The 57,671-nt window shown below is 44.8% G+C and carries 46 protein-coding genes and 5 pseudogenes (1 of these 51 only partly in view); 28 read left to right on the top strand and 23 right to left on the bottom strand.

Translation table 11 applies throughout. From position 1 onward, the window contains the following. The 3 genes from AB4585_RS01345 to AB4585_RS01335 all read right to left on the bottom strand — a co-directional run. Window positions 1–291, bottom strand: the 5' end (the start) of a protein-coding gene (locus AB4585_RS01345; RefSeq protein ID WP_372169259.1) for a porin. It extends 786 nt beyond the left edge of the window; only the first 291 of its 1,077 coding nucleotides appear in the window; its start codon is at window positions 289–291; its stop codon lies beyond the left edge, outside the window. Window positions 292–539: 248 nt separating this feature from the next. Further along, complete coding sequence (locus tag AB4585_RS01340; RefSeq protein WP_048616719.1) at window positions 540–1,556, bottom strand: nuclear transport factor 2 family protein; 1,017 nt, start codon at window positions 1,554–1,556, stop codon at window positions 540–542. A 125-nt stretch (window positions 1,557–1,681) separates the two neighbouring features. Further along, window positions 1,682–2,977, bottom strand: a complete 1,296-nt coding sequence (locus AB4585_RS01335; protein ID WP_017092550.1) for an MFS transporter — start codon at window positions 2,975–2,977, stop codon at window positions 1,682–1,684. A gap of 348 nt (window positions 2,978–3,325) precedes the next feature. Between AB4585_RS01335 and AB4585_RS01330 the strand changes: the two genes are divergently transcribed. Then, window positions 3,326–4,867 (top strand): sodium:solute symporter family transporter, encoded by a 1,542-nt coding sequence (locus tag AB4585_RS01330; RefSeq protein ID WP_372169258.1) that lies wholly within the window; start codon window positions 3,326–3,328, stop codon window positions 4,865–4,867. Between the two features lie 26 nt (window positions 4,868–4,893). Further along, the gene (locus AB4585_RS01325; protein WP_102447003.1) at window positions 4,894–6,264 is read left to right on the top strand and encodes an L-serine ammonia-lyase; all 1,371 of its coding nucleotides are present in this window, start codon (window positions 4,894–4,896) and stop codon (window positions 6,262–6,264) included. Window positions 6,265–6,381: 117 nt separating this feature from the next. On the opposite strand, the gene AB4585_RS01320 is transcribed toward AB4585_RS01325, so the two are convergent. Beyond that, window positions 6,382–6,867 (bottom strand): Lrp/AsnC family transcriptional regulator, encoded by a 486-nt coding sequence (locus tag AB4585_RS01320; protein ID WP_004736367.1) that lies wholly within the window; start codon window positions 6,865–6,867, stop codon window positions 6,382–6,384. A gap of 122 nt (window positions 6,868–6,989) precedes the next feature. On the opposite strand from AB4585_RS01320, the gene AB4585_RS01315 reads away from it, so the two are divergent. Next, window positions 6,990–7,589, top strand: coding sequence for a LysE family translocator (locus tag AB4585_RS01315; RefSeq protein ID WP_004736366.1), 600 nt, complete (start codon window positions 6,990–6,992; stop codon window positions 7,587–7,589). A gap of 152 nt (window positions 7,590–7,741) precedes the next feature. Here the strand turns inward: AB4585_RS01315 and ahpF are convergent, their stop codons facing one another. Both ahpF and ahpC read right to left on the bottom strand, forming a co-directional pair. Then, window positions 7,742–9,334, bottom strand: a complete 1,593-nt coding sequence (ahpF, locus tag AB4585_RS01310; protein WP_372169257.1) for an alkyl hydroperoxide reductase subunit F — start codon at window positions 9,332–9,334, stop codon at window positions 7,742–7,744. 227 nt (window positions 9,335–9,561) lie between these two features. Then, a complete protein-coding gene (gene ahpC, locus AB4585_RS01305) occupies window positions 9,562–10,119 on the bottom strand; it encodes an alkyl hydroperoxide reductase subunit C (protein WP_004736364.1) in 558 nt (185 codons plus the stop codon). A gap of 504 nt (window positions 10,120–10,623) precedes the next feature. Between ahpC and AB4585_RS01300 the strand changes: the two genes are divergently transcribed. The 4 genes from AB4585_RS01300 (at window position 10,624) to AB4585_RS01285 (ending at window position 15,058) form a co-directional block, all read left to right on the top strand. Beyond that, window positions 10,624–11,115 (top strand): VOC family protein, encoded by a 492-nt coding sequence (locus AB4585_RS01300; RefSeq protein WP_372169256.1) that lies wholly within the window; start codon window positions 10,624–10,626, stop codon window positions 11,113–11,115. 305 nt (window positions 11,116–11,420) lie between these two features. Next, window positions 11,421–12,797, top strand: coding sequence for a uracil-xanthine permease family protein (locus tag AB4585_RS01295; protein ID WP_372169255.1), 1,377 nt, complete (start codon window positions 11,421–11,423; stop codon window positions 12,795–12,797). A gap of 379 nt (window positions 12,798–13,176) precedes the next feature. Next, the gene (locus AB4585_RS01290; RefSeq protein ID WP_017068116.1) at window positions 13,177–13,602 is read left to right on the top strand and encodes a septal ring lytic transglycosylase RlpA family protein; all 426 of its coding nucleotides are present in this window, start codon (window positions 13,177–13,179) and stop codon (window positions 13,600–13,602) included. A gap of 442 nt (window positions 13,603–14,044) precedes the next feature. Then, a complete protein-coding gene (locus AB4585_RS01285; protein WP_372169254.1) occupies window positions 14,045–15,058 on the top strand; it encodes a manganese-dependent inorganic pyrophosphatase in 1,014 nt (337 codons plus the stop codon). 230 nt (window positions 15,059–15,288) lie between these two features. Here AB4585_RS01285 and AB4585_RS01280 read toward each other — a convergent pair whose 3' ends face one another. Further along, on the bottom strand, window positions 15,289–15,543 hold the full coding sequence (locus AB4585_RS01280; protein ID WP_141922192.1) for a hypothetical protein: 255 nt from the start codon (window positions 15,541–15,543) through the stop codon (window positions 15,289–15,291). A 240-nt stretch (window positions 15,544–15,783) separates the two neighbouring features. Then, window positions 15,784–16,494: a hypothetical protein gene (locus AB4585_RS01275; protein WP_372169253.1), complete on the bottom strand. Its 711-nt coding sequence runs from the start codon at window positions 16,492–16,494 to the stop codon at window positions 15,784–15,786. Window positions 16,495–16,620: 126 nt separating this feature from the next. On the opposite strand from AB4585_RS01275, the gene AB4585_RS01270 reads away from it, so the two are divergent. After that, window positions 16,621–17,118, top strand: a complete 498-nt coding sequence (locus AB4585_RS01270; protein ID WP_372169252.1) for a hypothetical protein — start codon at window positions 16,621–16,623, stop codon at window positions 17,116–17,118. Between the two features lie 477 nt (window positions 17,119–17,595). On the opposite strand, the pseudogene AB4585_RS01265 reads toward AB4585_RS01270, so the two are convergent. Both AB4585_RS01265 and AB4585_RS01260 read right to left on the bottom strand, forming a co-directional pair. After that, window positions 17,596–18,846 (bottom strand): annotated as a pseudogene (locus tag AB4585_RS01265) (lipase family alpha/beta hydrolase). Between the two features lie 157 nt (window positions 18,847–19,003). Next, window positions 19,004–20,241: pseudogene (locus AB4585_RS01260) on the bottom strand (amidohydrolase family protein). 267 nt (window positions 20,242–20,508) lie between these two features. On the opposite strand from AB4585_RS01260, the gene AB4585_RS01255 reads away from it, so the two are divergent. Further along, complete coding sequence (locus tag AB4585_RS01255) at window positions 20,509–20,997, top strand: hypothetical protein (RefSeq protein WP_372169251.1); 489 nt, start codon at window positions 20,509–20,511, stop codon at window positions 20,995–20,997. 99 nt (window positions 20,998–21,096) lie between these two features. On the opposite strand, the pseudogene AB4585_RS01250 reads toward AB4585_RS01255, so the two are convergent. Next, window positions 21,097–22,845, bottom strand: a pseudogene (locus tag AB4585_RS01250) (amidohydrolase). 320 nt (window positions 22,846–23,165) lie between these two features. Between AB4585_RS01250 and AB4585_RS01245 the strand changes: the two are divergent. Next, on the top strand, window positions 23,166–23,684 hold the full coding sequence (locus AB4585_RS01245; RefSeq protein ID WP_017060193.1) for a lipocalin family protein: 519 nt from the start codon (window positions 23,166–23,168) through the stop codon (window positions 23,682–23,684). A 94-nt stretch (window positions 23,685–23,778) separates the two neighbouring features. Here AB4585_RS01245 and AB4585_RS01240 read toward each other — a convergent pair whose 3' ends face one another. Beyond that, window positions 23,779–24,393, bottom strand: coding sequence for a TetR/AcrR family transcriptional regulator (locus tag AB4585_RS01240; RefSeq protein ID WP_004736309.1), 615 nt, complete (start codon window positions 24,391–24,393; stop codon window positions 23,779–23,781). 236 nt (window positions 24,394–24,629) lie between these two features. Here AB4585_RS01240 and AB4585_RS01235 point away from each other — a divergent pair, with 236 nt between their 5' ends. From AB4585_RS01235 to cyoE, 7 genes are all read left to right on the top strand, one after another. Continuing rightward, window positions 24,630–25,751 carry an efflux RND transporter periplasmic adaptor subunit gene (locus AB4585_RS01235; RefSeq protein ID WP_372110962.1) on the top strand — a complete coding sequence of 374 codons (1,122 nt, stop codon included), beginning with the start codon at window positions 24,630–24,632 and terminating at the stop codon, window positions 25,749–25,751. Between the two features lie 8 nt (window positions 25,752–25,759). Beyond that, on the top strand, window positions 25,760–28,858 hold the full coding sequence (locus tag AB4585_RS01230; RefSeq protein ID WP_372169250.1) for an efflux RND transporter permease subunit: 3,099 nt from the start codon (window positions 25,760–25,762) through the stop codon (window positions 28,856–28,858). A 749-nt stretch (window positions 28,859–29,607) separates the two neighbouring features. Next, window positions 29,608–30,504 (top strand): ubiquinol oxidase subunit II, encoded by an 897-nt coding sequence (gene cyoA / locus AB4585_RS01225; RefSeq protein ID WP_081325387.1) that lies wholly within the window; start codon window positions 29,608–29,610, stop codon window positions 30,502–30,504. Window positions 30,505–30,509: 5 nt separating this feature from the next. Further along, the gene (gene cyoB / locus AB4585_RS01220) at window positions 30,510–32,585 is read left to right on the top strand and encodes a cytochrome o ubiquinol oxidase subunit I (protein ID WP_372169249.1); all 2,076 of its coding nucleotides are present in this window, start codon (window positions 30,510–30,512) and stop codon (window positions 32,583–32,585) included. Further along, window positions 32,557–33,192: a cytochrome o ubiquinol oxidase subunit III gene (gene cyoC, locus AB4585_RS01215; RefSeq protein ID WP_372169248.1), complete on the top strand. Its 636-nt coding sequence runs from the start codon at window positions 32,557–32,559 to the stop codon at window positions 33,190–33,192. The genes cyoB and cyoC overlap by 29 nt, the downstream gene beginning before the upstream one ends. Continuing rightward, window positions 33,192–33,503 carry a cytochrome o ubiquinol oxidase subunit IV gene (cyoD, locus tag AB4585_RS01210; RefSeq protein ID WP_016786088.1) on the top strand — a complete coding sequence of 104 codons (312 nt, stop codon included), beginning with the start codon at window positions 33,192–33,194 and terminating at the stop codon, window positions 33,501–33,503. The genes cyoC and cyoD overlap by 1 nt, the downstream gene beginning before the upstream one ends. Window positions 33,504–33,511: 8 nt before the next feature. After that, window positions 33,512–34,384: a heme o synthase gene (gene cyoE, locus AB4585_RS01205; protein ID WP_372169247.1), complete on the top strand. Its 873-nt coding sequence runs from the start codon at window positions 33,512–33,514 to the stop codon at window positions 34,382–34,384. Between the two features lie 77 nt (window positions 34,385–34,461). Here the strand turns inward: cyoE and AB4585_RS01200 are convergent, their stop codons facing one another. The 4 genes from AB4585_RS01200 to AB4585_RS01185 all read right to left on the bottom strand — a co-directional run bounded on the left by AB4585_RS01200 (window position 34,462) and on the right by AB4585_RS01185 (window position 39,058). Next, complete coding sequence (locus AB4585_RS01200) at window positions 34,462–34,950, bottom strand: hypothetical protein (protein ID WP_372169246.1); 489 nt, start codon at window positions 34,948–34,950, stop codon at window positions 34,462–34,464. A 220-nt stretch (window positions 34,951–35,170) separates the two neighbouring features. After that, on the bottom strand, window positions 35,171–37,147 hold the full coding sequence (locus tag AB4585_RS01195) for an alkyl sulfatase dimerization domain-containing protein (protein WP_372169245.1): 1,977 nt from the start codon (window positions 37,145–37,147) through the stop codon (window positions 35,171–35,173). Between the two features lie 310 nt (window positions 37,148–37,457). Beyond that, window positions 37,458–38,447: an efflux RND transporter periplasmic adaptor subunit gene (locus AB4585_RS01190; RefSeq protein ID WP_372169244.1), complete on the bottom strand. Its 990-nt coding sequence runs from the start codon at window positions 38,445–38,447 to the stop codon at window positions 37,458–37,460. Next, window positions 38,447–39,058, bottom strand: a complete 612-nt coding sequence (locus AB4585_RS01185) for a magnesium transporter (RefSeq protein WP_372169243.1) — start codon at window positions 39,056–39,058, stop codon at window positions 38,447–38,449. Before AB4585_RS01185 ends, AB4585_RS01190 begins: the two co-directional genes overlap by 1 nt. Window positions 39,059–40,082: 1,024 nt before the next feature. Here AB4585_RS01185 and AB4585_RS01180 point away from each other — a divergent pair. From AB4585_RS01180 to AB4585_RS01165, 4 genes are all read left to right on the top strand, one after another. Beyond that, window positions 40,083–41,018 (top strand): LysR family transcriptional regulator, encoded by a 936-nt coding sequence (locus AB4585_RS01180; RefSeq protein WP_372154896.1) that lies wholly within the window; start codon window positions 40,083–40,085, stop codon window positions 41,016–41,018. A 216-nt stretch (window positions 41,019–41,234) separates the two neighbouring features. Further along, on the top strand, window positions 41,235–41,612 hold the full coding sequence (gene gloA / locus AB4585_RS01175) for a lactoylglutathione lyase (protein WP_017066787.1): 378 nt from the start codon (window positions 41,235–41,237) through the stop codon (window positions 41,610–41,612). Between the two features lie 14 nt (window positions 41,613–41,626). Then, window positions 41,627–42,724 (top strand): alkene reductase, encoded by a 1,098-nt coding sequence (locus AB4585_RS01170; protein WP_017065285.1) that lies wholly within the window; start codon window positions 41,627–41,629, stop codon window positions 42,722–42,724. A gap of 110 nt (window positions 42,725–42,834) precedes the next feature. Beyond that, window positions 42,835–43,701, top strand: a complete 867-nt coding sequence (locus tag AB4585_RS01165) for a DMT family transporter (protein WP_017060207.1) — start codon at window positions 42,835–42,837, stop codon at window positions 43,699–43,701. Window positions 43,702–43,801: 100 nt separating this feature from the next. On the opposite strand, the pseudogene AB4585_RS01160 reads toward AB4585_RS01165, so the two are convergent. Next, window positions 43,802–43,927, bottom strand: a pseudogene (locus tag AB4585_RS01160) (MarR family transcriptional regulator); the annotation flags it as partial. Here AB4585_RS01160 and AB4585_RS01155 point away from each other — a divergent pair. After that, window positions 43,925–44,041 (top strand): annotated as a pseudogene (locus AB4585_RS01155) (cytochrome c); the annotation flags it as partial. The pseudogenes AB4585_RS01160 and AB4585_RS01155 overlap by 3 nt on opposite strands. Before the next feature lie 130 nt (window positions 44,042–44,171). Here AB4585_RS01155 and AB4585_RS01150 read toward each other — a convergent pair. Both AB4585_RS01150 and AB4585_RS01145 read right to left on the bottom strand, forming a co-directional pair. After that, window positions 44,172–44,666 carry a peptidylprolyl isomerase gene (locus tag AB4585_RS01150; RefSeq protein ID WP_017060208.1) on the bottom strand — a complete coding sequence of 165 codons (495 nt, stop codon included), beginning with the start codon at window positions 44,664–44,666 and terminating at the stop codon, window positions 44,172–44,174. 123 nt (window positions 44,667–44,789) lie between these two features. Continuing rightward, window positions 44,790–45,398 carry a TetR/AcrR family transcriptional regulator gene (locus AB4585_RS01145; RefSeq protein ID WP_017066785.1) on the bottom strand — a complete coding sequence of 203 codons (609 nt, stop codon included), beginning with the start codon at window positions 45,396–45,398 and terminating at the stop codon, window positions 44,790–44,792. Between the two features lie 167 nt (window positions 45,399–45,565). Here AB4585_RS01145 and AB4585_RS01140 point away from each other — a divergent pair, with 167 nt between their 5' ends. Continuing rightward, the gene (locus tag AB4585_RS01140) at window positions 45,566–46,552 is read left to right on the top strand and encodes a glycosyl transferase family protein (RefSeq protein WP_081324522.1); all 987 of its coding nucleotides are present in this window, start codon (window positions 45,566–45,568) and stop codon (window positions 46,550–46,552) included. A 97-nt stretch (window positions 46,553–46,649) separates the two neighbouring features. Here AB4585_RS01140 and AB4585_RS01135 read toward each other — a convergent pair whose 3' ends face one another. Beyond that, on the bottom strand, window positions 46,650–46,946 hold the full coding sequence (locus tag AB4585_RS01135) for a hypothetical protein (RefSeq protein ID WP_029235295.1): 297 nt from the start codon (window positions 46,944–46,946) through the stop codon (window positions 46,650–46,652). Between the two features lie 167 nt (window positions 46,947–47,113). Next, window positions 47,114–47,347, bottom strand: a complete 234-nt coding sequence (locus AB4585_RS01130; protein WP_017060212.1) for a hypothetical protein — start codon at window positions 47,345–47,347, stop codon at window positions 47,114–47,116. 302 nt (window positions 47,348–47,649) lie between these two features. On the opposite strand from AB4585_RS01130, the gene AB4585_RS01125 reads away from it, so the two are divergent. The 4 genes from AB4585_RS01125 to udp all read left to right on the top strand — a co-directional run bounded on the left by AB4585_RS01125 (window position 47,650) and on the right by udp (window position 53,253). Next, the gene (locus AB4585_RS01125; protein ID WP_017060213.1) at window positions 47,650–48,066 is read left to right on the top strand and encodes a CBS domain-containing protein; all 417 of its coding nucleotides are present in this window, start codon (window positions 47,650–47,652) and stop codon (window positions 48,064–48,066) included. 171 nt (window positions 48,067–48,237) lie between these two features. Beyond that, window positions 48,238–49,701, top strand: coding sequence for an MATE family efflux transporter (locus AB4585_RS01120; protein ID WP_372146651.1), 1,464 nt, complete (start codon window positions 48,238–48,240; stop codon window positions 49,699–49,701). A gap of 153 nt (window positions 49,702–49,854) precedes the next feature. Further along, window positions 49,855–52,212, top strand: coding sequence for a zinc/cadmium/mercury/lead-transporting ATPase (locus AB4585_RS01115; RefSeq protein WP_029236439.1), 2,358 nt, complete (start codon window positions 49,855–49,857; stop codon window positions 52,210–52,212). 282 nt (window positions 52,213–52,494) lie between these two features. Next, entirely contained in the window at window positions 52,495–53,253 is a 759-nt protein-coding gene (gene udp / locus AB4585_RS01110) for a uridine phosphorylase (RefSeq protein WP_017065292.1), read from the top strand. Between the two features lie 213 nt (window positions 53,254–53,466). Here udp and AB4585_RS01105 read toward each other — a convergent pair whose 3' ends face one another. Both AB4585_RS01105 and AB4585_RS01100 read right to left on the bottom strand, forming a co-directional pair. Further along, entirely contained in the window at window positions 53,467–54,633 is a 1,167-nt protein-coding gene (locus AB4585_RS01105; protein WP_017060218.1) for a DUF1887 family protein, read from the bottom strand. A 197-nt stretch (window positions 54,634–54,830) separates the two neighbouring features. Then, window positions 54,831–56,822 (bottom strand): methyl-accepting chemotaxis protein, encoded by a 1,992-nt coding sequence (locus AB4585_RS01100; protein WP_017068093.1) that lies wholly within the window; start codon window positions 56,820–56,822, stop codon window positions 54,831–54,833. A 277-nt stretch (window positions 56,823–57,099) separates the two neighbouring features. On the opposite strand from AB4585_RS01100, the gene hinT reads away from it, so the two are divergent. Then, window positions 57,100–57,450, top strand: a complete 351-nt coding sequence (hinT, locus tag AB4585_RS01095; RefSeq protein ID WP_017060220.1) for a purine nucleoside phosphoramidase — start codon at window positions 57,100–57,102, stop codon at window positions 57,448–57,450. Window positions 57,451–57,671 lie beyond the last annotated feature (221 nt).

Below are 57,671 nucleotides of genomic sequence, written 5' to 3'. Positions count from 1 at the left end.
TAGAAGTCGGTCGTAAATGTTATTGCCGTTAGCGCCTGAGTTATAACCCCATTCGGCATGGCCAAAGCCAGTCCAGTCGTTGTCTAGTCCCATTTGACCCTTAAGGCCGAAACGCGAACTACCGCTGTTCCATTCGCCGTTGTGATCGCCACCTTTATCTTGGTAACGAACGTCGAAACGACCATCTAGTGTTAGGCTATCGCCCGCGTCATTGGTAAAAGTGTGTGCAGCAAAAGCAGAACCCGAGGTAAGTGCTGTCAGGATCACTGCTGAAAGAATCGACTTATTCATTGTTATTCTCTTTATTCAGGCCGCAGAAAGCCACCGTGCTTTCGAGCCCGTTATATTGGTAATGGTTTGGCAGGGTGTACCCCATCCATGAGGTACTAGTGGATTCAATTATTAGTGGAGCAATAATGAATTGGTTGGAGCACTTACTAGGAGCGAGAAGGATCTCCCAGTAAGCGTAGCAACCCAAATCAGATGCCTATTTAGGTTGCCACTGTTTCGTTTCAATCTTTTGGATTAAAGCGTTTGGATTAAAGCGTTGGGTTCATGATGGTTGAAGTACGTTCGAACACGTCTAGACCTTGCTGTTGTAGCCAGTAAGGAAGGTCGATAAGAACCCAGTTTTCAGACAGCTTGTCACCATCACGGTAGTACACGTCAACCACTTGCATGTTTGCACGGACTTCACCGCCAGTCATACCTAGGAAGCCACCTGTTGGTGTGTTTGATAGGTTTGGCCAACCGAAGAAGCAAGAGAAGTTACCTTCAGCGAAGCGACAAACGTGGCCGTTGAACTTCTTGTCTTTCAGGTTGTTACGGAAAGGCAGTTGGTGCTGCTGTTGGTAGCGAGGAATTGTGTAAGACGCGCCGATACCACATGGACCGTACCAAATCATGTCTTTTGACCAGCTCTTCGCTAGTACTTCTGGTGGGCAACCCATCGCGCCGCTGTCGTTAAGAGCAGACAGGTCATCAACCATTTTGTTTACTAGAGCAAGTGTCGCAACACCTTCTTCTGGAGCCGCGTCTTCGAATAGCAGACCGTCGTGGTTACGTGGGCCAGGGTATACGAAGTGCTTACCAGTTGATGGTGGAAGTGGGTAGCAACCCGCTTGATCCATCATGCCTAGTAGGTCTAGAAACAGGCCTGTCTTAGTGATTTTGCCATCAACAACACAGTTAAATTCTGCGTAGCGAACGTTCATGATCTTGCCAGTTGGGCGCATACCTAGGTATTCAGCGTCGAATAGACCCATGAAGTGACCCATGCTCATTACCCAAATCTCATCTGGGTTAACTTCGTTGTTACCACCGATGAAGATGTCTTGACGACGCTGCATGCGAGTCATTGACTTCATCATTGGTGCCCAGAATACGTCAGCTGCTGCTTGTGCGCCTTCTTGCTCACGGAATGGGTAAACACCGCGCCACAAGTAATCTTCAGAAGTGTGTGCTTTTAAAACTTCAGCAACGTTCTCGTGAGTTGCGTTTTCCATTGCATCGAAGTATTCACGAACAATGCGTTTCGCTTCTTGATATTTAGACATAATAATTTCTCTTTGTGTTGTCGAGTCAACATTCGGAACAGGACTCGATTTGGATTTTGTTACCGGCTGATTTATCAGCCGGCTTTAAATTTTTCGTATTTGAACTTCAGCGTATGAGTGTCGAATTAAGCTTTTGCTGTTTCCGCTTTTTTGCTCTTGTCGAAAATGCCGCCTTTCAATGTTTCGGGTAGAGATAGCCACAGTAGACCAGCTAGAATCCATACGATTGGTGAGCCCCACATTGCTGTCGCAAGGTCGCTGCGCTCTTGGATGAATACCAACACCATTGGTGCCCACATGCCGATGATACGACCACCGTGGAACAGAGCTGCACCGAAGCTACGTAGGTGAGCTGGGAACAACTCAGAGAAGTAGCCACCCCATACCGCAGAAGCAGACAGACCGAAGTTGTAGATAAGGCCTAGGATAGCCAGCATGTTTAGGCTGCCGATCATCACGTCGCTTGGTGCTACGAAGAATACTGAAGCCATGACACCCGCAAGGATGAAACCAAACGCGTTCACTTTACGGCCGTATTTGTCGGCGATTGCACCCCATACCCAAGCACCGAATAGAGAACCGAATGCTGAGATAGAGAAGATGATGCCGATAGTTGAACCGTCAAATTGGCGAACTTCTTTCAGGTACGTTGTCACGAAGCCAGAGAAGAATTGGTAGCCATAGAAGTTAAGGCCAGCCAGTAGTAGACAAGTAATGGTTAACTTGCGGTAAGGCGCGCTTAGCATTTCACCCCAAGAACCTTTCTTCGCTGGTTTATTCGATGCTTCAGCTGCGGCTTGATCTTCTTCACCGTAAGCGATCACTTTCTTGTCGCTAGGTAGGATGAAGATCATCAGTGCTGCAGCAACTAGAGGAGGAATACCACCCACCCACATTAGGCTCTGCCAAGGTGCATCAACGCTAGAAATGAACGCCGCGTACGCACCCATTGCCATTAGAGCAACCGAGAACATAGACGAAGCGAATGCGGTTAACTTACCGCGAACGCTTGGTGTGAAGAGGCCGATCATTAGGCTTACTGCTACGGTGAAGTAGCCACCTAAAGAAATACCGATGATGAAACGCATTGCTGCCCACATCGCGTAGTCAGTAAACATCATGTTGATGATGGTTGCGCCACCGTTCAGTGCAGTGATGACAATAAGAGTCGATTTCTTACCAAAGTTTGATGCCACCCATGCACAGCTCAGAGCACCAATAAGTGCACCAACCGACTGCCATGTATAGAACTGAGCGGTATCCGCCAAGTTAATACCATCATACGCATCAACGATGTATGGGCGTACGTAGTCAATAATTACAAAGTTATAACAATAGAAAAAGTAGCCAACTAGAATTGCAAGATAAGCAGCTACCCTTTGAATCATAGGAACTTCGCTCATGTGTTTTTTAGTAGTCATGACCGATAAACCTTTATTTTTTATAGGGTGTTTTTAGTTTCGATTATTGTGTGGCGTTTATTGAATATCACCACACCATCTTCATTTCGGGAGAGATAATAGAATTTTTGTGGTTATTAGATCCGTGATCAAAGTCAATTTTAAAATGAGTGCGTACCCATTTTATGCATTTTAGTGATCTTGATCTCATTAGATCGTTGTTTTGGGACTTTTTGGCCATTTAGAGTGTTTAATCATCTATCTTAGTGACAATACTCACACTTATTGTGGGTTTTTGAGGGAAAATATCCATTTTTGAGTACTATTGGCGGCGAATGAATTGCGAAATATAATAAACGGAATCTAAAAATGGTTACGTACTCAAGTTTTGTGGTTATTGCTCTTTATGTACTAACTACTCTATTTATCAGTTACTTAGTGAACAAGCGTTATAGCGTTGGTGGCGATTTCTCAACGGGCGGAAAACAATTTGGTTGGTTTACGGCAGGTGTGTCGATTCTTGCCACCTACATCAGCGCAATGACGTTCGTGGGCATGCCAGGCTGGGTTTATAGCTCAGGCATGGAAGCGATGAGCGTCCATTTGAATTACCCAATAGTGATCTTTTTCGCTGTGGTTTTCTTTGTCCCGGTGTTTTACAAACTCGGCCTGACTTCGATTTATGAATACCTAGAGCACCGCTTTGGCGTTGTTGCTCGCACGATCAACTCTATCGTGTTTATTGTGGTTCAGTGTATTTCGGCTGGGGTAATTTTGTATGCAGTTGCACTGATCTTGGTGCAAGTGTTGCCGGTGAGTATCTCCGAGGCGATCATCTACATCAGTTTGTTTACCGCTTTGTATACTTATGCGGGGGGTATCTCAACCGTTATATGGACAGACATGTTGCAGTCGGCGGTGCTGATCATCGGCAGCATTGCGATCTTTGCTTTATTGCTGATGAAGATTGATGCAGGTGAGGTGCTGTCTCCTGAACATCTAAACATCATCAATCTCGATTTCGACTTGGGAGTTGATACTACATTGTGGGCGGGTGTGGTTGCCGTGAGCTTCTTACATCTAAGTGTGTATGGCACTAACCAACTGATTATTCAAAGAACATTGGCGACTAAGAACGTTAAAACTGCACAGAAATCGATGTTGCTTTGTGGTTACGGCGCGTTCTTTATTTACCTGTTTTTCTCTGTAATGGGCGTTCTTCTGAGTGTCTTTTATCAAGACCAAAGCTTTGAAAACAGCAATGAAGTGATTCTCGATTTTGTGTTTAATCATACCAACCCAATCATTGTTGGTTTGGTGATTTCCGCACTGTCGGCGGCGGCAATGTCGACACTGGATTCTACTTATAACTCAATGGCGACAGTCGCAACGTTCGATTTCTATAAGCGCTTTTTCCGTAAGAAAGCTTCCGATGCACATTATGAATCGGTGGCAAGAAAGATGAGCTTGGTTGCTGCGGCTTCAGTTGTAGTACCGGCTTTGATGGCGGTTTCTAACGAATCTGTGCTTAAGACGATTGCCAGCCTGACATCCATTTTTGTTGGTATTCGCCTTGGCTCTTTCATCCTTGGTTTGTTCTTTAAAAAGGCAAATGAGAAAGGGGTGATTGCAGGCAGTATTGGCAGTGTAGCTGTGGTGTTCATTGCTAAATACAGTGGCATCTCTTGGCCTTGGTTTGCCTTGATTGGCACTGTGGTTTTCTTACTGTTAGGTGTTGTTGTGAGCCGCTTCTGGGGAGAAGTGACGGAGCAACAAAACGAATTTATAGCCAAGCAAAAGCATTTGTTTGCAAAGCCTACCGCGAGTCATTACGGCTTGTTGGTGTTCGCTGTTGTGACGATTGCTGCTTGTACTGTTATCCCTGATTGGCTTTATGCCGCTCTTTCTTAATTGACCGATTTTTTACTGGTATATCTATGTTATCGATCTTTGATATCTACAAAATTGGTGTAGGGCCATCGAGCTCTCACACCAACGGCCCAATGATTGCGGGTTTTCATTTCACACAATTAATCGCTGATAGAATCGCAGAAGTGACGCGTGTTCAGGTGGATTTATATGGTTCGTTATCGTTAACCGGAATAGGGCACCATACCGACAGAGCAACTATCTTGGGTTTGCTCGGCAATAAGCCAGACACCATTAAAATCACCAGCGCTAATGAAGCGATGCGTCTTGCTATCGACAGTGGTGAAATGCAGCTGAGTGGCCATCACACCATTGGCTTTAGCTACCAAACCGACATGCTATTTCATGAAGACAATCTGCCTTTGCATGAAAACGGCATGATGATTACCGCGTTTGACCAAAGCGGAAGCATAATTGTTGATGAAACTTACTATTCGATTGGCGGCGGTTTTATCGCAACCGCGGATGAACTGAAAAATGGCACGAAAACCCAATCGGTCGAAGTCCCGCTCCCATTCAAAAATGCCGATGAAATGCTGAGAAAAGCAGAAGACAGCGGCATGAGCTTGGGTGGCATGATTCTGAAAAATGAAGCGGCTTTCCAAGGCGATGATGTTATCTCAGAAAAGGCCGATCAAATCTGGCGAGTAATGACTCGCTGCATGGAACGCGGATTTGAAACCGAAGGCATTCTTGATGGAGGTTTGAACGTCACTCGCCGTGCACCGAACTTGTTGAAGAAGCTTGAAGCGAATGCGGCCGTTGAAAACGATCCAATGGAAATCATGGATTGGATTAACTTGTTCGCCTTTGCGGTGAGTGAAGAAAATGCGGCTGGTGGCCAAGTGGTGACATCACCCACTAATGGTGCTGCGGGCGTGATTCCAGCCGTATTGATGTATTACCATCGCTTCATTAAAGAGTTGGATACCAAGCAGTTAAAAGACTTCTTAGCCGTATCGGGTGCGATTGGTATTTTGTACAAAACCAACGCTTCCATTTCTGGTGCGGAAGTAGGGTGCCAAGGTGAAGTGGGCGTGTCGTCTTCTATGGCGGCAGCGGGTTTAACGGCATTACGTGGTGGCAGCAATGAACAGATCTGTATTGCGGCCGAAATCGCGATGGAACATTCGCTAGGTATGACATGTGACCCGATTGGTGGCTTGGTACAAGTGCCATGTATTGAACGAAATGCGATGGGCTCGATGAAAGCGATTAATGCTTCGCGAATGGCACTCAAACGTAACAGCAAAAGCCTGATTTCATTGGACAAAGTGATCGCCACTATGTATCAGACGGGTAAAGACATGAATAAGAAGTATCGTGAAACGTCTCTAGGTGGTTTGGCGCTGATTCATTTAGCTCACCCTTGTGAATAGCAAGCGTAAATAAACGATATCTGTTTCAAAATAACAAAGCCCAGCCCCTAAGTTTTAGGAATTTAGGGAGCTGGGCTTTTATTTTGCTTAAAGAAAAGGGCTGTCAGGAGAAGTGAACTAGTCCCCAAGAGGCAACTTATAGCTGTTTTTCAACTCTTTAACCGAGATATTCGACTGAATCGCACTCACGCCTTTTACTCGTCTGATCGAGCTAATACGCTCAAAGTACTCTTCTAAATCTTTCGCTAGCACTTGAATCATATAGTCGGCACCACCTGCAATGCAGTGACACATAGGAATCCAATCGGTTACTTCGACAAACTCTTCAAACGGTTCCGTGTTTTCAACCTCGTGGTTGCCCAGTGTCACTAGCGTAAAGCCTGCAACATGAAAACCTAACTTTTTACGATTCAGCTTAGCGGCGTAACCATCGATGTAGCCAGTTTCTTCCATACGCTTCCAGCGGCGCCAACATGGGGTTTCACTGAGGTTCACTTTCTCTGCGAGCTTACTGTTGCTCATGCGTCCGTCTTGTTGGATATGTTCTAAGATGGCGATATCTGTGTCATCTAATACTTCTTTGGTGGATTCTTTCTGTTTCATGGCTTTTTTAGAAAAGTATTGCTCAAATTTGCATTAATATTAGCCTATATAGCAATTTAATTCCTAGTCGAATCTGTAAACTCTCTTCCTATAAATACTTTACTTATTAGGAGTGAGAGGAAATGAGCTCTCAATTAATGCTGGCGTTCTTGCTATTTTCAACATCAATTGCAATTACCCCTGGGGCAGGCAATATCGCATTACTTGGGATTTCAAGTCGTTATGGATTTGCTGCGACTTTACCTTTTATCTCTGGGAACGCTGTTGGCATCATCATCGTACTGGCGGGTTCCAGTGTCGGTTTGGTGAGCCTATTTACCCTTTACCCAGAGCTATACAACATTTTGAAATACGCGGGTGCGGCTTATTTGCTGTTCATGGCGTGGTCGATTGCGAACATGCAAATCGAAGAAAGCACCACAGATAAACGTTCAGGTTTTATGTCAGGTGTGCTGGTGCAGGTTTTAAACCCTAAAGGTTGGATAGCGTCATTGACCGTGTTTTCACAGTTCATTACTCCGAATGCAGATTACTTGATTCAAGTAGTGACCATTATCGCGGGTATGGTGATTACTGGTGTGCCGTGCATGTTGGTGTGGGCGTATTGCGGCACCATGCTGAAAAAATTACTGCAATCACCAAAACAGATGATGTTTGTGAACCGTTGTTTGGGTGGAAGCTTAGCGATGGTGGTTGCCTTTATGCTTTATCAACCAGCATAAAGCGTCTCTACAAATAAAAAAAACCACTCCTAAATCCATAGGAGTGGTGTCTAAAAATCGACTAAGTCGTTAACAATAAAGTATTAAGCTAACAAATTTTTAAGGAATCTTGAGTTAAAAGCTTTTAAGCCTAGAAGCTTTCAGTTTAAAGCTTAAGCCGTTTCAGCCTCTTTAACTGGAGCTGAGTTACGGATTAGGTGGTCAAATGCGCCTAAACTCGCTTTTGCACCTTCACCCATCGCAATGATGATCTGTTTGTAAGGTACGGTTGTTACGTCACCCGCTGCGAACACACCTTTCATTGATGTTGCGCCATGAGCGTTAATTTCAATTTCACCGCGTGGTGACAGCTCAACTTTTGAACCCTTCAACCATTCGCTGTTTGGCATTAGGCCGATTTGAACAAAGATACCCGCAAGTTCGATCTGTTTTAGTTCGTCGGTGTTGCGGTCTTTGTATTCCAGACCGGTTACACGGTTGCCATCACCAATCACTTGCGTTGTTTGCGCCATCTTGATGATTTTGATGTTTGGTGTTGCGTTCGCTTTGTCGATAAGCACTTGGTCTGCACGTAGTGTGTCTGCAAATTCAAGTACGGTTACGTGTTCAACGATACCCGCTAAATCAATTGCCGCTTCAATGCCTGAGTTACCACCACCAATAACCGCTGTTTTCTTACCTTTGAATAAAGGGCCGTCACAGTGTGGGCAGTAAGCGACGCCTTTGTTGCGGTAGTCTTGCTCACCCGGAACGTTCATTTCACGCCAGCGAGCACCAGTACTTGTGATAACCGTGCGAGATCGTAATGTTGCGCCGCTCTCTAGCTCAACGTGGATGTAACCGTCTTCTGTGTCTTCGGCTGCGATGATGTTCGCAGCGCGCTGCTCAGTCATTATCTCAACACCGTACTCTTTTACGTGCTCTTCAAGGCTAGCGACTAGCTTAGGACCTGTCGTCGCTTTCACGGAGATAAAGTTCTCAATCGCCATCGTATCCATCACTTGGCCACCGAATCGGTCTGCAACCACACCGGTACGAATGCCTTTACGTGCTGCGTAGATAGCCGCTGAAGATCCCGCAGGGCCACCACCGACAACCAATACATCAAACGGTGCTTGTTCGTTTAGGTTGGCCGCTTTCTTTTCTGCTGCGCCTGAATCGACTTTGTTGAGGATTTCTGCCAGAGACATACGTCCTTGACCAAATAGCTCACCGTTAATAAACACGCTTGGAACTGCCATGATGTCGCGAGACTTCACTTCGTCTTGGAATGCTGCGCCATCAATCATAGTTGTCTTAATTAGAGGATTGATCGCCGACATCATGTTGAATGCCTGAACCACTTCTGGACAGTTTTGGCACGATAGTGAGATGAAAATCTCTACATTAAGCTCTTGATCGAGTTCTTGAATTTGCTCGATTACGTCCGCTTCAAGCTTGATAGGGTGACCACCACTATGAAGCAGTGCAAGTACCAGTGATGTGAATTCGTGACCCATAGGTAAACCGGCGAAACCGATCGCAGTGCCTTTCTCTTGGTTCACTACCTGCATGATAGGGCGGCGAGCACTTGCGTTATCATCTCGAATTACTTCAATTTTGTCGGTGAGAGAGGCGATATCATTCGCCAGATCTTGAAGTTTGTTCGCGGTATCGCTGCTATCAAGGCTCAGTACTAACTGAACATTGGTTTTTAGGTTTTCTAGGTATGCTTTTAGCTGCTGCTTCATTGCTTGATCTAACATAATCGTGCCTGCTCTTAAATTCTGTGTCTTGGTATTGACCAATACCTTCTTGCTGAAAAAGGAAAATAAAAAGGGGGCGCAAGTCGGCAAATATTGTGGTGTTGATGTTTTGAAAGGGTGGCGCGCAACTGCCCTTTAGGAGGGGGGCCGAAGCGCGCCTGTAGAACCGTTTAACTGTTCTGTTTTACTTGTTCTTTCTAGCTGTTCTTGTTTGAACTAGGCTTAGATTAAATCTTGCCTACTAGGTCTAGAGATGGCGCTAGAGTCTCTTCGCCTTCTTTCCATTTAGCTGGGCAAACTTCACCTGGGTGAGCGGCTACGTATTGCGCTGCTTTAACCTTGCGTAGTAGGTCTTCAGCGTCACGTCCGATGCCTTCAGCTGTGATTTCCATTGCTTGGATAACGCCTTCAGGGTCGATTAGGAACGTTGCACGGTCTGCAAGGCCCTGACCTTCACGCATAACGTTGAAGTTATTTGTGATGTTGCCTGTTTGGTCGCCTACCATGAAGTATTCGATAGTACCGATTTTGTCAGAAGTATCGTGCCATGCTTTGTGAGAGAAGTGCGTGTCAGTTGATACTGAGAAAACTTCTACGCCACGAGATTGAAGCTCTGCGTATTTGTCTTGTAGGTCAACTAGCTCAGTTGGACATACAAACGTGAAGTCTGCTGGGTAGAAGAAGAATACAGCCCACTTGCCTTTAACGTCTTGCTCAGTGATTTCTACGAATTCGCCGTTTTTGAATGCTGTTGCGTTGAATGGTTTGATTTCTGTGTTGATCATGATTCGACTCTCTTTCTAATTTGTAGTGTTTAACGCTATCCCGCGTCGATGGAGCTATATTGCATTCGCACCGGAAATTAGTGAAATCGGACATTTCTATAGATTCAATAGGCGAATCCTATCTTTGAAAGGAAAGGACTATCGGTAAAAGCTATCAACAAAAACGATTAACAAAAGCCATCAAACATCAACAACTCCCAATTTAAGTAGCTATGCTCTTTAGGTTGTTCTCTACATTGGGCTTATCTCTATTGGTGTGTGTATCTATGTATCTATGTGTCTATGTGTCTATGTGTCTATGTGTCTATGTAGGTAGGGTTCGGTATGGTTTCTTTAGATAAGTGGAGTTGTTATACCAAACCGTAAATAACAAAATGTTATCATTAATATAAATTATGATAATTTAAGTTAATCGTCATATCTCCATATACTCTCTCCATCGAAACGAAACATCGAAGCTAGACTTTGAAAAGCACAGAATTTAAAACGAATTTGGAGCAAGTTATGAAAATGAATCACGTAGGCATCATGGTTGGCGACATGGACAAAGCAGTCGAGTTTTACACGAAAGCGCTAGGTCTAAGAATCGTAATGAACAACACTAAAGTGATGGAAGAGCGCGAATCGGCAATCGGCCGTATGTGTATCGCAGTTTTTGGTGAAGGCTTCAAAGGCTTCAACATTGCACACCTAGTCACATCAGATGGTATCGGTGTTGAGATGTTCGAAATGGTTGACCGTGAAGATCGTCATAAGGTTGATTTCTCTCGCCTAGGCATCTTCCACTTCTGTCTACAGCTTCCAAAAGAGCAATTTCATTCAGCGATTAAACGCGTTGAAGAATTTGGCGGTAAAGTTCGTATGGACATCATGCGCTACCACCCAGAAGACGAACTAAAACAAGCGCAAATGGTTTACCTAGAAGACCCGTTTGGCAACCTATTCGAATTCTACTCGCACACATACGAAGATACGTACGCGACTGATTACGAGTAATAGGCGCTACCTACCTGTCATAAGGTAGAAGAACCGAAACACCCCCTAAAGAGGATTGGTAGAGATACCAATCTTTTTTTTGTGCCTGCGATATTGAGTGGAAGGTTACGGATAAACCAAGTCAAATGAGTGCTTTGTGCTCTTCGTTGCACTAAAACAAACCGACAGTGTTGCTCTATAGTGCAGCACTAGCTAAAGATGAAACTTAACTGATTGATAAGTATGATGTTAAACCATTGGCATATATGTTGCTCTATTGTCTTTATGTAAATTGTATACAATAAAAAATACATAAAGGAAGTCACATGGAACAGAACAGTGAATTGATCTACGGATTGGATGACCGACCATCAGTTAAAGCAGCCAGTTACGCGGCGCTGCAGCATGTATTAGCCAGTTTTGTTGGCATTATCACCCCCACGCTTATTATCGGTGGCGTTTTAGGGTTAGGTGAACACACTCCTTATCTGATCAGCATGGCATTAATGGTGTCTGGGGTAGGTACCTTTATACAAGCCAGAAAAATAGGGCCAGTTGGCGCAGGGATGATCTGTGTCCAAGGAACCAGCTTTGCGTTCTTGGGATCTGTATTAGGTGCGGGCTTCCTTGTTAAAGCGAATGGCGGTGGGCCGGATGAAATGCTCGCCACCATTTTTGGCGTTTGTTTCTTCGGTGCGTTTGTCGAAATTGTCCTATCGCGTTTTATCGAAAAGTTGAAAGTGGTGATCACCCCAGTTGTAACCGGAATCGTTATCACCACGATTGGTATCTCTTTGATTAAAGTTGGCGTCACAGATATTGCTGGTGGCGTTGGCGCAGAAGATTTTGGCTCTGGAAGCAATCTGATGTTGGGTGCCATCGTCCTCGGAACCATAGTCGCGCTTAACCTGAGCAACAATAATATGGTTAGGTTGTCGTCGATTTTAGTTGGGTTGGTAGTTGGCTGGGGCGTTGCCATTTTGATGGGCAAAGCGTCTATGGTTTCTTTTGCTTCTCAACCGCTATTGAGTATTCCTGTCCCATTTAAATATGGCTTCGCTTTTGATTGGCAAGCCTTCCTACCTATTGCGTTTATCTACTTGATTACTGTTATTGAAACGACGGGGGATCTTACCGCCAACAGCATGTTCTCAGGGCAGCCGGTTAAGGGGCCGAAATATATCAATCGACTCAAAGCTGGCGTGCTAGGTGACGGCGTGAACTCGCTTATCGCAGCGGTATTCAATACTTTTCCAAATACGACCTTCAGCCAGAACAATGGTGTGATTCATTTTACCGGAGTCGCGAGCCGCTACATTGGCTACTTCATTGCCGCGATTCTTTTTCTGTTAGGGCTATTTCCCATCTTAGGCGCGGTATTAATGACGATTCCAAAGCCAGTATTGGGCGGGGCGACATTGGTGATGTTCGGTACAGTTGCCGCAGCGGGCATCAAGATTATTGCAAATGAAAAGCTGGATCGCCGCAGAATCATGACGATTGCCATCTCATTAGGTTTAGGACTTGGAGTAATGCTAGTGCCTGACTTATTGAAAGAAGCACCCAAGCTAGCGCAAAGCATATTTGGGTCACCTGTAACCATGTCTGGTATTACCGCGCTTGTGATTACCGGGTTAATGTCTTTGGTGCCTGAAACTAAAGCCAAGCCGATTTCGAACGTTGTACATACCAGTAAAGCGTAACTTATACAGCCGAGAAGAAGCGTAGGTGACTGATTACGGACAATTGCGTTATCTACCTACCATAGGCAGAAAAACGAAACATCCCATAGAGAGGATTGGTAGAGATACCAATCCTTTTTTGTATTTGGATGTTTGGCTGAGTGACTTATCTACATGAAGTGATTAAGAAATATACAGATTTAAGACGTTGTTAAAGTTGACGTTTTGAAGATAAAACCTTTCATGAATATGACTGAAGCGAGCGTGCTTCATGAAAACATTGCGGAATCACACTAGTGATAGCCTTCGCTGAGAACTCATAATACTCAGTTCAATACTGCTGAACCGCACTACAATGAAAATAGATAAACATTACATGAAGAAGATCTACTGAAATAGCATGAAAAAACTAAACCTTATCTTTGCCGCTTTTCTTATTACTTTGCTTGCCGGATGCTCGTCACATGCGGCCGTCGATACTTCAAAAACAAAGGGCTATGCCAATTCACATGCGCTTGTGGGAGTGGCTTCTTGGTATGGCGATAAATTCCATGGAAAACTGACGGCAAGTGGTGAAACGTATAATAAAAACGCCTATACAGCCGCTCACAAAACCTTGCCATTTGGGACTATCGTGAGAGTGACCAATACAGCCAATAACAAGTCAGTCGATGTCAAAATTAACGATAGAGGCCCTTACGTAAAAGGCCGAGTGATTGACCTTTCCCACAAAGCATTTTCTCAAATTGGTGACGTTAAGAAAGGCGTAGTAAAAGTCAAAATTGAGATTATTGATGACAGCAACACCTTTCGATACAAACACTAGAATCCCCTCCTAACCTCCCCTTGGTGTACATCTCCGCTCCCTTACCAGCAACGGGAAGGGGAGGAAAAAAACCTCGATCTCGATGATTGAATAGCATATTTATGCTTACTCGATAAGGCTGCTTTTGCAGCCTTTTTTGTGCCTTTCGATAATCCATTTTTAATAAGATTATCTTATTTTCAGTATGTGGGTTGATGATGTAATGTGGTCAATAAATCAGTGTCTTAGCTTTCTTATCATTAGGGTTCATTGAAATTCATTGTGAAATAATGAAAAGCTAACCTAATCCAAGTTGAGCTTTGGTGTGATTAACAGTGAAAGCCTAAGGGCAATTACATTTAGTTACTTACTGAAGTAAAACTGAAATATTAGTTACACGGTTCTGAAATTTTTGGTGTTTAGCTTATGGGCTTCTATATCGCATTTAAATAAGGAAATACCCGTGAAGCTAACCCCTGTCGTTGCAGCCGTAATTATGTCTTTTAGCTCAGCAAGCTATGCTTTCAGTCTTCAACAATCTGCCAATGAAAACAGTGAAGATCTCGTATGGACAGGGCACCTAAGCCCAGACAGCGACACGGTTATGTCTGCGATGCTCGCGGCTCATATCTATGGTGGTACAGCGACAGTACCAGAGCCTATCAATCCAGAATCCACCTTCATCTTGAACTACTGTAATGCTGAATCTCCACGCGTAGAGACAGATTACTCTTCATATCGAGTGGGGCTGGTGGATTTCAATCAAGTCACTCAGCTAGCGCCAACCATTGATCAAGCATCGATTGTTGCTGTGGTTGATCATCACGCAATTGGTGGCTCACCGATTAACACACCACAAATTGTCGAGATGGACATTCGAGGCTGGGGCTCGGCTGCAACTATTTTGGCTGACAACGCTGAAAAGCTGGATGTGACACGACCTAAGCATCTTGCTTGTGTCGGTTTAGGCGCAATCCTTTCTGATACTGTGGTATTCCAATCATCGACCACGACTGAGCATGATCGTGAGTACGCAGAGAAACTTGCAAAAGTTGCAGGTATTTCAGATATCGAAGATTTCGGCCAACAGATGCTGATTGCTAAGTCGGATCTCAGTCATCTTTCTTCTGAAACCATTCTGACGCTGGATTACAAAAACTTTAAATACGGTGGCAAACAGGTGGGTATCGGTGTGGCTGAAACGCTAACGGCTCAACAACTGATTGAGCGTAAAGACGATCTTCTAGCAGCAATGAAGACTTACAAAGAAGAGAACGGCTTAGATCATCTGTTCTTCTCCATCACAGACACGAAGAACAAAGAAGCTAACCTATTGTGGGTGGATGAAAGCGACTATCAAGTCATCAAGTCGGCTTTCAACGCTGAACCAACAAGCGACATGCTGACGTTAGAAGGCGTCACTTCGCGTAAGCGCCAGATTGGCCCTGCGGTTCAAAAGGCAATTGAGAGCTTGTAAGTAGAAAGAGAGTTTGGAGGGGATTGGTAGAAATACCAATCCCTTTTTTAATTATTGGGCGTCTAAATGGGATTTGGACAAAAACGTTTTATAGATATCACTAAATTAGTAGTTACCGGATTACCTGAGGTATAGCAAAGCTTTTAGTCGATAGGTCGACATCAGTCACCCACAACACAAGTCTTCCCTCTGCAGCTTGTTATGCCAAAGATCAACAGCATACTTCCTTTTTAGGAAGCTTCTGAATTTAGATCTACCCCCATGTATTCCCCTAGCTCCCTTTTTATTCGGTGCAACTCATTAATTGGAACTGTAAAACGAGCATATGAAGCGTCTTGTGAACCTTGAAGGGCAACAACGTACCTTCCAATCTCCGGGTGAGCTGTCGTAGTAATACTCAGGCATTGACCTTCAATAGAGAATTCAGTCACCGTATCCATATTGATATAATAATTATTTTCCAATTTTAACGCTTTTTTTGTCATAGTAAACTCCTTACTCTCTTGAGATGCGTTAGCGTAACGTACTGTTATAATTTAGATTTTTCAATAGTTTCCTTTGTAGGTAGTTGGTTTTCAAAATACTGTCGAAATGCAATATGGACATCTTAAATCCAGTGCTCACTATTATCTGTTTCTAAAAACTTAATTGCTTTTTCAAGTATGGGAAATTCGCTTGGTGCAGTGTCCAGTTTTGCAGTTGCAGATCAGTTGACGATGTCGCTATTATTTCCAAAGAGGGATATGACTATGGGTAAGCCCTTCTTCCTTACTGTTCATTTGATGATCGTAAACTTCTATACAAGCACGGTATTGTTCTGTTCTCAATAGTGAACAATCAACAAACGTCTTTGCCGTAAGAGACTTTGCTGTAGAAGCGGTACTGTCACCAATGCTCGCTGCAAACCACATTCCCAGCAAATTACCGCCCTGTACATACGGTAGTGCCACGTCTACCCCGTCATGGGGGTTGTGGTAGACTTGATCTAAGTTGATACAGGATTGTTGTTCATTTCGAAATCTGCACTCTATCTGCGCATTAATAGCATGGGCCAAGCATACATGAGGGTGTTCTGGTTTCATCCTTTCAATTAATCGCTCTATCGAATGTTTGCTAAAACGTAGATCTGAAGCGTAAAAAGAGTATTTTCCATTAAGCTTAGTTACATAGCCCCCACCAAACTTTTGCGTCATCGGGTCAAAGAATGCCTGCATTGCTATGTGCGACTTATCCCCTAAATAGATGCCTGACACTGCCTTGCCATCACCAATGAACTTCATACACTTTTTCTGTAAATTCTTTATGCCTTTAGCACTGGCAAGTATGTTTAATAGATGATCTTTGTTTTGTTCGCATTCTCTGGAAAGTCTACCAACTAACCCTTTTGCCAATGACTCAGTAATGACTTTTGGGTCAACTCTTAAAGCTCGATTCATATTCACTAACTCCTTATCGTTTGGGCTCGCTCACACTATATTTATGCCAGTGCACATATAATAGTAAACAGTTGGAAAGGTTAGTAAAAATAAGGAAAGCCTTAATTTTCATTTGGTTAGAAAAACATGACAGACCGTAGAAAAATAGTAAATGCACCTCAATTCCTACCTAAACTTATTAAAATGTACGAAACTCAACAGTCTTTCGCCGATGAAGTTGGAGTAAGCTCTTCTCAAATAAGTAAATGGAAAGACGATGATGACAGTCAATTGCCTCAGGTAGATAAGTATCCCCAACTGGTTTCAATTGCACTTGAGCACGATTTTTTTGTGGAATTAGATGATGGCGACCGAATAACGCCACCCACAAAAGAGCCAGATTTTATTCAAAAGCTCCCCCCCGACACAAGGCGAAAGATAGCTCAATTCTTAACCGTTGGAGTCTGCGTTTTGGCTACTGGCGGAAGTTATTATGCCTACACCACATACCGTGATATTAGCGATAAGTTCGGCAACAAAGAGGTTGTAGAAGTGCTCAAGCAACGTTCCCAAAAAAGCATAGAACTGTGCGAGCAAGATTCTTCTTTATGTGCTGACATTGATAAGGGTAACAGTGAACCATAGTTCTTAAGAGAGCCAGAATAAATATAAATTTGGTATTCTAACAATAAGTACTGTCGCATAAGATTTAGTAGGGAAAGTAAGTACTAACAGTATATGAATGACCTTTTACTCTAAACGGTTTTGGGGCAAATCCGTGTTAGTCCTACTAAAAATCCCCTCCTAGCCTCCCCTTAATCAGTATCTACAACCCATTGTGGTTCGTAGAAAGGGGAGGAACTGAATACAGATCGTTACATGTGCAGTTACACATTCAGCGCTAAAGAAGGTTCTCCCCCTCGGTCGTCAATCTAGAGGGGGGATAAACTTAATTGGAGGGGGAGTTAGAGGGGGTGGGTGTTCGAAATCAGCCCGAACGCACAGGATATCAATGCTCTCAATTCAGAAAAACATTACGCTTCACCCAAAAGATTGGAATGCCTAAGCGTTCCAATTTTAATATCTGATTTACCTACGCCGCCTAGTGCACCGAATCATAAATCAATGTGCTTCTTCAGCTCTTAACCAAAACTCGGACAGGTCTTCAAAAAGGTCATCGTTATCTAAGATGCTCAAATGGGTTTCGTTGTAGCCGAGGATTTGTGACGCGTGGAGTTGGGCTGGGCGCGACAATTGGCTTGATAAATTGATCACACTATCGTTGCTGTTGGTATTAAATAGGTCGCCCGAGTTATAACCAAAGGCTAAAAAGTGGGGAATGTGAATCTTACTGCTGTCAATTAATAAGTCAGCGATAAATTTCCCGTCTGGATTTAAATCAACCCATGCCGGCATTACTACGGGAGAGTACTCGACCCCTTGTTTAGCAGACTCGACACCACTAAACGGCGAAGATATGGTGGCTACGCTGCTTACAAAATCGCATAGCTGCCCAATACGGCACTAGCGAAGACTGTTGGTGGCGACAAGCCCTCCCATACTATGTGCCACAACATGTAATTGTTGGATTTTGTATTCCGTTAACACCGTGTGCATGAGGTTATTCAGGCCTTTGGAGTTCAAAGCCAGAGACAAGCCTGAAGGATAGTTAAAGACCCAGATCTGATATTTAGATTGGTCGACTTTTTCAATCAGTGGGGCAAAATCTAACGCAGTGGCGTTGATGCCATGCACAAACAAGATCGGGATTTTGTTTGGGTCGAACTCTGACAGAAAGTAGAGCCCAGCGTTATCTTCGAGCAAAAAGGTCAGCGGCTGCCACATGCCGAGTTTGCCATTTTTTCTGTCAAAAGGTGGAGCTTCCAAGCTCACGACTGTGCCTATGTCGATCAAATCCAATTCGATTTTTAACAGTGAAGGTAGTGAACGATCAACAAACGCTCTTGGGGCTTCACTCTCATTAACCGTTAGTGAGACTTCTATTGTTGATCTGTCTTGGTGATCACGTAGGTTGATTACACTGAAAGCTTCATCGGCTTGTAGGGTAAGGTCTTGATTCTTATCTTCAAAGATAAGTAGGTAGTGGATGTTATTCGATACATGTAAGTGAATACTGTCACTGTCTATGATGCCATCGTAGCCATCAACCTCGCCTTTGTTAATGTCTTTGATTTGTTCAATCACCACGGCAGAACCGGAGGCATGTTGATTCAAGGTAACCATGTATTGATTGGTTATGGAGTCGATGGCTTGTATCTCATTAGATAGATTTCTAAAGTTACCGCACCCTGACAGCAGTGAACTGAGTAATAGCACTGTGCTGATTAAGCGTGCAGTAAGTAATAGCTTCATTCTAATTTCATCCTTATCCCACCCCGATTTATCCATAAATCAATAACCTGAGTTTAATAGTAGCAATAAAACAGCGCTTAATAAAAAGGCAAGCAAACGACTATAAAGTTCGCTTGCTTGCCTGAGAGGTTTCATTACTTAGTGAGTATATTGAACACTAAAGCGTGTTTTTATATACCTTGCCGTCTTTCATGATCAGTTTTTGTGTCTCTGTGTTTGCCACACAAGCAACTCTTTCCAGTGGGTTGCCATCGATGATCAATAAGTCGGCATACACGCCTTCAACGATCTGACCTAACTTGCCTTCTTGGTATGGGTGTTGGTAGGTCGACATTTCGAACAAGCGACCACAGTTTGATGTCGCCATGCGAAGCGCGGTGATGGTATCGAATACTTGCTCAATCGCACCAAGTTCATTCAATTGTGTCGCGTGAACGTTGGTTTCACCTACACAGTCAGTGCCAAAATCGATGTTCTGGATGTCGTATTTCTTAATCAATTCTGCCGACTTGAACATGGCTTTACCCACGCGCTCTGTTTTGCGGTATGTCTCTTCGTTTGGCAGTGGGATCTTACGCTCTGCAATCAATGAAGAGGTAAAGTAAGACGGGATCACCCAGATACCTTTCTCTTTAATTATCTCGGCAATGTCGTCGTCCATGATAGTCGCATGTTCGAATGACATCACGCCCGCTTCAGCGGCTCGGCGCAGCGACATAAGTGCCGTAATCTGAAGCGGCATCAACCGCAGCTTTCATCTCTTCAGATGTGAACTGCAATGTGTCTAGCGGATCAAACGTTGAAGATGCGCCACCACCCGCCATGATCTTGATTTGGGATGCGCCCATAAATAGCTGTTCGCGAACCGCTTTTAAGACTTCTGAACGACCATCTGCCACTTTCATTGCGCCAAGCTTCCTCATAGGTGAGTCTTCATGGCCGTTTGCTAAACGCTCTTGTGCTTGGTTTTGACGGTAATCGGAGTGACCACAGGTTTGTGAGATAGCTGCCATTGAAGGCAGAATACGTGGGCCAGTGGCATAGCCGTTGTCGATACTGGTTTTTAAGGCCAAGCGTGCTACCTGCTACATCACGAATGGTGGTAAAGCCACGCATTAACATCTCTTCAGAAATCTTTGCTGAGCGAATCGCCACTTCTTCACGCGTCATGGTATCAATGACATTGAATGGTGCAGATAAAGTGATATGAACGTGCGCATCAATTAGGCCTGACATGACCGTGCCACCTTGAGCATCAATCGTTTCATCGGCAATCGTTGGGTCAATCTCTCCAATCTGAGTGATCAAGTTATCTTCGATGAGGATCGATACGTTCTCGATTAAGTTGCTCTCAACACCGTTAAATACGTTCGCGTTAGTGATTAGCTTTTTCATAGTCTGCACCTTTTGGAAATGAGTGTGTGTCGCTGATGGAGTCATCTTATGGGGCGCAGCATTTAATGAATGGCCATTTGGTGACAGTGATGAATTGGGTGTGTTTTTGCGATTGCTATAAGAAAGGCAAGGGGGATTTCTGTCGAATTATTAATTTGAGGAATGAATGTTGGCGATGTCATGAAATGGTAAGTTTTGCTTTGATTCGAACGCTAAGATGTATTTCAAATCAAGGCGACTTATCAAATTAGATTAGAGAGAGACAGAATGACTAAATCAGACAAAGTTTACGGGTTCAACACACCACAACGTCTATTCGTAGGTTACACGTTAGCCGTGCTGGTGGACTTAGTAGTGCTTAACTTCTTCGATGAGTACTGGGACTTCGTTAACATTGAGTCTTTCACTATCTCTTTGATTGCGGCATTGTTGCTGCAGCTATTATTGAAGCTCTCTATTGGTTTAGAGCACAAGATTGCTGAACACTTCAAAAGCAAGCCGGGCACTGCACCTAAGGTGTACCGAGCAATCACCAATTACATTATCTTGGTGGGCTCAAAATTCGTGATGCTAGAAGCGATTAACCTTCTGTTCGGAGATAAGGTGAGTTTTACAGGACCTTGGGGCGGCGTGGTTGCTTTCTTCGCTGTGGTATTTACGATTCTGGTTGCTGAAGTGATTGTATCGAAGATCTACTTTGCTCTGGATGACAAACAAGATTCAAATGTGAAAGCGCTTAAAGAGACCAACGCGTAATAGAACTAAAATACAAATGTGAATAACAGACGAGCCAGCTGAATAAGCTGGCTCGTTTTCGTTTGAGTTGCGATAACCAATTCGATACGCGAATTGGCTCTATTTTTCGTAAACCACATCCCCGCGTAACACCGTCATCAACACTTGAGTCTTAGCGATTTGTCTTGCTGATACTGTGGTGATGTCGCGGTCGAGAATGGCGAAGTCAGCGGATTTGCCTACCTCAATAGAACCTGTTACATCTTCAATTCCAAGACTTTTGGCGGCATTGAGCGTGTAAGCGTCGATGGCTGTGTAGATATCGGTTAGGCCGGTTTGGCCCATGATTAAGCTGTTCGCGATGCCGACCAATGGGTTGATGTCGTGTACGTTCCAGTCACTGCTTAAGGTGATGTTTGCGTCGGTCTTGAGTATTGCATCGAGGTTCATCATGGCTTTAGCACGGCGAGCACCTAGGAAAGCTTCAGCCCATTGGTGTTGATGCCTTGCAACGTAATCAGAGCCAACTTGGAAATCTGCAGTTACATCTAACTGGCGAAAGCGTGGCACATCTTCATCATTGATTAATTCGACATGGGTTAGGGTGTAGGGTTTGGTTGAACCTTGTTTGCGAATACTTTCTATCGCATCAAGAGATTCACGAACCGCTCCATCACCAATCGCATGAATGTGGGCGCTAAAGCCGATTTTCTCGAGCGCAGTTAACCATTCTTTCATTTGTTCTGGCGGAATATAGTTCAAGCCATTAGGAGACTGGGGTAGATAAGTATCTAAGTAGGGCGCGAGTGTTTTGGCGGTGCCATTGATAAAGATGCCATCACTGTACATTTTCACCTGATCGACAAGTAACAGATGGCTTTTATCGTCGGAATGCATTTTCTCAAAGACTTCTAATTGAGAAGACATCACCATCGATGGGTACACCCAAGGGCGTAGCGATACTCGCGCCGTTAAGTCTTGATTTTGCTCGGCCTCTAGCCAAACGTCATACCAACCTCGTTTCCAATACATGCGACCGTCGCCAATGGTGGTGATGCCGTGGGTTGCCGCTTCCTCAAGCCCGAACATTAAGCCTTGGTAGCTTTGCTCAAACAGTTCACTTTGGCTATTCCAAGCCATCTCCATCACTTGATCGCCAGCATTGTCTAGCAAGATGCCATTGAGCTTGCTGCTGTCTTGGTCTTTTAAATAAACACCGCCTTGTGGGTCTGGAGATTGTTGGCTGATTCGAGCGATTTTTAGTGCTTTTGAGTTGACCCACATCGAGTGTGAAGTCTGCTCCATAAGCACCACGGGGCGATTAGGGAAGACACTGTCGATGATCTCTAGTGGCGTGTAGTCAGAGTCGCTATCGAGCGTCGCTTCCAAAGAAAAACCATAGCCCATAAGCCAACCTCTGCCATCGGTATCAGCATTGATCTTACACGCTTCTAAGTAGGGGATTTACTCTTCTAACGTTGCTTCAGAGTCGAGTTCACAATTGCCACCCAGCTCTGAGGCGGCTTCAAACACATGGTTATGGTTATCAATAAATCCCGGAAGGACAAAGGCATTGTCTAAATCAATGACATCAGTGCTTTGCCCTTGAAAAGTTTGCGCCTGTGATTGGTTACCAATGAAGATGATCTTGCCTTTGTGGGTAACGATCGAGTCCGACTCACGATGCCCGTATATATCAGCATTGATAAAGATCTGGTCAGCACTTTGGTTATGAACAGATGTTTGCGCTTGAACTGGTGTTTGTGTTTGAACAATAGTGTTGGCTTGTGCAAGCACCGGCGCTACGGCCGATAAGCTTGTGAGTAATGCTATCCATGCAGTACGTGGCAGAGTGAGCTTGTTATTCATTATTATGTCTTCCATGTTCCACGGTTTAGTAAGTATAGAAAGCGAGTGGCGAGAATCATATCGTGAATTTTTAATAATAAAGTGTCCTTGGTTGCTCTCTTGTTTGAATGTAATTCCAGTGCCTTTTGAGGTGGTTGTGGGAATACAGCTCGTCAATAAAGGATTGCGAATCCATTCGCAGACTAAACAATTCACATAAGGTTCTGAATAAATTACAGTTAAGTGAGCTATAAAAATGGATTTAACGTATTACCAAGGATGTAAGTTTATGTTTTCAAGAGACTTACTCGCATTACTAATAAAAACAAGTCGAGGTTAGGATGAAAAAAATATTATTGCTGCTTAGCGTGATCTTATTGGGTGGTTGTGTTGGCATGCCCGAAACGGTAAAGCCTGTTCAACAGTTTGAGTTGGAACGATACCTAGGGAAATGGTACGAAGTGGCTCGTTTGGATCACTCGTTTGAGCGTGGCTTAGACAACATCAGCGCTGAATACAGCCTTCGTGATGATGGCGGCGTGAAGGTGATTAACCGTGGTTATTCGGCGGAAGAAGGTGAGTGGAACGAAGCGGAAGGAAAAGCGTACTTCGTTGAGGGCTCTGAACAAGGCTATTTGAAAGTGTCTTTCTTTGGCCCTTTCTACGGCGCTTATGTCGTGTTTGAATTAGACAAAGAGGGCTACCAATACGCGTTTGTTTCTGGGCCCGACACTGATTACTTATGGCTACTCGCAAGAACGCCTGAAGTCGCACCAGAAGTGATGGAGAAGTTTAAAGCCATGTCGAAAGAGCGTGGCTTCAATACCGATGAGCTGATCGTTGTGGAACATACCCAATAAACCGATCGCTGTTATTGCTGAGAGTGACTGATGATTGATAAGGCACAGAGGATGAATTTCTCTGTGCCTTTTTTATTCAAAGATAGAGCTACAATTAACGAGGCTGGTTGCCGTTCAAGAACAGCGCGACACATTCGCGAGTGTAGTGAAGTCTTTCTTCTTCAGATTCTCCGCTATCGTGTCCGAAGAATCCCCAATACGCCGATTTGCCGTGAAACATCAGCAACAGTTGGCGTGCTGCAATGACTGGCGAGCTTGATGTCGACAGTGTGAGATCACCAGAGTCTATTTTCGACTGCAAATAATCAGCAAGTAACTTGGTGGTTTTCTGAGGCCCAGTTTCTAAATAGATAGAGGCGATCTCTGGATGCGTATTCGCTTGGCTAATGGCATTTTGAAAGGTTTGTCTAGATTGTTCATCAAGTAATAAATCTTGAAACTTCACACCAAATTTCACCAACTCATCACCCACCGCAGCATCCATATCAAAGGCAGCAGGACTGAGTTCTCGCTCCGCACACTTGGTTTGCATGCAGGTTTCGAAAAGTTCGTCTTTGTTTTTAAAGTGAGAGTAGACCGTTTGCTTGGAAACGTTCGCTGCTTTGGCTATCTGATCCATATTGATCTTGAAGCCATGTTCAGAGAAAAGTTGGCTGGCTGCGGTTAAGATCTGCGATCTCTTCTGTTCACTCTTGATGATTTTAGTCACGTGTTTGCTTCTCGTTACTTAGTGTTGTCTCGTTACCTAGTTTGTCTCTTTGCTTGGTGCCTGTTGGTGCTCAGTTCTATGTGTCTCGTTTTACGCTAAGCATTATGCTTTTTGTGATGGTTTTATCAAACACTAACCATGAAACTTATTTTTAACATAATCAAACTAGACAGTCTAGTTTGGTTTGGTTAGTCTAAAAAAAGAACATAATTGAGTACCGCATAGGAACAGGAAGTATGTATAAATTGATGAAGGGAAGCGCAGTAGCAGTGGCGTTGTCGACTCTTCTTGTCGGGTGTGGTGAAAATACACAAGCCGAGACAGCATCCGATGCAGATAATGCTGCAGTGGAATCGAGTAGTGCAGCGTCGACAGTCTTAACAGTAGAAACTGTCGCTTTGGAACGCTCTCCATCGTATGCGGTACAGCGTGAATATGTCGGTGTGGTAAAGGCCGGGCAGCAGGCGAATTTGGGTTTTGAATTGGCGGGTAAGGTCAATGAGATTCTGGTGGATGTCGGTGACACAGTCACAACGGGTCAGCCATTGATCCGATTGGATACTCAACTTTTGGAAACCGAGTCTAGCCAACTGAAAGCGCAGGCTGAAGAAGTCAAAGCTCAATTGAGTTTGGTGGCAGCGAACCTTAAACGTCAACGTTCATTGAAAGCGAAAGGCTTCAGTGCCGAAGCGGAGATTGATTCTCTCACCAGTGAGCAACGCGTATTGCAGGCGAACTTGTTGCGCATCGATGCATCGGTAAAAGGCAATGAACTGAAATTGGTGAAGTCGACAGTGCTTGCGCCTTATTCTGGAACCATCGCGACGCGCTTTGTTTCGCTCGGAGATGTGGTGAATGTGGGTAATCCAACTCTTACACTGCTCGCTTCTGAGGGCAAAGAGGCCTTCATCGGTATTCCTGCTCACCAAATGCAAAAAGTCACCTCACTTTCTTCGCCTAACATCCGAGTTGGGAGAACAGATTATGCCGTGGAGCTATTGAATCCCGGCGCAATGGTCGACACCCAATCTCGCAGTGTCGGTTTGCGTTACCTATTCCCTGAACAATCATCGGTATTGGAAGGGCAACTTGCCTACCTTAAATTTGATGAGCAGATTGATGACTCAGGTTACTGGGTGCCATTAACGGGTTTGATTGATGGATTGCGCGGTGTGTGGAACATCTTTGTGATTGGTGAAGACAATAAGGTTGAACGTAGAAGTGTTCAGGTGTTGTTTGCCAACAATCAACAAGCGTATGTGAGTGGGGCGATTGAAGACGGTGAACAGGTCATCGCCAGTGGTTTACATCGCTTAGTTCCGGGCCAAATCGTGAAACCAGTCAGTGCGGCTGAGTAGGTAATAGTATGAAAATAATAGAGACTATTTCCAACACTCGACTGCTTATCTTGATGACCGCGCTGCTGATGGTGAGTGGTATTTCGGCGTTCATGACGTTGCCACGTGCAGAAGACCCAGTAATCATCAACCGTTACGCGAACATCACAACCAGCTTCCCCGGCGCCAGTGCCGAGCGTGTTGAAACCTTGGTTACTGAGGTAATCGAGAACAAGCTGCGTGAGCTGAGTGAAGTTAAATTGGTGAGTTCAACCTCTAGGCCGAGCGTATCGATTGTCACGCTAGAATTGAATGACACCATCACCGAGCCAGAACCCGTCTGGTCCCAAGCTCGCGACAAGTTATCTGATATCGAATCCATTTTGCCTGCGGGTGCTCAATCGCCTGATCTCGATAGCGACCATACCTATGCTTTCACGACCATCGCATCTCTAACTTGGTCTGGTGCAGGCGAGCCTGATAGGTTAACGCTGGGCCGTTATGCCAAAGAGCTCGCCAAGCGACTAAGAACTTTGTCGGGTACTGAATTCGTTGATGAATACGGGATGCCGCAAGAAGAGATTCAAATCAGTTTACGTACGGCCGATGCCGCTGCTCTAGGGCGTTCAAGCGCCAATATCGCTGAATCGCTCGAAGGGGCAGACGCCAAGAACTCGGCGGGTGAACTGGTCAGTGCTTATTCTCGCTTTGGCTTAGAAATTAAATCTGAACTGGATTCCATTGAACGCATTAAGCAAGTGCCAATAGCCACTGATAGCAAAGGTCACATCATCCGTATGGAAGACATTGCTTCGGTGAAACGTGGTGAGAAAACCCCACAAGACCAGATTGCTATTGTTGATGGTGAGCCGGGTGTGATTGTCGCGGCAAGAATGCACCCTGATCTGCGAGTTGATAACTGGACGTCGCGAGCTAATGCTCTGATTGGTAAATTTGAGCAAGAGTTACCAAGTAACGTTAAGGTGACCGTGCTCTTTAATCAGCAAGGTTATACCGAAACTCGCTTAGACGATTTAGGCAAAAGCTTGATGATCGGTTTCGGTCTGATCTTGATTGTTCTGTTTGTCACTTTAGGCGTGCGTGCCGCGATCTTAGTCGCCATTTCTCTGCCGTTAACCTCATTATTGACCCTGTCGATCATGAAAATGACCGGTGTGCCGATTAACCAAATGTCGGTGACAGGCCTAATTGTGGCGCTCGGGATCATGGTTGATAACGCGGTGGTGATGGTCGATACCATTCAGGCGTATCGTTTGAAAGGGCAACAACGAGCAGAAGCGACCATGAATGCATTGAAGCATTTATGGGTGCCGTTATTAGGCTCAACTTTAACTACCGTGTTGGCGTTTGCCCCGATTATCTTGATGCCGGGTGCATCGGGTGAGTTCGTCGGTGGTATTGCGATTACCGTTTCTTTCTCATTGATCGGCTCTTACATCATCTCGCACACCTTAATCGCAGGCTTAGCGACTAAGCTACTGCCGAAACAACTCAGTGATGTCGACAAGAAAGGACAGCACCATTGGTACATGACCGGCTTAAGAATCCCGGCTTTGACGCGCTGGTTCTCGTCTTCTGTCCGCTTTGGTGTCACGCATCCAATTATCACGATTGCTTTGGTGTTGTTGGTTCCGTTTACCGGTTACTGGAGTATGTCTCAGCTGACTGAGCAATTCTTCCCGCCATCAGACCGAGACATGTTTGAGATCCAGGTGTACATGCCGCCGCAAGCGAGCATTTATGCCACTAAAAACACCTCTGAAAAAATCGACGATATCATTCATCGTTACCCTGAAGTGGAGCGTATCGATTGGCTCGTGGGTGCAAACTTCCCATCCTTCTATTACAACCTGCAAGCAAGGCAAAATAATGCGCCATACTTCTCGCAAGCCATGGTGAAAACAGAGAACTTTGACCAAGCCAATACGCTAATTCCACAGTTGCAAAAGGTGTTGGATGAAGAGGTGCCGGAAGCACAAATCTTGGTACGTAAGCTTAACCAAGGGCCTCCATTTACCGCGCCCGTTGAACTGCGAGTGTATGGTGAAAACCTCGATACGTTGAAAGCGATTGGTGAGGATGTGCGATTGATTTTGGCGGGTGTTCCTCATGTGACGCACACAAGGGAAACGCTGCAACCAGGTACTCCGAAGGTGTGGTTGAAGGTCGATGAAGATACCGCAAAGCTGAATGGTATTTCATTGAACCAGTTCGCAGGTATGCTGCAAACTACGCTGACAGGTCGTGAAAGTGGCTCTGTGATTGAAGGCAGTGAGTCGGTACCAATCCGTGTTCGTGTGGCAGATGAGGCGCGTGAAAACTTGGCTCACTTAAGCAATATTCGTTTGCCAATCAGTTCTGATGTCTACTCAACGGGGATCAATGTTTCGACTCTGGCAGAACTGGAATTGACGACCAGTCGCGGTGCGATTACTCGTCGTAACGGGCAGCGTGTGAATACCATTGAGGGCTACATTGAAGCGGGTGTCTTACCTCAAACTGTGCTCAATGAATTCCAAAAACGCTTAGAAAGCTATGAGATGCCATCGGGTTATACGATTGGTTTTGGTGGTGAATCTGCTGAGCGTGACAATTCAGTCAACAGTCTTATCTCGAATGTCGCTGTCGTGGTGGTATTGATGGTGTTGGTGGTGGTGATGTCGTTCAACTCGTTCCGAATGAGTAGCATCATCTTCATGGTGGCGGGATTGGCTGGTGGTCTAGGGTTGTTGTCGGTGTGGATTTTCGGTTACCCATTTGGTTTTACGGTGATCATCGCGATGCTCGGGATTGCGGGCTTAGCGATTAACGCTGCCATTGTCATTCTGACCGAATTGAAGTTAGACAAGGAGGCTTCCTCTGGGAATGTTGATGCAGTCGTTGATGCTGTTATGTCGTGTACTCGTCATATCAGCTCAACCACGATTACAACCGTGGGCGGCTTTATGCCACTGATCATTGCTGGTGGTGGCTTCTGGCCTCCATTTGCGGTCGCGATTGTGGGCGGTACCGTATTAACCACCCTTATCTCGTTCTACTTTGTACCTGTGGTTTATCATTTGATGACTCGAAATCAGCGAAAATCCATGACTACTCAAGCGGCATAACTGTTTTTCAATTTAACGTCTCTTCAATTTGGCTACTCTTTAATTGCCCATAATCGAGCCGTATCTGGCTCGATTATGGTGTGGTTATTCTCGATAAATTCATCCCAATTCCTACCTTTTTGTTGTGCTTTTCACCGCTATTACGCCCTCAATTAGTCAAATTATCCTTTCTGTTAGTCATTATATTCTTTCAATTCGTCACATTAGTGCATAGATGAATGCTTGATTATCTTGTTGGTGAATGAGTGGGTGTTTTGAATAATCTAACCAGTGAATACCTTGTAAATGGTATGTGAATTCACAATTTTGACGGGCGTCACACTTCTATTTATTCGCTCTTTCTAATGTACCTTGAACTTGCCCCGAGCTTTGGTGGTGAGCGAGTGTTTATCTACTTTTTCTCAATCCCTTGTCAGTACTGGCTCCATCTGTGTAGCACGCTATTGATGTGTGTCTTAATCGCTTACTGCTTCTTAGTTTTCGTCTTCATAAATGGAAGGTTAGTTTCCAAGTTTGTTTGGTGAGCTTTCAATTTCAACTCTTCATAATGCGCCGAATGTAACAATGTATTTCAAAGTGTAACAATTAAGTCATGTTTTCTGTGTGGTTTTAACCCAGCAGTAACGAACCTTATTGCATTGCTTTTTGAGATGCGGCGTTTCACATGCTCAACACATAAATATTCTAATGATCATGACAACCAGTACTCAGACGTTCGTTCTGAGGCTGGATAACCATCGAGAAAGTTAATGGAAGCTTCAAGATATAAACGCATTTTATCGAGGACAAATTTGTCGAAGATTGGTTTGCTGGGAACCGTTCTGATGCTCGAAGGATGTAACTCCGCATTGCTCGACCCAAAAGGTAGCGTTGGCGTTCAGGAAAAAGAGCTGATTATCACGGCTCTGTTGCTGATGTTGATTGTCGTCATCCCAGTGATTCTGATGACCATCTACTTTGCTTACCGATACCGCGAGAGCAATACCACGGAAGAGTATGCACCTGACTGGGCACACTCAACCAAGATTGAAGTGGTGGTATGGACGATTCCAATCATCATCATCGCGATTCTAGCCACCATCACTTGGCGAACAACACACGAATTAGAGCCATCAAAGCCTCTGGTGAGTGACGTTAAGCCTATGGTGATCGAAGTGGTCTCTCTGGACTGGAAATGGCTGTTCATCTATCCGGAGCAAAACATTGCGACGGTTAACTATGTTGCGTTCCCGAAAGATGTACCGGTGACGTTTAAGCTGACTTCAGACAACATCATGAACGCGTTCTTTATCCCGCGTCTTGGTTCGCAGATCTACGCGATGCCGGGAATGGTGACCAAGCTGAACTTGATTGCTAACCATGAAGGTGACTTCAAAGGTTTTGCATCGAACTACAGTGGCAAAGGTTTCTCACAGATGAAATTCACTGCATCAGCCATGCCTGATCAAGTGGCATTTCTAAACTGGGTGGAAAAAGTGAAAGCAAGCCCTGATCGCATTGAAGATTGGGAGCAGTTCCGTTCATTGGCTGCGCCAAGTGTGGCTGAACCCGTCACTCTGTTCTCCAGTATCCCACCATTTTTATTCACCGATGTCGTGACCCAGCACCCTGGTTCAATGAACTGTTTGCCGGAAACCCAAGGATAATCGTCATGTTTGGAAGATTAACTCTAGACTCAATTCCCTACCACGAACCCATTATTTTGGTCACGTTAACCATGATCGCTTTAGTGGGCAGCTTAGTGGTGTACGCGGTAACCAAAGCCGGTAAGTGGCAATACCTTTGGAATGAATGGTTTACGTCGGTAGACCACAAAAAATTGGGCTTCATGTACATTGCTGTAGCGATGGTGATGTTAGTTCGTGGCTTTGCTGATGCGGTCATGATGCGCAGTCAGCAATTGCTTTCTGCAGCTGGTGAGACTGGCTATTTACCGCCACATCACTACGACCAAATCTTCACGGCTCACGGCGTGATCATGATTTTCTTCGTAGCGATGCCTCTGGTTATCGGTTTGATGAACATCATCGTGCCGTTGCAAATCGGTGCTCGTGATGTTGCATTCCCTTACTTGAATAACCTGAGCTTCTGGCTGTTTGTGGTGGGTATTATCCTAACCAATATGTCACTGGGCTTAGGTGAGTTTGGCCGTACGGGTTGGTTGGCGTATCCGCCGTTGTCTGGCATTGAGGCGAGCCCGGGAGTCGGGGTCGATTATTGGATATGGGCACTGCAAATATCAGGTGTGGGTACCACGTTAACGGGTGTGAACTTCTTTGCGACCATTTTGCGCATGCGTACTCCATCTATGCCAATGATGAAGATGCCAGTGTTCACTTGGGCATCTCTGTGTGCCAACATCCTGATCATCATCTCTTTCCCAATCCTAACGGTCACCATCGCGTTACTGACTTTGGATAGATACATCGGCACGCACTTCTTCACCAATGACCTTGGTGGCAACGTGATGATGTATGTGAACTTGATTTGGGCATGGGGACACCCTGAGGTGTACATCCTAATTTTGCCTATCTTCGGTGTGTTCTCTGAAGTGACTGCAACCTTCTCTCGCAAAAAACTGTTTGGTTATACCTCACTGGTATGGGCAACGGTGGCTATCACTATTTTAGCGTTTGTGGTTTGGCTACATCACTTCTTCACCATGGGTTCTGGCGCCAATGTGAATGCCTTCTTCGGCATCGCGACCATGATTATCTCTATCCCAACCGGGGTTAAGATCTTCAACTGGCTATTCACCATGTACAAAGGTCGTATCCGCTTCACCACGCCAATGATGTGGACAGTGGGCTTCCTAATCACCTTTACCGTGGGTGGTATGACGGGCGTATTGATGGCAGTACCGGGCGCAGATTTCATTCTGCATAACTCAGTATTCCTGATTGCTCACTTCCACAACGTGATCATCGGTGGTGTTGTGTTCGGTTGTTTTGCTGCGATTGGTTACTGGTTCCCGAAAGCGACCGGTTTCACTCTGAACGAGCTTTGGGGTAAACGCGCATTCTATTGCTGGATCATTGGTTTCTTGATGGCGTTCTTGCCGCTTTACGCTCTGGGCTTTATGGGTATGACGCGTCGTTTGAGCCAAGACATCAACCCTGAGTTCTTCCCTCTACTGGCGGTTGCGGCCGCAGGTACAGGTGTGATTGCGATGGGTGTTGTTTGTCAGTTCGTTCAGATTTACGTGAGTGTTCGTGACCGCGACCAAAACCGAGATCTAACCGGTGACCCGTGGGGGGGACGTACATTCGAATGGGCAACGTCTTCACCACCGCCGTTCTACAACTTTGCAAAACTGCCTAAGGGCGATGAACTAGACGCGTTCTGGTATCAAAAGCAAAGTGGTGAGTTTGATCCAACTCAGGAAGAAGAATACGAACGTATTCACATGCCGAAGAACACACCGACAGGCATTTATGTGTCGGCATGGGCGTTGGCATTTGGCTTCGCAATGATCTGGTACATCTGGTGGCTAGCAGCTGCAAGCTTAGTGGGTATCGTAGTGACGTGTATTCAACACAGCTACAACGACGATGTGGACTATTACGTGGAAGTTGAAGAGATCAAAGCGATTGAAGCGGCTCGACGTGCACAGCTTGAAGAAGCGAAGAAACAGTCAGTGAAAGGCGACCATTCTGGTCGTGGTAACAGCGCTGACACTGATAACAACGACAAAAAAGATGACTTGGAGACGACGTATGCAAGCTAATACTCCGTCACACACTTATGATCTTGCACACTCGCATGATCATCACCACGAAGCTGCGGGGAATAAGTTGTTTGGCTTCTGGGTTTACTTGATGAGTGACTGTGTCCTGTTTGCCACGCTTTTCGCGACGTATGCCGTGCTTGAGAGTGGATCAATTGCAGGGCCGACAGGTAAAGACATCTTTGAACTGCCGTTCGTGTTTGTCGAAACCATGATGCTGCTGTTCAGTAGCATCACCTTTGGTTTTGGCATGATTGCAATGAAGCGCAAAGACGTGACCGGACTGAATCGATGGATCAAAGTGACTTTCGTATTGGGCTTAGCCTTTATCTGTATGGAAGTGTATGAGTTCCACCACTTGATTGCAGAAGGTTATGGTCCTCAAGAGAGTGCGTTCCTTTCAGCGTTCTTTACCTTGGTTGGTACACACGGTTTGCACGTAACGTTCGGTCTTATCTGGATGGCGGTGGCGTATCACCAACTTTCAACCAAAGGCTTGAACGACAACATGTCGATGCGTTTCCAGTGCTTAAGTTTGTTCTGGCATTTCCTTGATATCGTTTGGATTTGTGTATTTACCATCGTGTACTTAATGGGGGTGATGTAATGGAACAGCATCTAGACAGCGGTGCAACGGATTACGTGAAAGGCTTTATTGCTTCACTAATTCTCACCATTATTCCGTTCTACATTGTGTGGGCACATGCGCTACCAAGTACGGAAACTTACGTGATCTTGTTCGGCTGTGCGCTGGTGCAAATCTTTGTCCACTTTAAGTACTTCTTACATATGGAAGCGAAATCTTCCGATGGACGTTGGAACTTGGTGTCACTGATGTTTACCGCCATTGTTGTATTGATTCTTATCGCTGGCTCGGTATGGATCATCTACAACATGAACGTCAACATGAAGTTGTAGGCTAGGGTATGCTGAAAAGATATCTGTCTATCACTAAACCGGGCATCATTTTCGGCAACCTGATTTCTGTTGCGGCGGGGTTCTTCCTCGCCGCAAAAACAGAACCAGCCAATGCGATGTTGTTACTGACAACATTAGCGGGTGTGGGACTTGTGATTGCATCAGGTTGTGTGGTGAATAACATCTTTGATCGAGACATCGACCAAAAGATGAAGCGCACACAAAATCGAGAATTGGTTCAGGGCAACATCAATACGGACGTCGCGTTCGTTTATGCCTTGGTTTTACTGCTCTCAGGCACAGCGCTTCTGTTTCAGTTCGCTAATCCGATCTCTGCGGTCATGGTGTTGCTTGGCTATGTGTTTTACGTCTTTTTCTACACAATGTGGTACAAGCGTACATCGGTGTACGGCACTTTAGTCGGCAGTATTTCGGGCGCAGTTCCGCCATTGGTGGGTTACTTGGCGGTGACTAATTACATCAGCCTTGAAGCGGTATTGTTGTTTGTGATGTTCTGTTTATGGCAAATGCCACACTCGTACGCGATCGCGATGTTCCGCCTTCAAGATTATCGAGATGCAGGCATTCCTGTGTTACCGGTGAAAGAGGGCGTCGACAAAGCGCATCAACACATGAAAGCCTATGTAGTGGCGTTTGGTGCAGTATCATTGGCGCTGTTCCTACTCGGGGAAGCAGGTTATGAATACCTAGCGGTGTCGGCAGCAGTCTGTTTTATGTGGACCAAAGTGACATTCCGCAAAGTCGATTGCCTTAACTACATCCAGTGGTCAAAGACGGTCTTCAAGGTCTCTCTGCTGGTGGTTATGAGCATCAGTGGTGTACTGGGGCTGGAGTTGATTCCGTTGCCTACGCTTTTTTGATTTAAGTTTGTCGTTGAACCCTCAATGTTCTGAAGTCCGAGGGTTTGACGACTTTTTATCTGTCCCGCTTTAAGCTATTACCCTCCAAAAATATCACCAAGCCAATCTTCAAGCTGCTCTCGTTTATCTTGTGGGCCATTGATGATCACTAAGCCGTTTAGTGTCGCGTGATCCCAAGATATGGTGCCAGTTGCTAGCGCATCGAACACATCGAGTTCAGTAATTAACAGTAGATCTTCCTCAATAGGCAAAGTATCTCTACCTGACACATCGACCCCCTTCTCAAGTTTCACTTGGCTGTAATGACCTTTGATTGCTTCGAATAAGTTGAACTCAATTTTGCTTGGGTGGGGTTTCGCAAGCGCGGCCTTGATGGCAAAGAGTCGAAAGTGATCCGGCTTATTGAGGTTGTTGAATTCATCGTCTTGTCTGGCTGTAATGACGTTGCCAAATACCTCGAGTGAACCGGGCTCTGTCACCAAACTAAATCCGGTATCTTGGTGAAGACCACAGGCAAACGTGAGTGAAGAAGTAAGCGAAAGAATCAGAGCAAATCGTTTTAACATAATGGTTATCGAGACCTATAACAGGGTTAAGAATCTGACGCCAGAAGCCGAACCTGACGATAAAAAAGGGACCACAAAGGGTCCCTGTATTTGTTTGTCGTCCATGTGAAGCGGTCAGCGTATTGGTTGATAGTGTGTTAGTGATTGTTTACTAACACGCTATCGTCGAAGAGTTATCATCGAAGAGCTATCGTCGAAGAGCGACCGTTCGAACTCGCTATTAGCGAACGATGAGCATGATCTCTTCTGGAGTCATTGGCTTATCGAAGTAGCTCATGAATTGACCGAAGCCTTTGATGTCGCCATTCGAGAACTTGAATGCACCAGACTGTAGGTTGGTACCAATCACTTGTTGAGCGTTTGGACCCGCAATCAAGATTTGGTTCAATACTGCACGAGTGGTGTTGATTTGAACGTCTGCGCCTTTCACTGCCTCTTCGTGTAACTGAGCAATGCCGTTACGAATTTCGATAGTGAATGCTTCGTTAGTATCAGAGAAGTTGTACGTTAGCATCATGTTTATGTCTAACGAGTTTTCTGCGATTAGCGTCGACGTCATCATATCGAAGATTTGCTTACTTGGTAGGGCAGTTAGTACGTCTACAGAAGCAAAGCTGATCATGTTAGAGAAATCACGAGTACCTTCTAGTTCAGCTGCAGCATTCAATGCCCAGTTGCGCCAGTTGATGTTCACTTGATCTGCAGACCATGCTTTGTAAGCTTGTGCTTTCAGTAAGCGTGCTTCCATGTCATCTTTGTTTACCGTGATTGGGTAAGAAAGAATCTCTGCTGCAAAGGTGTAGTTCTCTGCTTTCATCGCCGCTTTTGCAGTGTCGATGATGTTGTCACGACCGCCCATGATCTCTACGAATGCTTTAGCGCGTTGCTCGTAAGCCATTGGCTCTAGCTGCCATGGATCCGCTTCGAAGAAACCGTTGTAACCTACGTAAATCTGGCGAACGGCGTGTGCAACGGTACCGTAGTGCTCACCTAACCAAGGGTGCTCAGCAAGGTGCTTAGGAAGTTTAACCACTTCAACTAGCTCGTCTGGCGTCATACCTTTGTTCATGTAACGGATTGTTTGGTCATGCGTGTATTGAATCGCATCACGATAAGCCGTTAATACGTCAGATACCGCTTCTTTACCTTCAACAGGGCGACCGTGAGAGTTAATCATGATCTCAGTGTCGAATTTACGCATTACGTCGATGCCCTTGAACCACATTGATGGGTCACGGAATTTAGTACCACGGATGGTGTGAAGGTTAGGGAAGTTCTCACCTTGAAGTACTTCAGCCGCGTGCAGGATTTTCTGCTCTGGGAAGTAAACCACTAACTCATCTTTAGTTTCAGATGGCACGTTCTCGATGTGCATCTTAACGCCAGCAATTTCGATTTCGATGTGGCTTTGGCTTGGTACAAGCAGGTTTGGTTCAATGAACGAGATAGCACCTTGCATGAAACGTGGACCAAGGCCGTCGTTTACTGTGCCGTGCTCACCTTCTTCTACGTGCTTAGCACCTGTGTAAGAAGTACGGTGACCAAATAGAGTACCTAGGTTTGAAGACCAGTTAGCCACTGCTGCGGTTAGGCCTTCTTCAGCGATGATTTTTACTTCGCCTGATGCTACTTCTTCATCAGTCACCCATGCACGCACACCAGAGATGTGGTCGATGTGGTTGTGAGAATAGATGATGGCTTTAACCGGCTTGTCTGTGATTTGACGGAACTGTTCTTTAACCGATTGAGCCATTTCTACCGACTCACCTGGATCAACAATGATGATGCCGTCCGTACCTTCGATCATGACAGGAGTGTCTAGACCGAAGCCGTAACCAAGGTAAATATTGTCATCCACTTTGATGATTGCTTGGTCCATTTTACGACCGTGCTTGGTGAGGATTGGATGAACGTGATCAGATTCTTCAGTGTAAGCCAGTGAGTCGCCCGTTTTCGAAACAACTTGGATGCGCTCGCCTTTGCCCCAGAACAGGTTTGACTTGTGTTCGAAAAGAACCTCGCTCTTGTAGCGAGCATCAAGGTCAATGTTTTGGTATTGCGCAGCATTTGCTGTTTGAAGTTCTTGGCCTACTTTCGATGTCGCTTCTACAGTTGGAGTTGCAGATGCAAAACCAGAAGCAAATAGAGCGCTCGCAACAGCAACAGGAAGTGCCATTTTTTTGAATGTATTAGTCATGGTAGTGACCTTATATTTGGATACAGGAATTGGATTTCTTGAGCCAAATGATAGAGGTGGGAGAGGTCGCTATCTACGCGCTAATAATATTTCAATCTATCGTTTTTTCGATGATTTGTTTGATAAACGATTGTATTGGCGATTAATTTTGATCTAAATCAATTAGTAAATGAGCTTGCAACAGATACAAAAATGCCCTGAAATTCAGGGCATTTGTTTTACAATTAGTCGCTAGTTCATGAGTGGCTGTGATACGAGTGAATAACAGCCAAATCATTGAATATTTAATTGCTTATCAAGAGCTAATCGTTTACCAAGCACCTAAGTATGACTTGTAAGATTGTAGGCGAACCGTTGCTGCACCGATTACATCGATGAAGCCCCAGAACGGATGTGGCTTCTCAGCTGAGATCCAAGCCGCGCCAGTTGAACCAATAGGGATGTTGTAACCTTCTGGTTCAATGATCTCAAGTACGATAGTACGACCTAAACCATTGCCGTTTCTTACCACGTGTTGACCGACGCTTTGTGGCCCCTGAAGTGGAGAAATACTCGACTCACCGGTACCGGCATTAAAGCTGTGTACTTTTGATCGGAACACGTGGCCTGGGTATGCATCAACGAAGAACTCAGCGAAGTCTCCTACTTGAACATAGCCATAAGTTTGGTCTGAAATACGCATCTCAAGAAACTTTTTGCTGGTGTTGTAGAGGTGCATGTTACCCATGACAGAACCTTCAGCAATATTCACTATCGATACCTGACCATCAAACTCAGCTCTAATGGTCTTTTTCTCTTGCGCCCAATTTACTTTTTGTAAATCGGCTTTTAACGACACCAGTTCAGCATGCAGCACTCGAAGATCAGAGTCGTACTTTTCTACGTCACGCATATTGAAGATTTCAGGTGACGTTTCAGCACGCTCTAAATCGCGATCCATCTGCTTGATTTGTTCTTCTTTCTGAACAATTGAAGATTCGATCTTGGCTTTATCTGCGGCAGAATTGATGTCGACGAGAGTGTAGATTATGTCGCCTTCTTTAACCATTTGGTTGTGCTCAACAAGCACTTGGTCGATCTGCTGACCAAAGATAGGTGACATCACCGCGTGTGGTGCTTTGACTGTGGTTGAGTTGGTTAAATCAACGGGTGCCCACAAGCGAGAGATTACTGCTAATACTGCAAGAATCGTTACACCCCCAATGGCAGCCCAGGTGTAGTTCTTGAAGTTCTTCTTAAGTGCGCCTGTCGCAAATAGTGACCATACAATTAGGATGTATGGAATCATCATCTCTTTCATTATGCGACCTCTTTATTTGTTGGAGTCTTTTCTTTTGAAGGCTGAGCTTCTGGAGACTGTTCTACTGGAGATTGTTTGGTTTGAGACGGCTCCGTTACTGGTTCTTCAGGTGATACGTGGACTACGGAGGCCTCTGTATTAGTCGCGTCTCGTTTAGGTTGTACACCACGGCGAATCACATCACTCAGTGATTGACCAATATGTTTCCAGTTCGCTAGCGCGATAACCAAGGCGATAACCCAGAATGTTTTGCTGATGAAGAGTCCGCAAAGTGACAGTGCAAACACGATTTGAACGTGAGCGCTTTTGTGTTCTTTTGCTTTATGCACACCCAGTTCATGTAACTGCCACATGCCGTAAACACCGGCTAATACCACAGCAATTGTCACTGAGAACAAGTAGCCAGAGAAGTACTCCATCTGGAAGAAGTTCATCATCATTTCATTGGGGTGGTTGTTGAACTGAGACATGTCGATGTCTTTAGAGTGGATTGTGCCTAATGGTGCAAGCGCCCATGCACCAGCAAACATCACTGCCATAAACAGACAGAATTTGACCAAGACCATCACAATGGCCCAGATTTTCTGCAAAACGATTTTTATAAAGTTCATATCTCAACCTACATAAATAAGAAGAGAGAATTTGCAGCCTAGAAGTTTAACTTTAACAACATCTTAAAAAGTAGGTGTTTATTATTTGGGTTGATTGATGCGCATAATAAACAAAAGTATTAGATGGTATTTAAAGTGATACTACGCAGTCCAGACAACCGATTCTCGGTATCAAGAAGCTAATGTGCTTCATTACAAATCAATCCTTGTTGGCAGACGTAAACTGAATGGCTATTTGGCTATCGAAAATATATTCGACCTGTTTTATTAGCCGCTGTCGTTATTATGTGTAATACCTCAATTATCGAGGGGCTCTTCCATGGCAGTTGACACATTGCAGTAAAAATATTCGTCAGCTTTCTGTTTGGGTTAATAATTGATTTGTTGGCAGGATAATAGGAAGAGTTTTGAGCGGTATCTACCCAGAAATACGATTTGATAATATCGTAATTACGATGAGTTGTTGTGGTTCTGAATTGGCAGGTTGAATTATTTGCTAGCGCTCAAATTCGGCTTTAAAACATTGTGAGTTAAATTGGCTTGGATCAATGAAATGATTAATAAAAGCATCAATAAGTAATTTGTCGAAATTAATCTTTTTACACAGTTTTTACAATAAAAGGAGTGATGGATATGAATGATGAATTATAGATGACTGATAATAAGTTTTGCCTGTCGGAAAAATATTCACTAAAGGTTAGAAAATTATACCGATGATGTGTCAAATATATGGGTTTAGTTTTTAGATAAGCTCCCTTCGTAGAAGATTCAATTTGAATATTGTAGCGCTAGTTACTCAAATGTATATCTCAATGACACTCAACACAGTGTCATGACAAACGAGACAATTGTGCATTTTTCGTTGTTATTGGAGAATCACTCATCGATGAGGCCCTTCTTCAAAAGTGATCGGTATGAAGGGGTGCTACTGTCTCAATTTGCGACGTTAAACGAGGGATTGTTATTTTATTTAATCGTTTTTACGATAGCATAGTGCTCATGGTCGCCTAACGAGTAATGATATATGAGCAACGAAATCCCCAACTTCAACCTACTTGCTGTGTTTTCTGCGGTGATGGAGCAGGGCAGTTTGAGTAAGGCTGCGGATCAACTCAGTACCAATCAATCGACCATCAGTACCGCATTAGCGCGCCTAAAAAAAGAGATCGGCCAAGAGCTTTTTGTTCGTAAAGGAAGAGGTGTTGCGCCTACGTCTTATGCCCAAAGCTTATACGAACAGATAAAAGCGCCGATCAATGAACTCAATGGCGTGTTTCAGTCGATGGCTAATTTTGATGAGCAATCCTCTGAGCGTAAGTTTGTGATTTCTGCACCTGAGCACTTACAGTGGGTTCTGCTCAACAGTTTCGCGGCGCTTCCTAATCAAAACTTGTCGCTAGAAGTCTTTGATCAACCAGACAGTGATGAGCGAATTTACGAAGATCTTTTGACTCAAGAGTTTGATGCGATGATCGATATTGTGGTGCCTGAACATCCAAGTATCGTCACTGAAACCTTGTATGATGGGGAGTTTGTGATCGTATGTCGATCTGATCACCCGCGAATTCAAGGGGAAATCAGCGAAGCGCAGTTCCTCAGTGAAAAACATGCTGTACTAGACAGAACCCGACGCAAAGTTCGCAGTTTGAATCACTATACGTCTTTGGATTTATCCCAACGTAAAATCGTGTTTCATGGACGCTCGCTGTTCAGTAATATCTTGCTGTGTAGCCAATCCGATTACATTACTGTAGTGCCTTTATCTATGGCCGTGCAGTTCCAAGAAAAGTTAAGTTTGCAGCTGTTCAAACCACCCTTTGAATATCAGCCGATATCTCACTACCTGATTTGGTTGAAGAAGCAGAACAGTGACCCTGCTCATAAATGGTTCAGAGAACAAGTCATCAGTACGTCAGATGCAATGTCGAAGGCGCTTAAAGATAGGCGCTTGCGGTTTTAATTGGAATCTAACCCGAAGGGAAGCATTGGCTTCCCTTTTTTGTGTCATTGAGTTCGTGTTAGTCATGAGGTTTATAACAAAAAATTATCACATTGAGAATTTTTGATAATTTCCTTAATTCTCCGATGAATCGTATTATTTCACTCAGAGATTAGTGGATAACCTCCACTTAAAATAATAACGGCGCCATGCTTGTGGTGCTAATAAGGGTGAAATATGAAATTCCTACACACAATGATCCGAGTTACTGATTTAGACAAGTCTATCGAGTTCTACACCAAGGTATTGGGAATGAAGGAACTTGAACGCCACGAAAACAAAGAGTACCGCTACACATTGGTTTTTGTTGGCTATGAGCAAGGCGGCACGACTATCGAGCTAACGTACAACTGGGATACGAATGAGTACGAGATGGGCAGCGCGTTTGGTCATCTGGCATTGGGTGTAGAAGATATTTACGCAGCATGTGACAAAATCAAATCGCTAGGTGGCAACGTCACTCGCGAAGCGGGTCCAGTGAAAGGCGGCTCAACTCATATCGCTTTTATTACTGACCCAGACGGCTACCAAATCGAACTGATTCAACTAGGTTAATCGAGGATATAACAATGACAAACGCACTATTTCAACCAATTCAACTTGGTAATATCGAGCTTAAAAACCGTATTGTTATGCCACCGATGACGCGTTCTCGCGCAACGCAACCTGGTAATTCAGCAAACGATATGATGGCGGCTTACTACGCTCAGCGTGCTTCTGCAGGTTTGATTATTGCTGAAGGCACACAAATTTCACCTATGGGTCAAGGCTATGCTTGGACTCCGGGTATCTATTCTGATGAGCAGATCGCTGGTTGGAAAAAAGTGACTGATGCCGTACATGAAAAAGAGGGCGTTATCTTCGCTCAACTTTGGCATGTAGGCCGTGTAACACACCCAGACAACATTGGTGGTGAACAGCCAATCTCGTCTTCTGCACTTAAAGCACAAAACGTAAAGGTATTCATCGATAACGGTACTGATGAACCGGGCTTTGTTGATGTGGTTGAACCTCGTGAAATGACGAAACAAGACATCAAAGAGGTGGTTGAACAGTATCGCCAAGCGGCTTTGAATGCGGTTGAAGCAGGCTTTGATGGTATCGAACTTCACGCAGCGAATGGTTACTTAATCAACCAATTCATCGATTCTGAAGCAAACAACCGCACTGACGAATACGGTGGTTCAATTGAAAACCGTTTACGTTTCCTAGGCGAAGTGGTTGAAGCTATGGTTGAAGCGATTGGTGCTGACCGTGTTGGTGTACGCCTTGCTCCGTTCACATCGTTGAATGGTACGGTTGACGCTACACCAGTAGAGACTTACACAGCGGCGGCAGCACTACTTAACCTATACAAAATTGTTTACCTACACATTGCAGAAGTTGATTGGGACGATGCACCTGAAACGCCAAAAGCATTTAAAGCAGCAGTTCGTGAAGCCTACGAGGGTGTCCTTATTTATGCGGGTAAATACGATAGCGAGCGTGGCGAAAAAGCCGTTGCTGAAGGCGTAACTGACATGGTTGGTTTTGGTCGTCCATTCGTTGCGAACCCAGATTTACCAGCTCGTATTCAAAATGGTTACCCACTTGCAGCGCACGATCCAAACACATTGTTCGGTGGTGCTGAAAAAGGTTTAACGGATTACCCAGAATACGCAGGCTAAAAACAGCTGCCTGAAGCAGAGTATTGAGATAGTATCTCGATCCTGTTGAATGTTTATAAAAAGCAACCTTGCAGAGTCGGGTTGCTTTTTTTGTTATTGGACTAAGTAAAATGATGAACGTGAAAGCGATGCGCGGAGAGCTTTACCTTCTATTTGCCACCCTGCTAGCTGGGGTGGGATGGATTGCATCTAAGCTGGTGGTATTAGAAATGCCTGGGCCAGTGTTCATTGGTGTGCGATTCCTCGTCGCGAGTCTTATTCTTCTGCCATTTTGTATTCACCATATTCGTAAGCTTTCGTTTAAGCAGATTCTGTCTCTTTGCGGCGTGGGTTTGTTGTTGTCTGCCTCATTGCAGGTATGGGTGTTTGCAGTTTCGGTGACTGAAAGCTTGTCGGAAGGGGCATTCATCATGAGCTTAGCCATGATCATTGCACCGTTTGTGTCTTGGATTTTGTTTCGAGTTAAGCCTAATCGCGCGTTTTGGATGTCTTTCCCGATCGCGATTATTGGCATGCTGTTGCTGACTTTGGGTAACGGCTGGCATGTTGAGCAGAGTCAGATTTATTTCTTACTAGCATCGATGTTGTTGTCTGTTCACTTTGTGATGAACAAGCGTGTGATTACCAATATCAAGCCTATCGCATCAATCTGTGTGCAACTGTTTGTGGTGGGTGTGAGTGGTTTAGCCTTTGCTTCTATGACAGCTCAGCCGGAGTTCGAAATCACCAAAACCTTAGTCTTCTGGTTTATTGTCTCTGCGGTGATCGCAACGTCTATTCGTTACTTGCTACAAACGGTCGGTCAGCACTCCGTGAACATGGAAGTGGCGGCATTGATCATGATTCTTGAGCCTGTGTGGACGCTGCTGTTAAGTGTGAGTGTGCTTGGCGAAAGTGTAGAGATGCAGAAGCTGCTCGGTGGGGCGGTGATCATTGCTTCACTATTTTGCTATATCAAATGGTCGAGACGAAAATAAAACACTCGGCGCAAGGCCGAGTGTGGGTTGTTTTTCAATACACGTTCAGAGTGTAATAATTTCTAAGCACTAAGCTTGCTAAGCAGTGAACGCGGTAAGATCAGATTGCCGCGACTACTTTCTGAAGTAGCTTGAGCATTTGTTGTTGCTCTTCAGCATCTAACTCGTTCATCAACTCTTTGTTTAAACGAACGGGGATAGGAACGAGTTGTTCTTCAAGTGCTTTTCTGAGCCTTATCAGGCGAGTGTTGAACAAGACTTGTCGAGTGCAGAGCAAGGGTTAAATTCTGCGAATAAGACGTGCAAAGGGTGTCACCGTACTTATCGTTCTCGCTGGTAACTATTCTAACAACGAGCTTTAAATACAGGTGGTAAAGTCGAACCCTTACCACCATAGTCCTATCGGACAGCCTTCTTTTCTTTATGCCATCAATTCGAATGCACTAGGGGCGGGAAAGGACGTGAATGAATTAGTCGCGAATAGTGACTTTTGTAATCACAATATCTTCGCAAGGCACATCTTCGTGTCCCCAGCGAATGGTTGTTGGTGCTTTCGCAATTTTGTTTACCACATCCATACCTGCTGAAACCTTACCGAATACCGCGTAACCCCAGCCAGCATTGGTTGTTGAGGTGTGATCTAGGAAATCGTTGTCATCAAGGTTGATGAAGAACTGCGCCGTTGCAGAATGTGGTGCATCAGTCCGAGCCATTGCCACAGAACCAATCACATTCTTCAAACCACGGTTTGCTTCGTTGACGATTGGGGCGCGAGTTGGTTTTTCTGTCATGTCGATAGTGTGACCACCACCTTGAATCATGAAACCTTCAATAACACGGTGAAATGTCGTGCCTTCGTAGAAACCGTCTTGGCAGTATTTAAGGAAGTTTTTCGACGTTACTGGCGCTTTTTCAAGGTTCAGTTCAATCTCGATATCGCCAAAGTTGGTGGTGAAAGTAATCATAGGGCTACCTAAAGTTGAAGTTTTACTGAGTCGTAATGACGAAAGTGGGTTGCAGTATAGGGAAAATAACAGCGGATACCAGTGATGGTTTTATTGTGGTTGAATTCTCGTCAACCACCAAAATCACGCCTGATATTGTTTAAGGAACATCTCGACACTTGAAGTAATGAGCACTTGCTTGTGTGCAGCATCCGGTGACGGCACATGACCAATGATTTGCGGCCAAAACGCAAAAGACTTAAGCAGACCAATGAACTGCGTGGAGGCGAATTGTGGGTCTAGTTCTACTAAACGACCGTCTGCCAACGCGGCTTTAATCCAGGTTGTAAGTCCACTTTCTGCTTGGGAATATTTTTCCATCGCTTGATGCGCCAGTTCTGCGTTATGGAAATACTCTGAGAACAAAACGCGTGACAGGTCGATGAAGCCTTCAGACTCAAGTAACTCAAGCTCTTGATTGGCTATCGAGGAAAGCTGTTCTTCAAGTGGCAGTTCTGCTTGATATGGGAAATGCGTTGCGGCCAGAGTTTTGCTCCAAATGCTGTCTAGAATCTCATCTAAAAGCAGTTCTTTGCTGGCAAAGTGATTGTATACGGTGCGCTTTGATACTTCTGCGCGACTCGATATTTTATCCATGCTGGTGGCCTTGTAGCCATGCTCAGTAAACTCTGCGATAGCAGCGGCAACGATCGATTCACGTTTTCTTTGGCTCAGCGTTTTTTTTACAGTCATCGGGATACTACTCAATATGTCGCGGTTAGCATTACATACGCTAATTTTACACCAGTAAGTTTACTTTTAGAACACCAATCCGCGTATTGGTAATTCGGTCGAGAGCAACTGAATCGCTTTGCAATGCACGGTGGGTATCATAGAATCGAAAGTGTATTCGAATTTTATTGATATCAACGGAAGAGAATAAACAATCAATGAGTAGTATTTTAGAGTGTATTCGTACAGTTGGACGAGGAGAAAGAGGGCGTAAGCCTTTATCGTTCGAACAAGCCTACCGCATCATGGATGAGTATTTAAGCGGAGAAGTCGGTGACGACCAAATGGCTATGCTACTGATGTTGATTCGTGTGCAGAATGAAACCAATGAAGAGATCGCTGGCTTTGTAAAAGCGTTTCAATCTCGAGTGCCAGATTTAGGCGCTGATATTGATTGGCCGTGTTATGCAGGTAAGCGTAACGATAACGCCAGTGGCAAGCCTTGGAACTTGTTGGCGGCAAAAATCTTAGCTGACAATGGCTATAAAGTGTTAATGCATGGCTATATGGATAAGCCGAGCGGTAGGACGCACGTTGAAAGCCATTTGCAAGATGTCGGTGTGCAAAGTGCTGAGAGCCCTGAACATGCTAAGTCGATTCTTGAACAAGACGGCATTGCTTATTTACCGCTAGCTAACTTTGCGCCCGAAGCACAAACCATGATTGGTTGGAAACACCGCTACGGTTTGAGAACACCAATTAACACGGTAGTTCGAGCATTGAATCCTGGTGGTGGCCGTTTAGGTCTGCGTGGCAGTTTCCATCCTGGCTTTCCACAACTTCATGCGGAAGTTGAGCATGTTATCGGAAATAAATCCCACTCGGTGATTTCATTCAAAGGGATGAACGGTGAGTCGGAATATAATCCTAAAGTTAGCCAAACGGTATGGATGAGCTCTCCTGACAAAGTCGAATCGTTCTACTGGGAAGAGATGATGAACCTAGAGCTGCCACTTCCTAGTCAATGTGTACTTGGCACATCGGCTGAAGATATGGCGCTAATGGCGAATACCGTTGTCGACAGCATGACAGCCATTCTCTTTGCAGAAACGCACGATAAAACTGAGGCATACCAGAAAGCGGTGCGCCTGTGGCATGAGTATTGTGCGCGTTAGATGGTGGTTTGTAATCAATGAGAGAAGGTCAGCGAGCGCTGGCCTTTTTATACTTGATTTCTAGCAAGGGCTTTTCGTGAACGCCCAAACAATAAAGCTACTTCACTCGCATCAAGCGATGCATTTTGTCTTCGAACTGAATCTCAATCACCTGTGAGATTTTCATCTTATCAACACGATCAAGCATTCTCGCTTGGTAATCACGTTTTTTCATCCACTCTAGCGGTTCTTTAAAGCCATCTTCATTAATCACAAACGACTGATCGGTAATAGAGTCTTCAAAGATATGAACCACCCAAATGCGTGATTGGAAATCCAATAACTCACTAAAGTAGCTTTTTAACTTAGATAAGGAATTCGTTAGATACGTTTTAGGTGGGGTTTGGGAAGACATAGTAAACCGTATTTGGACAATGAAAATCGGCAAGGGCGCCGTCTGATCATTATAGCCTTTACCCGTTAGGCTTGTCAGGTCGAATTCGGCAGCCATTCACGGCTATTGCGCTTGCTAATGCTACTATGGCTGCCAGTTAGAGATTAACCAAATCAGTGTCGGATTCACTATTTAACGAATAGGCCGAAGTCGATCTCTTGTTCTCTTTGATATTTCACCAGCTTCACTTTTAGGTCGTGTTTTGCTGCTAAATCAATGGCTAAGCATGACATGCGTTTTATCTCATCAACGCAGCTTGATATCAGCGGTTTTTCTTGATTATCGATAGTGGCGATGAGTGTGTTTTCTGTGCCGTCGTTACCTGCGTAAATATACGCGTACATGTTGTTGTCGTGTTGCATAAACTTCCTAAAACGGGATTTCTAATTATTAGTGAGGTGAAGATTACAGGGTTTATTTACGCAGGCTAGCTCGGCTAAGTAAGGTTAAGCAAGGGAAAGTAAGGCTTTGTAAGGGCTCTTTTTTTTCTTTTTTCTGGCGTTCGAAAACGTGCTCAACCCTTTGTTTGTCTCACTTTTTTGTCTTGTTAGGTTTTGCCTATCAATAAAATTGTTGAAATCCATTTAGTAAAATCAAGATTTTAGACAACAATTAACTTAACAAGATAGAAAATATATGACGCAAAGTATTTAGGGAGAACGCAATGCATTCTATTAAAGTGAAAGATTACATGACGCAGCAGGTTGTGACATTTACTCCTGATATGCCGTTAAGTCTAGCGTTAGACAAAGTGATGCGTAGCCACCATATGGGTGGGCCCGTAATCGATGATAACGAACAAGTGATTGGCTTCCTTTCAGAGCAGGATTTACTCGAGAAACTTGTGAAGGTCAGTTACTTCTGCCAAGACACACACCTTGTGGGTGACTGTATGTACCAAGAAGTGCTGTCGGTGTCACCTGACTTATCCATTATTGAATTGGCGGACATGATGCAGGTTGGAAAACCTAAAGCATACCCTGTGATCGATAATCGAAAACTGGTGGGTATTATCACCAGAACTGATGTTTTGAGAGCAATTGGCAAGAACTTGGAAGAATGCTTCAAACATCAGGTATAGTAGCGTGTTAAGAACGATTATTTTTCTCAATACTCTCAATTGAAAAAAGGCGCACTAGCGCCTTTTTTCTGTATAGCGCTTTTCTTGGTCGATCCTTTCTTTTTGGATCCCTAGCCAGTTGAACAGCTGATTAGGCTTTAGCTCTTGGGTATTCCAACTTTTGGAGGTTTCATGTCAAATCAAACGGCAAAGTTTGTTGAAGGTTCAACGATGCGCCACATATTGGTGATGTCGGGGGCTGGCTCTGTCGGTTTGATGGCGTTATTTGTGGTCGATCTGCTCGACATGCTGTTTATCAGTATGCTCGGACAGGTCGAATTGGCTGCTGCGGTAGGCTTTGCAGGTACGCTGACTTTTTTCTCTACCTCCGTTTCGATTGGTACTTCCATTGCCATGGGCGCATTAGTGTCCAAAGCCATCGGCTCAAAGAATCAAGAGCACGCTCGAAACCTAAGCACCAGTATCATGCTGACTGCGTTTGTTATCAGTTCGACCATAACTGCAATCATGTTCGCTTATATTCCAGAACTGCTAGCCGCGATAGGCGCCAAAGGGATTGCGGCCGAGCGTGCTCAAGCTTACCTACAGATTTTGCTACCAAGTGGTCCATTTTTGGCGTTAGCGATGGCGGCAGGTGCGGGCTTAAGAGCGGCAGGTGATGCCAAACGTTCGATGTGGGCAACTTTGTCGGGCGGCATTGTTAACGCGATTCTCGATCCTCTGTTTATTTTTGGTTTTGGTTGGAACATCGAAGGGGCGGCTATCGCTTCGGTTGTCGCTCGTTTCTCGGTGCTATTCTTTTCGCTTTATCCTCTTATTCGCAGCCATCAGCTGGTGGCTCCGCCTTCTTTTGTGCAATGGCGTCTTAATATTCGACCAATATTGGCGATTGCGCTGCCTGCGATTATCACTAATACTGCAACGCCTATCGGTAATGCGATTGTGACAACGGGTATCGCACAATATGGTGAGGACTTTGTCGCGGGCTTTGCCGTGATAGGTCGTCTGACGCCAGTTTGTTTTGCGGTTATCTTTGCCTTGTCTGGCGCTGTGGGGCCAATCATTGGTCAGAACTTTGGTGCTGAACGCATGGACCGAGTAAAAGAAACACTCAATAACTCATTGCTGGTTACTACGGCATACACTATCGCTGTTTGTATTCTGTTGTACTTCGTTCAAGGTTATGTCATTCAAGGTTTTAGTCTACAAGGTGATGCAGCAATCATTGTGGCAGCTTTCTGTACCTATGTGGCGTTAACCTTCACCTTTAACGGTGCGCTATTTGTTGCCAACACCTCTTTTAATAACTTAGGCAAACCGCTTTATTCGACAGCATTGAATTTGGGCAAAGCCACGTTAGGTACTCTGCCGTTCGTCTATCTAGGTTCGCAGTGGTATGGCGCTTTGGGTGTTCTTTATGGTCAAGCTTTGGGTAATGTTCTGTTCGGAATTTTAGGTATCTTGGTGCTTCGACATCATATCGCTGAACTGATGCAAGGATCTCAAGTTGATCCAGTGGAAGACGATGTGTCGATTGTCAGCCTAAACACACAGCCATTCTGTTCACACGATGCGGTTCTTATTGATGATGTATCGGCGAACCGTGAAGAGTGTGCGGAGCTTAAATCTCAGTAAGCCATCGGCGCTGGCATAATATTTTTGTTTTCTTGAAAACTTCTTCTTGACCTTGGAGTAGCCTCCAAGGTTTATACTTTTGATGAACTTAAGGTTCTGTTGCTCGTGAGTTAGCAACAACCTCAAGGCTTTTGAGTATTAAGGAGATACATTATGTGCGCAAAACATGCAGCGTGCCGCTCAGCAAAAGTGGACGTTCAACCTCAAGCGGCAGGAGCAAGTTGCTCTAGCCCTAAAATTTCAAGCATCACAGCAGCAGGTACTTCATCTGGTTGTTGTAGCTCTTCTGCTACTTCGTCATCGTCTGGAGATGATTGTTGTAGTTCGTCGGACAGTGGAGAAGAAGACAGTCAGTCCTCAACTTTATCTCTCGACGCCAAATTTTCGAAAAGTTGGCTGGTTGCCGGAATGGACTGCCCAGCTTGTGCAAGAAAAATAGAAAACGCGATCAGCAATATTGACGGTGTTATTCAAGCGAAGGTTCTCTTTGCTACCGAAAAGCTGGTTGTGAAATTCGATAATCAAAGCCTTGCTGACACCATTGAACAGGTCTCTATCAAAACGGGTTTCCCTCTTACGGAAGTCGGTTCAAAGAAAGAAAAACAACAACCTGAGACTTTTTGGCAAGCTTATATCCAACCTAATTTACAGATTATCGCGATTGCAGCGGCAATGCTGTTTGCGGCGCTTCTGAAAAGTACCTCTCCTCAATTAAGCGAAGGCTTGTTTACGGTAACTTGTCTGCTTGGTTTATATCCGGTGGCGAAGAAAGCGGTTCAGCTGGCGCGTTCAGGTACACCGTTTGCTATTGAAACCTTAATGAGTGTTGCCGCGCTGGGTGCTTTGTACCTTGGCGAAACTGCGGAAGCAGCGATGGTTCTATTGTTGTTCTTGATTGGTGAGCGCTTAGAAGCGTTTGCTTCATCAAGAGCAAGAAGTGGCGTTCAAGCGCTAATGGCATTGGTACCAGAAAACGCGACTAAGATCATCAACGGCGAGCGTGTAGAAGTAGCAGTCAGTGAACTGGTTCCAGGTGATGTGATTGAAGTGGCCGCGGGCTCTCGTTTACCTGCTGACGGCCAATTGATTACAGACGCGGCAAGCTTTGATGAAAGTGCGTTAACCGGTGAATCTGTTCCTGTTGAACACATCGAAGGCAATAGCATCATGGCTGGCGCTGTGGTGGTCGATAAAGTGGTTCGTATCACCATCACTTCAAAACAGGGTGAGAACGCGATCGATCGCATTCTTCATCTGATTGAAGAAGCAGAGTCTCGTAAAGCACCACTAGAGCGATTCCTCGATAAGTTCAGCCGTTGGTACACACCGTTAATGATGGTAGTGGCTCTGTTGGTCATCATCACACCACCATTGTTGTTTGCGCAGCCATGGGAAACATGGGTTTACCGTGGCCTAGCGCTATTGTTGATTGCTTGTCCGTGTGCCTTGGTTATCTCGACTCCTGCAGCGATTACCTCTGGCTTAGCAGCAGCAGCGAAACGTGGCGCGCTCATTAAAGGCGGCGCAGCGTTAGAGCAGCTTGGTAAAATCCAAACCATCGCCTTCGATAAGACAGGCACACTGACCGAAGGTAAGCCTCAGGTTACGGATATTCAACCTCTATCGGGGTGGCAACAAGACGCGATGCTGCGTGTGGTTGGGGCGATTGAAGTTGGCTCTACTCACCCGTTGGCGCAGTCACTTGTCGCTAAAGTAAAAGACCTGAATATTGAGATTCCTGAATCACACAACAAGAAAGCGTTGATTGGTAGTGGTGTTGAAGGGGATGTTGATGGTGTTAAGTATCAGGTTCTGTCACCGTCTAAAGTCACGTTCGAACTTGGTGCCGATGTGGTTTCTCAGGTAGAAGCATTAGAAGGTGAGGGCAAGACGGTTGTGGTTGCTCTTGAGGTTAAAGATCAAGAAGAATCAACAGAGCAAGCTACGACGGTGATTGGTCTGATTGCTTGGCAAGATACGTTACGCAGTGACGCTAAGCTTGCGATTGAACGACTTAATGAATTAGGTATTCAATCTATCATGTTGACCGGCGATAATCCGCGCAGTGCAGCAGCGATCAGTAGCAAGATTGGTATGCAGTACAAGGCAAGCCTATTGCCAAGCGACAAGGTATCCTACGTTGAGGAGTTATCTCAACAGTCGCACGTGGCGATGGTCGGTGATGGCATTAATGATGCACCAGCAATGAAAACGGCGAATGTCGGCATCGCAATGGGTGGTGGTACGGATGTCGCTTTGGAAACGGCGGATTCAGCACTGACTCATAACCGTTTAACTGAGCTGCCAGCGATGATTGAACTGTCGCAAGCGACCATGAACAACATCCGTCAAAACGTAGCCCTTGCGCTTGGTTTGAAGGTCGTATTCTTGGTGACAAGCTTGTTAGGTATTACCGGTTTGTGGGTGGCAGTTTTAGCGGATAGTGGTGCAACTGCATTGGTGACATTGAACGCATTGCGTCTGCTTCGATTTAAATCTAAAGCGGACTAAATCGAGCTCACCGACATAGAGCATTCTTAATATAAAAGCGCCTTTAGCGGTAATACGTTAAAGGCGCTTTTTGTCTCATTAATATGCAACATAGGCGTGCGGATTGCTTATTTTTGTGATGCTAATCGGTTTTTTGTGAAACTTGAATTATTGTTGCGATCATTCATGTGACATGTGTCACTTCATTTTGTAATGAGCTTGGTTAGAGTGTGTTCGTACCCCACGAATTTACTATGAGCTTAAATAAGGGTAAAAAGCCCAATAAGCCAAAAGGAGCGAACTATGTCTCAAGCTGTTTTCCACTTAGGTGTTACTGAAGCAGATCTTAACGGTGCTACTCTTGCGATCATCCCTGGTGATCCTGCTCGTGTGCAAAAAATTGCAGAAGAGATGGAGAACCCAGTATTCCTTGCTAGTCACCGTGAATACACGCTTTACCGCGCAGAGCTAGACGGCAAACCAGTTGTTGTATGTTCAACAGGTATTGGTGGTCCATCGACTTCTATCGCAGTTGAAGAGCTTGCTCAACTTGGTGTTCGCACTTTCCTACGTGTTGGTACGACTGGTGCTATCCAACCTCACGTAAACGTGGGTGACATGATTGTTTCTACAGGTTCTGTTCGTCTAGACGGCGCTAGCCTACACTTTGCTCCTATGGAGTTCCCAGCAGTGGCTGACTTTGAAGTTGCAACAGCAATGAAAGCGGCAGTTGATGAATCAGGTGCAACAGTTCACATGGGCGTAACGGCATCAAGCGATACGTTCTACCCAGGTCAAGAGCGTTACGACACGTTCTCTGGTCGCGTTGTTAAGCGCTTCCAAGGCTCTATGCAAGAATGGCAAGACATGGGCGTTCTAAACTTCGAGATGGAATCTGCAACACTGCTAACTATGTGTGCAAGTTCTGGTCTGAAAGCAGGTTGTGTTGCTGGTGTAATCATCAACCGTACTCAAAAAGAGACGCCTGATCACGACACTCTAAAAGTAACAGAAGCACGTTCAATCAAAGTGGTTGTAGAAGCCGCTCGTAAAATGCTTTAAGTCTTAAAGTGCTCTGAGTTTTAGAGAGCATTAAGTCTTCAAGTGACATTAAATTTTGAAAATGGCCGCATCGTATGATGCGGCCATTTTTTTGTGCCGTCTGAAAGTAATCAATAGAGAAAACAGACAACAAAAAAGGCGAGTGATTTAATCGTCATTCGCCTTTTTAACAATCTGCTTAAGAGCATTGAGCTCTCATGAGCTTATTGGTTTTTAGCACTCTAGATCTTCACTGCCACCCGCAGCTGTAAACCATGCCGTTAGGTGTGTTTTAAGATCTTTCAATTCGTCAGGGCCAATCAATGCAAGGCCAAGATCTTCAGCTCGTGTGATGTCGTTATGGCGAAGAGGGCGGAAGCTCACTAACATTGCACGTGCTTGTAGGCCACCTAGCAGGTCTCTAAGCGATTCCAGTTTGTACAAGGTGTCATCACCATCATCACGCATGCCTTTGGTCTTACATTCGATGATGTGCAGCTTATTGTTCACCACAGAGGCAACATCAAGCTCGTTACGAACCTCACGTTCACCCAGTTGACGGTATACCTGAACATTCAAAGAACGGTCTTGAATGGTCGGCATGTCATCTTGGATCTGCTTAACTGTGCTGTGAACCAATGTTTCAAGCCATTCACCGTTTGAGAAGCGGCGCGCGTCTTCGTTGGCAAAGGTCAAAATACCATTGTCGTAAGTCGCAATTTTAGCTTCAACCAAATCGCTCAACAGCATGTTGAGCTCGCGATAGCCTTGTTGCTTCTCAGATAGGCCTACATCAAGTTTTTGTTCTTTACGGCAGGTCGTTGCTAGGTAGTTCAATGTCGCAAGGCCAGGGCCTAGTTCGAGTGCGTTACTTGCCCAACGTTCACCCAGTTCATAAAGTTTCTGATCCAGTTGCGGAGACAGCTGAACATCGCTGAATTCACCGCGAGCACCGAACACAGTTAGGTAGTCGTCGATAGTGATGCGGTCTTGAACTTGTGCGTCTTCTTTACCATTAGGGTACAACCAGCAAAGCTTGTCGCTATTTGGTTCAACCACGAAGATTGGCCAGTGGTAAGTACGGAATACTTCGTACACAGAAAGTAGGCGGTGACGGAGGCCACAACTTGCGTTGAGCTTCACTTCTTGACCGCGTGCTTTGAGGTCTTCGGCAAGGGTTTGGATAGATTCTTTAATGACAGATGTATTTACGATGGTCGGAATTTCGAAAAACTCACTCGTAATGTCGCGCTTGTGCAAAACGCTGTCTAAACGTTTGTACATACTGACTTGATTTTTGTCACCGATAAACACGATGTGAGTGCTGACCGTTCGGTTATCAAGTAATGGGGTGAGCAAGCGAATGGGGTCTTGATCGATAATGCCAACATGAACAGCCATATAAATTCCTTAATAGCGGCTCGCTCATAAAGGTGAAAGAAAAAACGGGAAGCAGCAAGCCTTAATAATCATATAATGACAAAGCTCATAAAAAACAAGGGCAACCCTTGATAAAAGTTGCCCTAGCTCAATTAGTCACCACTATTGGGTAAGAAGTCTCAACAATCTCACTAAATATCTATCGATTCTTCATTTATCTATAGTTTGAATTGATGTACTAAATCACCTTGTTGATTCGCCAAAATTGTTAGGTTTTGGCTTGCCTCCGCAATTGAAGACATCGCTTGGTAACTCTTATCTGCGATGTGGTTGATGTCTTCGATGTTGCGTGCAATATCACCAGACGTTTCACTCTGCTCAGCGGCTGCTTGAGAGATGTGTGTACTCATGTGGCTGATCTCTAGAATCAAGGCTTGGATCTCTTCCATCGCACTGTTTGCACTTGAAGCTTGTTGAACCGACATGTCCATATCGCTCATACAGCTTTCAATTACGTTACTTGCAGTTTTCGAGCTTGATTGCAGATTGCTGATCATAGTCTCGATTTCAGAGGTTGATTGAGTGGTCTTCTGTGCTAGCACTCGTACTTCATCGGCAACGACTGCAAAACCACGACCTTGTTCACCTGCACGCGCTGCTTCGATTGCCGCATTAAGTGCAAGTAGGTTGGTCTGTTCAGCAATACCACGAATAACGTCAAGGATTGAACCAATCTGGCTACTCATCTGTTGTAGCTCGCCTACAGCGCCCACTGATTCAGTAAGGCGAACTTCAAGCTGATTAATGGTGCTGATGTTGGTGTTCATGATCTGACGACCAGACTCAGAAGCCGATTCTACTTGTTGAACCATGGTGAGTGAGCTTTGCGCGCTGTTCGCCACTTCTTGTACAGAATGAGACATCTCTGTCATTGCGGTCGCAACAGTCGCGGTTTGCTCACGTTGGCTGTTCAATTGTGCCTGCGTTTCAGATGACGTCTTCTGGTTGACACTTGCAGTCTTAGTTAAGTCATCTGAAGCATCATTCAACTTCACAAGGATATTGTGCAGGTTGTCAGCCAAGGTGTTGATGTGACGGCTCACGCGGCTGAATTCGTTGTCGTAGCGAATATCGATACGCTGAGTCATATCACCTTCAGTTAGACCTTCTAATGTACCGAGGATGCGAGTTAATGGCTCTCGTACGCTGTGTGCAATGTGGTAACCAATCGCAGCAGCGAACACAGTCACAACAATGCCAATGGCAATCGCGTTGAATAGGCCTTTGTCGTAGATGCTGCTTGCGTCAGCGAGTGATGAGTTAAGTTGCTCTTCAGCGGTCACGTTGAATGAGTCCAAAACAGCCATCGCTTGGTCAACTTCTAGAGCTAGGTTAGCGATGTTCACGTACAACGCTTGTTTGGCTTGTAGGTAGTTGTTGTGTTTGTCTAGTACGCCACCTTTCTGACCAACGTCTTTGGTGAACTTCTGAACCGACTCATCGAAGACATTTTTAAGTGCTGGTAGTTGTGTTGATAGACCTCGATAAGCGTAGTTAAGATGAGTAACGGCCTTTTTGTTTTGGTTAAGGGCTTTTTGAACGAAGGCAACATCAGAGCTAGCAAGTGCATCAGAGGTAATAACTTCTGCGTCTTGCAGTTTGATGAAGTAGCTCTTTGCCATCACTTTTACAGAGATGCTTTTTTGGTCGGCAACGTACTCTTTCATACCAACGGTTAATTCTGAATGTAAGCGTTGGAAGTCACGAGACGCTTTTTGTACTTGTTCTTGTGCTTCGAACATCGCGACGTAGTTGTTCATCGCTTCGTCAGCTTCGGCGAAGTAGCGTTCTTCCATTGCTCTTAATTGCGCGATACGTTCAACAAGTGAAGCATTGTTTTGGCTTGCCGCTTCTAAACTACCGAGAACTTCTGAAAACGAGTTTTGTGATGCAGCAAATTCTGTACGCATTGCAGACATGCGTTCAGCGTTTTGTGTGGTTAAGAAATCTTTGAATGACTTATCAGCAGAAAGCAATTGAACACTCGTTTGATTTGAAAGCGCGACAAGTGGTAATGAGGTTTCTGAGACACTCTCAAAATTGCTGTGTATCTGATTCATGCTGTTCATCATGATGGTTATCGTGACTGCGAACATGATGATGATCAGTGCGAAACCAGCGTACATACGCTTGATCACAGATCCCTTCATGGCTTTCTCCCTAAATAAAAATGCAGACCTAATGTCAGGTCAAAGTAAAACTAACAAAATTATCAGCATTCTATTGAGCTCGGCTTACGCATTTTATGACGCACACGTCAAAAATAGCGCTCAGTTATAACCAACATGCCATTCTTGAGAGCTAAGGCTCGTTTTCTTTGATTTGAACGGTGTTTTTTATTATGCTTTAAAGCAGATTTATTGTGGTTTGATGCGGCATAGCGCATACTCAAAGCATTAAAAAATAAATGTTTTATCGGAGAGAAACATGGCTGAAGAAACCATTTTTACTAAGATCATCAACAAAGAAATCCCAGCAGATCTACTATACCAAGACGATTTAGTAACCGCATTTCGCGATATTAACCCTCGCGCGCCAAGCCATATCCTAATCATCCCAAACAAGCTGATTCCGACAACTAACGATGTTGAAGTCCAAGATGAAGCGATGATGGGGCGCATGTTTACTGTTGCTCGCAAGTTAGCAAAAGAAGAGGGCATTGCAGAAGATGGCTATCGTCTTATCGTGAACTGTAACTCTCACGGTGGCCAAGAGGTTTATCATATTCACATGCACTTGGTTGGCGGCCGTCCACTTGGCCCCCTATTAATGAGCTAATAAAAAGTTAATGAGCTAATGAAAAGCTAACGAGTTAATGAAAACTAATGAGCTAGTTTAAACGCGCTCATTAGTGGGTTAACACAAGTAGTTAGTTGGAAAATTTGTAGTTTGTATGCCAACTTTAAGTTCTATCTGTTGTCTGAACATCGGCATCGCCTAGGCAGAGGCTAAATCAGTAGGGTTTCAACTGGCTTGAGATCCTTTTTACAACGCGTTTC

Source organism: Vibrio sp. 10N.222.49.C9 (assembly GCF_041474985.1).
In the GTDB taxonomy this organism is placed as follows: Bacteria; Pseudomonadota; Gammaproteobacteria; order Enterobacterales; family Vibrionaceae; genus Vibrio; species Vibrio crassostreae_C.
This window is presented reverse-complemented; position numbering and strand designations above follow the sequence as displayed.

Coding starts and splice junctions, on each gene's coding strand:
- AB4585_RS01340 (WP_048616719.1), bottom strand. CDS start 1,556: ATGTCTAAATATCAAGAAGCGAAACGCATTGTTCGTGAATACTTCGAT.
- AB4585_RS01335 (WP_017092550.1), bottom strand. CDS start 2,977: ATGACTACTAAAAAACACATGAGCGAAGTTCCTATGATTCAAAGGGTA.
- AB4585_RS01330 (WP_372169258.1), top strand. CDS start 3,326: ATGGTTACGTACTCAAGTTTTGTGGTTATTGCTCTTTATGTACTAACT.
- AB4585_RS01325 (WP_102447003.1), top strand. CDS start 4,894: ATGTTATCGATCTTTGATATCTACAAAATTGGTGTAGGGCCATCGAGC.
- AB4585_RS01320 (WP_004736367.1), bottom strand. CDS start 6,867: ATGAAACAGAAAGAATCCACCAAAGAAGTATTAGATGACACAGATATC.
- AB4585_RS01315 (WP_004736366.1), top strand. CDS start 6,990: ATGAGCTCTCAATTAATGCTGGCGTTCTTGCTATTTTCAACATCAATT.
- ahpF (WP_372169257.1), bottom strand. CDS start 9,334: ATGTTAGATCAAGCAATGAAGCAGCAGCTAAAAGCATACCTAGAAAAC.
- ahpC (WP_004736364.1), bottom strand. CDS start 10,119: ATGATCAACACAGAAATCAAACCATTCAACGCAACAGCATTCAAAAAC.
- AB4585_RS01300 (WP_372169256.1), top strand. CDS start 10,624: ATGAAAATGAATCACGTAGGCATCATGGTTGGCGACATGGACAAAGCA.
- AB4585_RS01295 (WP_372169255.1), top strand. CDS start 11,421: ATGGAACAGAACAGTGAATTGATCTACGGATTGGATGACCGACCATCA.
- AB4585_RS01290 (WP_017068116.1), top strand. CDS start 13,177: ATGAAAAAACTAAACCTTATCTTTGCCGCTTTTCTTATTACTTTGCTT.
- AB4585_RS01280 (WP_141922192.1), bottom strand. CDS start 15,543: ATGACAAAAAAAGCGTTAAAATTGGAAAATAATTATTATATCAATATG.
- AB4585_RS01275 (WP_372169253.1), bottom strand. CDS start 16,494: ATGAATCGAGCTTTAAGAGTTGACCCAAAAGTCATTACTGAGTCATTG.
- AB4585_RS01270 (WP_372169252.1), top strand. CDS start 16,621: ATGACAGACCGTAGAAAAATAGTAAATGCACCTCAATTCCTACCTAAA.
- AB4585_RS01255 (WP_372169251.1), top strand. CDS start 20,509: ATGACTAAATCAGACAAAGTTTACGGGTTCAACACACCACAACGTCTA.
- AB4585_RS01245 (WP_017060193.1), top strand. CDS start 23,166: ATGAAAAAAATATTATTGCTGCTTAGCGTGATCTTATTGGGTGGTTGT.
- AB4585_RS01235 (WP_372110962.1), top strand. CDS start 24,630: ATGTATAAATTGATGAAGGGAAGCGCAGTAGCAGTGGCGTTGTCGACT.
- AB4585_RS01230 (WP_372169250.1), top strand. CDS start 25,760: ATGAAAATAATAGAGACTATTTCCAACACTCGACTGCTTATCTTGATG.
- cyoA (WP_081325387.1), top strand. CDS start 29,608: ATGGAAGCTTCAAGATATAAACGCATTTTATCGAGGACAAATTTGTCG.
- cyoB (WP_372169249.1), top strand. CDS start 30,510: ATGTTTGGAAGATTAACTCTAGACTCAATTCCCTACCACGAACCCATT.
- cyoC (WP_372169248.1), top strand. CDS start 32,557: ATGACTTGGAGACGACGTATGCAAGCTAATACTCCGTCACACACTTAT.
- cyoD (WP_016786088.1), top strand. CDS start 33,192: ATGGAACAGCATCTAGACAGCGGTGCAACGGATTACGTGAAAGGCTTT.
- cyoE (WP_372169247.1), top strand. CDS start 33,512: ATGCTGAAAAGATATCTGTCTATCACTAAACCGGGCATCATTTTCGGC.
- AB4585_RS01200 (WP_372169246.1), bottom strand. CDS start 34,950: ATGTTAAAACGATTTGCTCTGATTCTTTCGCTTACTTCTTCACTCACG.
- AB4585_RS01195 (WP_372169245.1), bottom strand. CDS start 37,147: ATGACTAATACATTCAAAAAAATGGCACTTCCTGTTGCTGTTGCGAGC.
- AB4585_RS01190 (WP_372169244.1), bottom strand. CDS start 38,447: ATGAAAGAGATGATGATTCCATACATCCTAATTGTATGGTCACTATTT.
- AB4585_RS01185 (WP_372169243.1), bottom strand. CDS start 39,058: ATGAACTTTATAAAAATCGTTTTGCAGAAAATCTGGGCCATTGTGATG.
- AB4585_RS01180 (WP_372154896.1), top strand. CDS start 40,083: ATGAGCAACGAAATCCCCAACTTCAACCTACTTGCTGTGTTTTCTGCG.
- gloA (WP_017066787.1), top strand. CDS start 41,235: ATGAAATTCCTACACACAATGATCCGAGTTACTGATTTAGACAAGTCT.
- AB4585_RS01170 (WP_017065285.1), top strand. CDS start 41,627: ATGACAAACGCACTATTTCAACCAATTCAACTTGGTAATATCGAGCTT.
- AB4585_RS01165 (WP_017060207.1), top strand. CDS start 42,835: ATGATGAACGTGAAAGCGATGCGCGGAGAGCTTTACCTTCTATTTGCC.
- AB4585_RS01150 (WP_017060208.1), bottom strand. CDS start 44,666: ATGATTACTTTCACCACCAACTTTGGCGATATCGAGATTGAACTGAAC.
- AB4585_RS01145 (WP_017066785.1), bottom strand. CDS start 45,398: ATGACTGTAAAAAAAACGCTGAGCCAAAGAAAACGTGAATCGATCGTT.
- AB4585_RS01135 (WP_029235295.1), bottom strand. CDS start 46,946: ATGTCTTCCCAAACCCCACCTAAAACGTATCTAACGAATTCCTTATCT.
- AB4585_RS01130 (WP_017060212.1), bottom strand. CDS start 47,347: ATGCAACACGACAACAACATGTACGCGTATATTTACGCAGGTAACGAC.
- AB4585_RS01125 (WP_017060213.1), top strand. CDS start 47,650: ATGCATTCTATTAAAGTGAAAGATTACATGACGCAGCAGGTTGTGACA.
- AB4585_RS01120 (WP_372146651.1), top strand. CDS start 48,238: ATGTCAAATCAAACGGCAAAGTTTGTTGAAGGTTCAACGATGCGCCAC.
- AB4585_RS01115 (WP_029236439.1), top strand. CDS start 49,855: ATGTGCGCAAAACATGCAGCGTGCCGCTCAGCAAAAGTGGACGTTCAA.
- udp (WP_017065292.1), top strand. CDS start 52,495: ATGTCTCAAGCTGTTTTCCACTTAGGTGTTACTGAAGCAGATCTTAAC.
- AB4585_RS01105 (WP_017060218.1), bottom strand. CDS start 54,633: ATGGCTGTTCATGTTGGCATTATCGATCAAGACCCCATTCGCTTGCTC.
- AB4585_RS01100 (WP_017068093.1), bottom strand. CDS start 56,822: ATGAAGGGATCTGTGATCAAGCGTATGTACGCTGGTTTCGCACTGATC.
- hinT (WP_017060220.1), top strand. CDS start 57,100: ATGGCTGAAGAAACCATTTTTACTAAGATCATCAACAAAGAAATCCCA.